This is a genomic window from Curvibacter sp. GW821-FHT09D12 (genome assembly GCF_059416245.1).
Genome location: NZ_JBWKOU010000009.1, coordinates 111,266 through 166,793, shown reverse-complemented (window position 1 = coordinate 166,793; position 55,528 = coordinate 111,266). Strand labels below are relative to the sequence as shown.

Here is a 55,528-nt window from a genome sequence, read left to right as displayed (position 1 = left end):
ATGATGTCGTCCGCGCCCTGGTCCTTGAGCGATTGGATGATGGCCGGCACCAGGGTCTTGTGGCCTGCGGCCAGGGTGGACACGCCCACGGCGTGCACGTCGTTCTCGATGGCCTGGCGGGCGCACTCCTCGGGGGTCTGGAACAGCGGTCCCATGTCCACGTCAAAGCCCAGGTCGGCAAAGGCCGTGGCCACCACCTTGGCACCGCGGTCGTGCCCGTCCTGGCCCAGCTTGGCGATCATCACGCGCGGGCGGCGGCCCTGCTCATCCGCAAAGGCACTGATCTCGGTCTTGAGCTTGTCCCAGCCTTCGGCCGAGTCGTAGGCGGCGGCATACACACCGGTCACCTTCTGGGTGTCGGCACGGTGGCGGCCAAAGATCTTCTCGAGGGCATCCGACACCTCGCCCACCGTGGCTCGCAATCGAATAGCCTGGATGGTCAGGTCCAGCAGATTGCCCTGGCCGCTCTCGGCTGCAGTCGTCAAGGCGGCCAGCGCGGCCTGCACTGCGGCACTGTCGCGGGTGGCCCGGATCTTCTTGAGGCGCTCAATCTGCCCGTCGCGCACCTTGACGTTGTCCACCTCCAGGATGTCGATGGCGTCTTCGCTCTTGAGCTTGTACTTGTTGACGCCCACGATCACGTCTTTGCCCGAATCGATGCGCGCCTGCTTCTCGGCAGCCGCCGCTTCGATCTTGAGCTTGGCCCAACCGCTGTCCACCGCCTTGGTCATGCCGCCCATGGCCTCGACCTCTTCGATGATCTTCCAGGCGGCATCGGCCATGTCCTGGGTCAGCTTCTCCATCATGTAACTGCCAGCCCAGGGATCGATCACATTGGTGATGTGGGTCTCCTCCTGGATGATCAGCTGGGTGTTGCGCGCAATGCGGGCACTGAACTCGGTGGGCAGCGCAATCGCTTCGTCAAAGCTGTTGGTGTGCAGGCTTTGCGTGCCGCCAAACACCGCTGCCATGGCCTCGATGGTGGTGCGCACCACGTTGTTGTAGGGGTCTTGCTCGGTCAGCGACCAGCCCGAGGTCTGGCAGTGGGTGCGCAGCATCAGGCTCTTGGGGTTCTTGGCATCAAAGCCCTTCATGATGCGGCACCACAACAGGCGCGCCGCACGCATCTTGGCGACTTCCAGGTAGAAGTTCATGCCGATGGCCCAGAAGAAGCTCAGGCGGCCGGCAAACCCGTCCACATCCATGCCCTTGGCGATGGCGGTCTTCACGTATTCCTTGCCGTCGGCCAGGGTAAAGGCCAACTCCAGCGCCTGGTTGGCGCCCGCCTCTTGCATGTGGTAGCCCGAGATGCTGATCGAGTTGAACTTCGGCATGTTCTTGGCCGTGTACTCGATGATGTCGCCGATGATCTTCATCGACGGCTGGGGCGGGTAGATGTAGGTGTTGCGCACCATGAACTCTTTCAGAATGTCGTTCTGAATGGTTCCGGACAGCTTGTCCTGGCTCACGCCCTGCTCTTCGGCCGCCACCACATAGCCGGCCAGGACGGGCAACACAGCGCCGTTCATGGTCATGGAGACCGACACCTTGTCGAGCGGGATCTGGTCGAACAAGATCTTCATGTCCTCGACTGAGTCGATGGCCACACCGGCCTTGCCCACATCGCCGGTCACGCGGGGGTGATCGCTGTCGTAGCCACGGTGAGTGGCCAGGTCAAAGGCCACCGACACGCCCTGGCCGCCGGCGGCCAAGGCCTTGCGGTAGAAGGCATTGGACTCTTCGGCCGTCGAAAAACCGGCGTATTGGCGAATCGTCCAGGGGCGCACTGCGTACATGGTGGCTTGCGGGCCGCGCAGAAAGGGCTCAAAACCCGGCAAGGTGTTGGCGTACGGCAGGTTGGCCGTGTCGGCTGCGGTGTACAGCGGCTTCACGCTGATGCCGTCGGGCGTCAGCCAGTTCAAGGCGTTCACGTCACCACCGGGGGCCGACTTGGCGGCAGCCTTGGCCCAGGCTTCCAGCGAGCTGGGGGCAAATTCAGGGTTGGACGGCTTGGCAGACTGTGAATCACTCATGACGAAAGCTTCTCCGACGGGGCTTGGGGTGTTGGCTCAGGGTATCCCTGCTTAATCCAGCAGTTTACATCATTCATAATTATTGATTCAAAATATTCCACACACCTTACAATCCGCGCCATGTCCGCCCTCACCCTCACGCCCAAAGCCCTGTACGAAGAAGTGGCCGAACTCCTTCGCCAGCGCATCTTCCAGCGCGAGCTCGAACCTGGCAGCTGGATCGACGAGCTGAAAATCGCACAAGAGTTCGGCATCAGCCGCACGCCGCTGCGCGAAGCCATCAAGGTGCTGGCCGCCGAAGGCCTGGTGACGATGAAGGTGCGCCGTGGCGCCTATGTGACCGAGGTCAATGAAAAAGACCTGCGCGATGTCTACCACCTGCTGAGCCTGCTCGAAAGCGATGCCGCCGGTGAGGTGGCCGACCACGCCACAGCCGCCCAGCTGCAAGAAATCCAGGCCCTGCATGACGAACTCGAAAAGGCCGTGGACGACCGCGAACGCTTCTTCCAGCTCAATGAGCGCATCCACCTGCGCATCCTGGAGATGGCCGACAACCGCTGGCGCCTGCAAATGGTGACCGACCTGCGCAAGGTCATGAAACTGAACCGCCACAACTCACTGCTCAAGCGCGGCCGCATCGCCGAATCGCTGCAGGAGCACCGCGAAATCACCGAAGCCATCACGGCCCGAGACGGCCACGCCGCCGCCCAGCGCATGCGCGCCCACTTCGCCAACGGGCTCGAAGCCGCGGCCTGACCGACCCTGCCGATGCGCCCAGGCGCATTACATCTGCAAACATGGGCTGGTCGGACACCTGCAAATACTCCTGACAGACCAGCCCACAGGGGGCTGGCCACCATCGCAGGAGCCATCATGTTCAACAACAACAGCAACGCATCCCTCACTCAGGCCCACATATTCAAGACCCGCGAGGCCGCCGAGATCGCCGTGCGCAACCTGGGCCAGGCCGGCATCGACCTCAAGACCATGTCCTTGATCGGCAAGGGTTACCACAGCGAAGAGCACCCAGTGGGCTTCTACACAATGGGCGATCGCATCAAATCCTGGGGCGGCACCGGCGCCTTCTGGGGTGCCCTGTTCGGGCTGCTGGCCGCCCCGGCCATGATCCTGTTCCCAGGCGTCGGCGTGGTGGCCGTGGCCGGCCCTCTGGTCAGCAGCGTGATCGCAGCCCTGGAAGGGGCGGTGGTGGTGGGCGGCCTGTCGGCATTGGGGGCCTCCCTGGTGCAGCTGGGCGTGCGCAGCGATGAGGTGGTGCGCTACGAGACCGCCATCAAGGCCGATGCGTTTGTGCTGCTGGTGCACGGCGACGCCGCCCTGCAGGCACGCGCCAACGAGGTGCTGGCCGCAGCCGCTGCCGCGGTGAACCAACCCGCCTGAGCCCACAGCAGGCAGCCATTGCCCGCCTGAACCCAGTGCGGCCCACCCGCCCCCCAGCCCTTACCTTAGGCAGGGCTAGCCACCGCTGCGCCCGCATGGGCCAACGCCATCACCTCGTGGGGCGTGTGGGCGCGCAGGCGGTGGTCGCTCCAGACCTGGCGCCAGCGTCGTGCCCCAGGCAGGCCATTGCGCAGGCCCAGCATGTGCCGCGCCATGGTGTGCCAGGGTGTACCGTGCTCGGCCTGCTCGCGCGCCATGTGGTCGCACATCAGGCGCTCCACGTCTTCGCGCGTCTGGCCGCTGGGCTCGGCGCCCCAGAAGCGGTGGTCCCAATCGGCCATCACCCAGGGGTTGTGATAAGCCTCACGACCCACCATCACGCCATCCACCTGCTCCAGGTGAGCCTGCACCTGGTCATTGAGTGTGATGCCGCCATTGACGGCAATCGTCAGCCCCGGGAACTCTTGCTTCAGCCGGTAAACCATCTCATAGCGAAGCGGCGGAATCTCGCGATTTTCCTTGGGGCTCAAGCCTTTCAACCAGGCATTGCGCGCATGCACGATGAACACCTTGCAACCGGCCTCACTGACCTTGCCCACGAAATCGCGCACGAACTCATAGCTCTCGATGCGGTCGATGCCGATGCGATGCTTCACCGTGACCGGCACACGCTGCACCCCATCCAGCATGGCCTTCACGCCATCCGCCACCAGATCCGCCTCAGCCATCAGGCAGGCCCCGAAAGCGCCACGCTGCACCCTCTCACTGGGGCAACCACAGTTCAGGTTGACCTCGTCATAGCCCCACTGTTCGGCCAAACGTGCACAGTGCGCCAGATCCGCCGGCTCGCTGCCCCCCAATTGCAGCGCCACCGGATGCTCTTCAGCGTGGTAGCGCAAATGCCGGGCCACGTCCCCATGGATCAGCGCCCCCGTGGTCACCATCTCGGTGTAGAGCAAGGTGTGACGGGTGATCAGGCGGTGCAGGTAGCGGCAATGGCGGTCGGTCCAATCCATCATCGGGGCCACGCTGAGCCGCCAGGGCGACAATTCTTCTGTCAGTTGTTGATTTTTATTTAATTTCATTCGGTAGCCTCTGGGTTGCGTCAAGCAGGGCGGCGCCCTGATTTTCTCAGAGTCGAAGGACTTCGATACCGAGGCCCAGGCAGTGGCCTGGGGCGATCGCCTGGAGGCCAAACCCTCCCAAGGCGTGTCAGCGAGCCGGTTTGAGTCACTGAAGCCCGAACCTTCAGGTCGGCTCGGCTGATGTGCACGCATGAAGCCAAAGAGCCCGACCTCAACGACCGACACCATGCCACCGCATGGTTCACCGAAATGGGGTAGCAATCGATTTATTGGGGTAATACGATCGAAAATACCCCCAATTAGCAGCAGCGCTTCCCTTTTCTCTCACCCCTGAATGATGCCGAGGTGGGCTGGGCACACCCGAAACTGGATCGCATCGTGGTGGTTCAGCTCAACCCCGATCGCGTCTCATCACAGCAGCGCCCTCACCTCCCGCGCCGCCTCCTGCAACAACGGCAGCAAAGTCTGATGCAGGGTCTCGGGCGGATGCGCCTGGGGTGAGGCCACCACGTTCAGGGCGGCCACGGTGCGCCCTTGCATGTTGCGCAAGGGCACGGCCAGGGCCAGCACGCCCAGTTCGTGCTCCTCGGCGGCGAGGCAGAAATCGTCTTCGCGCACCTGGCGCAACAGCTTGCGCAAGGCCGTGGGCTGCACCGTGGTCTGGGGGGTCAGGCGCGCCAGGGTGCGGTCTTTGAGCCAGGCACTCAGATCAGCCGGCGCCAGCGCCGCCAGCAGTACCCGGCCGGTGGAGGTGGCATGGGCCGGCAGGCGCGCGCCCAGGTGCAGGCCATAGGCCAGCAAGCGGGTTGGCGAGCCATACACCCCGCTGCGCGCCACGATGACCACCTCGTCGCCCTCCAGCACCACGGCCGAGAACGACTGCTGGGTCTGCGCGGCCAGGCGGTTCAGCGTGGGCTGCATCACGCGTGGCAGCCGGGCCGAGGCCAGGTAGCTGCCTGAGAAGCGCAGCACCTTGGGGGCCAGCCAAAAATAGCTGCCATCGCTTTCCAGATAACCCAGGTGCTCCAGGGTCAGCAGGTGGCGGCGCGCCGCGGCGCGGGTGATGCCGGCGCGCTGGGCAGCCAAGGTGGCGTTCAGGCGCTGGCGCTCGGTGTCGAAGCTCTCCAGCACGGCCATGCCTTTGGCCATGCCTTCGATGAAATCTGCCTTGGCAATCATGGGGGGACGGCGGCCACACGGAGGCCGCAGGTTGATTCAGATCAATGTTGCGCGATCATCGCACAAACTGCTCATTGATCGCACAAAGCCATGCCGCCAGCCCTACCCGGGGCAGACACAGACTTTTACGCTTGCGGACAACCCATCACCCACCACCGAGATCCCCAAGGAGACCCTCATGCGTACCCAAGTCGCCATCATCGGCGCCGGCCCCTCCGGCCTGCTGCTCGGTCAACTGCTGCACAAGGCCGGCATTGACAACATCATCGTTGAGCGCCAAAGCGGCGACTACGTGCTCAGCCGCATCCGTGCCGGTGTGCTGGAGCAGATCACCATGGACCTGCTGGAGCAGGCCGGCGTGGCCCAGCGTGCCCATGCCGAGGGCTTGCCCCACCACGGCATCGAGTTGCTGTTCAAGGGCGAGCGCCACCGCATCGACATGCACAGGCTCACCGGCGGCAAGCAGGTGATGGTCTATGGCCAGACCGAGGTCACCCGCGACCTGATGGAAGCCCGCGCTGCTGCCGGCCTGAGCACCGTGTACGAAGCCAGCCAGGTCAGCCTGCAGGATTTCGATGGCACCCAGCCGCACGTGCGCTATGTGAAGGACGGCGTGACGCACGAGATCGAGTGCGATTTCATTGCCGGCTGCGACGGTTACCACGGCGTGTCGCGGGCCAGCGTGCCGGCCGGCGCGATCCATGAGTACGAGAAGGTCTACCCCTTCGGCTGGCTGGGTGTGCTGGCCGATGTGCCCCCGGTGTCCGACGAGCTGATCTACGCCAACACACCGCGCGGCTTTGCCCTGTGCAGCATGCGCAGCCACACCCGCAGCCGCTACTACCTGCAGGTGCCCTCCGAAGACAAGGTGGAGAACTGGACCGATGCCCTGTTCTGGGAAGAGTTGGCCCGCCGCCTGGACCCGGCCGCCCGCGAACGCCTGGTGACGGGCCCGTCCCTGGAAATGAGCATCGCCCCGCTGCGCAGCTTTGTGGCCGAGCCGATGCGCTTTGGCCGCCTGTTCCTGGCGGGCGACGCCGCGCACATCGTGCCCCCCACCGGCGCCAAGGGCCTGAACCTCGCCGCCTCCGACGTGGGTTACCTGTCGGGCGCGCTGATCGAGCACTACCGCGAGCACAGCGCCGCCGGCATCGACCATTACTCGGCCCGCTGTCTGAGCCGCATCTGGAAGGCCGAGCGCTTCTCTTGGTGGTTCACCTCGCTGATGCACCGTTTCCCCGAGACCGGCGGGTTTGGCCAGAAGATCCAGGAAGCCGAGCTCGACTACCTGATCCACTCCGAGGCCGCCTCGACCTCGCTGGCCGAAAACTACGTGGGGCTGCCCATGGTTCATTCGAACTGAAGCGGGCTCAAAGCGACCGGCGCCTGGATCTGACAGTCAGCCGGTATAGTTCACTCCGATAGCAATTCGGAGACAACAACATGCGCCTTGACCTGCCCACCGCAGGCCGGGTTGCGCGCCGCTGGCTGCCTGTGGCAGCTTGGCTGGCGTGCAGCCTGTTCACCACCGCCCAGGCCGCCGACGACATCGTGGTGGCCCAGATCGGCCCCTTCACCGGCCTGCCCTCGCCCGATGCGCCCGACATCAACACGGGCGCCAAGGCCTACTTCGAGCAGATCAACCGCGGCGGCGGCATCAACGGCCGCAAGATCACGCTGTTCACCCTGGACGACCGATTTACCGCCGACGGCTTCAAAGCGGCCCTGCCCCAGGCGCTGGAGCGCAAGCCCGTGGCCTTGCTGTCGCCCATCGGATCGGCGGCCCTGAGCGCGGTGGTGCGTGAGAACCTGCTGGACAACGCCAATGTCATCGTGGTCAACGCCGTGCCCGGGGCCGACGTGCTGCGCAAGCCCGGCCATGCCCGGCTGTTCCATGTGCGGGCCAGCGACCGCGACCAGTACGCCCGCATGCTGGAGCATGGGCGCACCCTGGGCGTGAGCACGGTGCACGTGCTGCATCAAGACCTGCCCATTGGCGTGCAAGGCCTGGCGGCGATCAAAGAGCTGGCCCCAGGCTTTGGCTACAAGACCATCGAAGGCAGCCAGGCCCAACACAACGACGACAGCCTGAAAATCGCCGCCCAAGCCACCCAGGCCGCCGCGCCTCAGTCCGTGATCGTGATCGGTTCGCCAAAATTCATGGCCGATGCCGTCAAGCAGCTGCGCGAGGCCGGCTACGGGCGATCCATCATGGCCTTGTCTTACCTGTCGGCCCCTTTGCTGGTCAAGGTGGCGGGCGAGGCGGCTTCCCGCGGTGTGGGCATCGCGCAAACCTTTCCCAATCCCAATGGCCGCGGCCTGCCCCTGCAGGCCGAGTTCCAGGCCACGATGGCCCGCTATGCGCCTGAGGCCAAGCCCTACACCGCCTTCCAGCTGGAGGGCTACCTGAGCGCACGCGTGCTGGTCGAAGCCTTGCGGCGCGCCAAGGGCAACCACCCCGAAGCCCTGGCCGACGCCCTGCACGCCGCGGGCGAGCTGGACTTCGGCGGCTTCAGGGTGAACTTCAGCAAAGGCAATACCGGCAGCCAATGGGTCGAAATGAGCGTGGTGGATGCCACCGGCAAGCTGCGGTATTGATGGCCGACATTTGAGAGACACACATCCATGAGCCAGACAAACACCAACACCTTGCAAGGCACGCGCATTCTCAGCCTGGCCTTGAACCTGCCCGGCCCAGCCGCGCTGATGCGTTGCCGCGACATGGGGGCCAGCTGCACCAAACTCGAGCCCCCGCCTCGCCACGGCGTGCCCGCCGATCCCATGGGGGCCTACAACCTCGAGGCCTACCAGACCATGCACGCGGGCCTGCGCACCCTGCATGCCGACCTCAAAACCCCCGAAGGGCAGGCCACGCTGCATGCCGAGCTGGCCAGCACCGATGTGTTGATCACCTCGTTTCGCCCCTCGGCCCTGCGCAAGCTGGGCCTGGCTTGGCCCGAGTTGCAGGCGCGCTACCCTCGACTGTCGCTGGTCGAGATCGTGGGGGCGCCCGGTGAGCGAGCCGAAGAGCCCGGCCACGACCTGACCTACCTGGCCGAGGCCGGTCTGGTGCCCAGCCTCGAGCTACCCCCCACCCTGTTTGCCGACATGGCCGGCGCCTTGCAGGCCAGCGAGGCCGTGCTGCAATGCCTGCTCCAGCGGATGCACAGCGGCATCGGCAGTCGGCGTGAAGTGGCCTTGAGCCAGGCCGCCGCCTGGCTGGCCCTGCCCCATCATTGGGGCCTGACCCGCCCTGAGGGGGCCGTGGGGGGAGCCCACGCCGGCTACCGGGTCTACCGCTGTCTTGATGGTCGGGTGGCGCTGGCGGCGCTCGAGCCCCACTTTGCCCAATCGCTGTGCCGCGCGGCCGGCATCGACGCCGCTGACTTGAAAGCCATGTTGACCCCCGAGGTGCACCGCGCTGTCGCTGCCTTCGTCGGCAGCCAGACCCGCGACCAACTGGAACGCCTGGCGGTAGAACAGGACGTGCCGCTGTACACACTGGCCGACTGAGCGCGCCTGAGTTCTCAGGCCTCGTACATGTAGGCACGGTTGAACGGGTAGCTCGAACGGGCCCCAACCAGGGGCTCGTCGGCCAAGCCCGGCGCGGGCCGGATGGCCAGCACCTGGTGCAGGGCGATCCAGCCCTGTTCGAAAGCCAGCGCCGAGCCCGCCAGGTAAAGCCGGTAGGCGCGCAAGGTGCGCTCGACCTGCTCACCCGCGAGTGAGCCGCCCAGCACCTCGCGCGCCTCGTCCAGCCGTGCCTCCAGGCCATCAGACCAGGCCCACAGGGTTTTGGCGTAATGGGGGCGCAGGTTCTCGGTGTCCACCATCTCAAGCCCAGCGCGGGCTGCATCTCGCAAAACCGTGCTGACGTGCACCAGTTCACCCCCTGGAAAGATGTACTTTTCGATGAACTCGCCCATGCCGGCCCCCAGTTGCAGGTTGTCGGTCCCCCCGGCCGTGATGCCGTGGTTCAGGACCAGGCCGCCCGGGCGCACCCGTCGGGCCACTTGGACAAAGTAGTCCGGCAATTGGGCTCGTCCCACATGCTCGAACATGCCCACAGAAGCCACTTTGTCAAAGGTTTCCTCTGCCGGCAGTTCGCGGTAGTCGCACAGCAGCACCCGCACACGCGAGCCCAGCCCCAGGGCGTCGATGCGGGCCTGCACATGGGCTTGCTGGTGGCGCGAGAGCGTGATGCCGGTGGCCAGCACGCCGTGCTGCTGGGCCGCCCACAACAGCAAGCCGCCCCAGCCACAACCGATGTCCAGGAAACGCTCGCCCGGCCGCAGTTGCAGCTTGCGACAGATCAGCGCCAGCTTGGCTTCCTGCGCCTCGGCCAGACTCAGGTCGGCACGGCGGTAGTAGGCGCAGGAGTAGACGCGCCGCGGGTCCAGCCACAGCGCAAAAAATGCATCCGACAGGTCATAGTGGAACTGGATCTGGGCCCGATCCCGACTCAACGTGTGGGCTGCAGCCGACTGCCAATGCTGCATCAGGCGACGAGACAGGCCCGCCGAGGCGACGTCCGACGGGTTATGGCGCAGCAGGTCGGCTGCCACACGCATCACCTCGCGCATGCTGCCCTGCACACGGATGCGGCCCTCCACAATCGCCTGGCCCACCATGCCGATGCGGCCCAGCGCCAGGTCGATCAAGCTGCGTGAATCTTCCAAGCACAGGGCCACTGGCGCATCGGCAGGCCCCAGGCACTCCCCGGAGGGCAATTGCAGCATCAGGGGCGTCGACAACGCACTCAGGCGATCCTGGATCAGGCGCAGCCACTTGTTCATAACAGGCCTCCGTCAAACACGGCTGCCTCCAGGGCCGGGCGCAGCCCGCCGCCCTGCCACCAGGTGGCGGACTCACCCCGGGCCCGGCGACAGGCGCATGGTGATACCTGACATGGATTCTAGGCCGGGCTTAAAAATTTTGCCCAGGACCAGTGATTACTGACCACTCGTCAACAGGACAATCCCTGATCAGATGCCCCATGCCATCACGGACGCCAACCAGGGTTGGGGCCGGCAGCCTCAGCGCAGGCGCTCCACTTGGTAGCCGCGCTGCTCCAGCAGCTTGGGCAGGCCGGTCGGGCCCACCATGTGCAGGGAACCCACGGCGGCAAACACCTTCTTGCCGTCGCTGTGCAGGCCGTCCACGCGGTCGGCCAGGGCCGGGTTGCGGTCATCCATCAGCTTCTTCATCTGGCTGCGGTCCTGCGGCGTCTTGAGGCAGTCGCACCAGTCGGCGTAGTGCTCCAGTGCATCCAGGTCGCCCTGCTCCCAGATCTGGGCCACACGCGCCAGCAGGCGCCGGGTCTGCCCACGTTCGATCTCGGTCAGGGTGCGGTTGACCAGGTTGGCCGCCTCGGCATCGTTGCTGCCCAGCAGCACCGCCAACTGGCCGGAGGCCGACTCCAGCGACACCACTGGACGGTCGGTGCTGCGCGCCAGCACGGCCAGCATGATCTCGGTGCCAAAGCTGGGCTGCAGGCCATCGCGACGGCCCGCCAAAAAGGTCAGACTGAGGGCCTGGATCTCGGGCGGGGCCGAGCCCAGGGCGGCCTCGGGCAGGCATTCCGCCAGCCAGCGGGTCTTGAGGCGAGCCTGCAACTCGGCCGGCAGGTTGCGCTTCACGCCTTGGATGACGGTGGCCATTTCACGCTGGATGGCCGGGTCCAGTGGGTTGATCTCGATGCCCGTCACCTCGGTATCGCTCAGCGCCTGCTGGATCTTGGGGCCCGGGGCCATCCAATCGGCCTTGCCGGCATGGAAGGTACCGTACAGATAGGAGCTGTGGTCACCCTTGGTGATCTTCCAGAGAAAACCACGGTCGGCAGCATGTTCAGCGGCCTGGCTGAACAGTTCCGGAGAGAAAGGTGCCGGCAGCGGCGGGCAACTGGCTGGCGCCTTGGCCGCCTTGGCCTCAGCCGGCTTGGGGGCAGCGTGGGGATGGGCGGGCTTGGTCGCCGCCCAGGCCATACCGCTCAACAGGCACAGGCCCACCAGGGCCCAGCGACGGCAGGCCAGACCCGCAGCGGTCGACGACCGAGGCGAAAGAGAAGACATGAAAATGTTCATGCCCGGAATGTTGCCACGACTTGAGGTGGCCGCCTGCGCGTCACCCCAACTTTGCCGCGCGCTCACGACAAGGCCAGGCGGCGCGCGATGCGTTGCGACAGCAGCAAACCCACCAGGCAGCAGCCCCCCGTGACAGCCCAGGTCCATTGCCAGCCTCCGGCCAGGCCGGCCACCCAGCCCACCAACGGTGGGCCGGCAAATTGCCCCAAGGCAGAGCATTGGGTCATCCAGCCAACGGTGGTCGAGATGGCGTTCTCACGCGGAGCCAGGCGCACGGCCAAAGAAAAAAGGCTGCCTGGGATCAACCCCCCCATCATCGAAAAGCCCAGCAAGGCCGCATAGCGCAGTGCGGCAGGCAAGGGCCAGAAGGCCTCGAAGGTAAGCCAGGCACCCACGGCCATGCTGGCAAAGCCCCAGGTCAGCACCCTGGCGGCAGGCACGCCACGCTGCAACAGGGCCCCGGCGGCCAGATTGCCCACAATGTTGGCCGCCGCAGCCAAGGCCGTGAGCATGGCCGTCAAGCCCACCCCCAGATCAGAAGACGCATAGATCGAGGGCAAAAACCCCATGACGGCCTGCCACTGCGAGGCATAGAAGGCAAAGGTCAGCGCGACCAGCCACGGCCCCGCACTGGACAAGGTCATCCGCAGCACGCCCAAACCCTGCATCAACCCGGGCCGGCTTGCTTTTGGCGGGGTGGCACCCAATCCAGCGGCCGGCCCTGCCCAACGCGCCCGGGTGGCGTCCGAGGGCACCCAGACCAGGGCGGCCACAGCCATCGCCGCCGACACCGCGGCCATCAGCCACCACCAGTGCGGCCACCCCATCAGGGGCAGCAGCAGCGGCCCCCCCAACAAAGCCAAGGCGGTGGCCAGCGGCATGCAGATACCGAACACACCCAGCATGAAAGGCAGATCGTGGGCACTGACCAACTGGCGGATCAAGCCCGCACAGGGCATGAAGACGAGCAGGAACCCAACGCCCTCCAGCGCTCGAAGGAACAGCATGAAGCCGGCTTCATGCACGGCGGGGCCCAAGGTGCTGGAAGCCACCAGCAGCCCCAGGCCGATCAAAAGGCAACGGCGCAAGCCCCATTGGTCGGCAAACAGGCCCAACAAGGCGCCCAGCAACATAGAAGCCATTTGCACCGCCGACAGCAAAAAGCCCGCCTGCAACAGCGACAAGCCCAATTCGGCACGCAACAAGGGAATGGCGGGCGCCAGCTTGGCCACATGCAGGGCCGCCGAGACGCCTGCAGCCACCACCAGCAAAGCCGCTCGTCGGCCATCAGAGCGTTTGCCCTGGTCATTTTTGGAAGTCATCACCGACGTCAAAGCTCACCTCGCTCGCGCCGGCAGGGCTCGGCCGAGAGGGCCGACAAACTCGGTCGCAAAGCTGACGTCCAGGGAGCGTCTGCGCCGCAACCCCGGGACTACCGGCAACAGGCAGGCGCCAGCGTAGCGGCGCAGGCGGCCGCCCTGGTTTCAAATTCCGGCGGACTGATACAAGGCCGCAAGCGCCTCAGCGTGGCCCCTTGCGGCTGGCTTTGGGTTTGCCGACACCTGTGCCGGCGCGGGGCGGCAGGCCGGTGTGCTGGGTCAGGATGCGGCCTTTGACGGGTGCCACCGGTGCGGCGGATGCGGCGCCCTGCCCCAGCGCTGGCCCGCGGGCGCCACGGGGTGCCCCGACGGCAGGCACGGCCTTGCCAGTGGGCCGAGCCGGGGCCTGCGTCGAGTTTTTGCGGCGGGCACTCTGGTAGCTGCCGTCTGTCAGCGGCTGGAAGGTCGGGATCAGGTGTTGCTTGCCGTTACCAATGAGGTCGGCCCGGCCCATGGCCTTGAGTGCCTCACGCAACAGCGGCCAATTGTTGGGATCGTGGTAGCGCAAAAAGGCCTTGTGCAGGCGACGGCGCTTTTCACCGCGCACGATGTCGACCGACTCGCTGTCGGGCGTGATCTTGCGCAGCGGGTTGCGGCCGCTGTGGTACATGGCCGTGGCACTGGCCATGGGGCTGGGGTAGAAGGTCTGCACCTGGTCAGCACGAAAGCCGTTGCGCTTGAGCCATAGTGCCAAGTTCATCATGTCCTCGTCGCTGGTGCCCGGGTGGGCGGCGATGAAGTAAGGGATCAGGAACTGCTTCTTGCCCACTTCTTCAGAGAACTTGTCGAACATCTGCTTGAAGCGGTCATAGCTGCCAATGCCCGGCTTCATCATCTTGGTCAGCGGGCCCTGCTCGGTGTGCTCGGGGGCGATCTTGAGGTAGCCCCCCACATGGTGCTGCACCAGCTCGCGCACGTACTCGGGGCTCTTCACCGCCAGGTCGTAGCGCAGGCCCGAGCCGATCAGGATCTTCTTGATGCCTTTCAGAGCCCGCGCGCGGCGGTAGATCTTGATCAGCGGATCGTGGCTGGTGTTGAGGTTCTGACAGATGTCCGGAAACACACAGCTGGGCTTGCGGCAGGCGGCCTCGATCTCGGGCGTCTTGCAGCCAATGCGGTACATGTTGGCGGTGGGACCGCCCAGATCGGAGATCACGCCGGTGAAGCCCTTGACCTTGTCGCGGATCTCCTCCACCTCGCGAATGATCGAGTCCTCGGAGCGGCTCTGGATGATCCGGCCCTCGTGCTCGGTGATTGAGCAGAAAGTGCAGCCACCAAAACAGCCGCGCATGATGTTCACGCTGAAGCGGATCATCTCCCAGGCCGGGATCTTGGTGGTGCCGTCATGGCTGCCGTTTTCATCGGCATAGGCCGGGTGCGGGCTGCGCGCATAGGGCAGGTCGAACACCAGATCCATCTCGGCCGTGGTCAGTGGGATGGGGGGCGGGTTGATCCACACATCACGCGCGGTCACGCCCTCGCCATGGGCTTGCACCAGGGCGCGGGCGTTGCCTGGGTTGGTCTCAAGGTGCAGCACCCGGTTGGCGTGGGCGTACAGCACCGGGTCGCTCTTGACCTGCTCGTACGAGGGCAGGCGGATCACACTGCGCTCGCGCGGCGGCACCTTGACGCGGCCCTGCAGGGCCGGGTTGGGCACGAAGGTCAGCGGCTTGGTGGTGGCCACGGGGCTCCCGGCCCGGGCTTCAGCGTCGCTGGCCACAGCCTGGGCCTCGTCTTCACGGGCGCAGGTGGCGCCCTGTTCGCGCGCCTGGTCCGAGATCATCAGATAAGGGTTGACGTGGGCTTCGACACGGCCCGGCGTGTCGATGCGGGTGGAGTCGATCTCGAACCACCCCTCAGACGACTCGTCGCCACTGCGCCGGATGAAGGCGGTGCCCCGCACGTCGGTGATCTTTTCGATTGGCTCGCGGGCAGCCAGTCGGTGCGCCACCTCGACGATGGCCCGCTCGGCGTTGCCGTACAGCAGCAGGTCGCACTTGGCATCGACCACGATGGAACGGCGCACCTTGTCGCTCCAGTAATCGTAGTGGGCGATGCGGCGCAGCGAGCCCTCGATGCCCCCGAGCACGATGGGCACATCCTTGTAGGCCTCTCGGCAGCGCTGGCTGTACACGATGGCGGCGCGGTCGGGGCGCTTTCCGCCCACGTCGCCGGGGGTGTAGGCGTCGTCGGAACGGATTTTTCGATCGGCCGTGTAGCGGTTGATCATCGAATCCATGTTGCCCGCGGTCACCCCGAAGAACAGATTGGGCTTGCCCAGCACCCGGAAGGGGTCGGCACTTTGCCAGTCAGGCTGGGCAATGATGCCCACGCGAAAGCCCTGAGCCTCCAGCATGCGACCGATCACCGACATGCCAAAGCTCGGGTGATCGACATAGGCATCGCCGGTGACGACGATGATGTCGCAGCTGTCCCAGCCCAGCTTGTCCATTTCCGCACGGCTCATCGGCAGGAACGGCGCCGTGCCGAAGCGGGCCGCCCAGAACTTGCGGTAGCTGTTCAGCGGTTTGGCGGCGCGCGCGAAAAAGGAAACGTCGACGGGGGCGTTCATGGGGGGCTTCTTGGGGATAACCCTTCATTTTACGGGTGTGCACCCCATGAACGGTTTTGTCAGTACCCCCAGAAGGGCTAATGGACCGAACGCCCCAGGATGCGCCGCGGCACGGCGGCCAGCTCAGGCACGGGGTAAGTGCTTTCGTACACCTTGATCTGGGTGATCTGCCCGGCCAGTACCGTGAAGTGAAAAGCAAAGTCGACCCGCATCAACTCGTTGTTGGCATTGAGCCGGGTCTCCAGCTCGCCGGTGGCGATGGCGTGGCAGCCCTCGGCCAGCACCTGCTTCACGGTGAAGCGCTGTGGCGTGGCGCGTCGACGGTGCTGGGTGATGAAGTCGGCCACCTGCTCGCGCCGCTGTGCGGGCCCACTCCAGGGAATGACCAGCGAATTGTGCGGGATGTCCCAGACCATTTCAGGCGCCAGCAGGTCCGCAAAGCCCTCGGCGGCCTCACCGACCTTCACCTGCTCGAAATAAAGCTGCACCACGGTACGGGTCTGCTCGGTGAGCGTTCCCATCGACAAGACGGTCGGACAATTCTGGAGGATCGACATGGCAACAAACACCCCGCGCAAGGACAGGCAAACTTGCCTGCTGAAATGATTTGAAAATCATTGTCGCAGAATAAATCAAATTTAATTTGATAAATTAGCTTGCTTACCCATGCAAATTCGGCCCCTCAGTCCCAATGGGTCTGGGCCAGGGCCTTGGCAATGGTCTGCCGCTTGACTGTCGGTTTGGGTACATGGAAGTCAAACCAATTGCGCACATCCTGGTCCAGCCCAATGCCATGCATGTAGTTGTAAATGGCCTTGCGCAAACCCTCGCCGAGGGCGTCGTGGTCCACCCCGGTCGGGTCGCGGAACGCGATGTCGTTGCGGGCAAACTGGCCCGGTGGCAGCGGTACCAGGCTGATGCCGTAGTCCTGCGGGTTCTGGCCCACGGGCGAATGCACCGTGCACACGAAGCGGTGCCAGAAGCCCGACTGGATGCAGCCGTTCTCGAACAGCTGACGCACGTACTCCAGCGCATCCACGGTGTCCTGCACCGTCTGGGTCGGAAAGCCATACATCAGGTAGGCGTGCACCAGGATGCCTGAGTCGGTCAGGCTGCGCGTCACCCGGGCCACCTGCTCCACCGACACGCCTTTTTTCATCAGCTTGAGCAGACGGTCAGAGGCCACCTCCAGGCCGCCGGAAATGGCAATGCAGCCGCTGTCAGCCAGCTGCTGGCACAGCTCGGGGGTGAAGGACTTTTCGAAACGGATGTTGCCCCACCACGAGATCGAGGTGCCGCGGCGCTGCAACTCTTGCGCGAGTGCCTTGAGCGACTTGGGCGGCGCCGCCTCGTCCACAAAATGAAAGCCAGTCTGGCCGGTCTCGGCCACGATGGCCTCGATTCGGTCCACCAGGGTGGCTGCGCTGGCCGTCTCATAGCGCGAGATGTAGTCCAGGCTGACATCGCAGAAACTGCACTTCTTCCAATAGCAGCCATGGGCCACAGTCAACTTGTTCCAGCGGCCATCGCTCCACAGCCGATGCATCGGGTTGAGCATGTCCAGCAGCGACAGGTAGCGGTGGATCGGCAGGCCGTCCCAGGTGGGTGTGCCCACGTTTTCAAACGGCACCTCAGGCTGCTCCAGGTGCTGCCATTGCACCTGTCCTGTGGCCGCATCGCGCACAAACGTGCGCACCAGGCGCTGACGCGAACGGCGCCCCTGCAGATGCTCCAGCAAAGCCAGCAAGGGGCTCTCGCCAGCGTCCAGAGTGACGTAATCAAAGTAGTCGAACACCCGGGGCTCGGCCAGCTCGCGCAGCTCGGTGTTGACGAACCCGCCGCCCAACACCGTGACCAGACCCGGGTGGCGCGCCTTGATGGCCTGCGCCACCCGGAAAGCCCCGTAAACCGCCCCCGGGAAAGGCACCGACACCAGCACCACCGTGGGTTCGTGGCGCGCCACGGCTTGCAGGGCCAGCTCGCACAAGGTCTCGTCCACCAGGTTGCGCGGCGCCGCCAGAGCCTCGGCCAGCGGGTCAAACGTGGGTTGCGCGGCAGCCAGTGACTCGGCATAGCGCACAAATTCGAAGCGCGGGTCCACCGCATCGCGCAGAACGTCGGCCAAATCGTTCAGGTACAGCGTGGCCAGATGGCGGGCGCGGTCTTGCTGCCCCAGCGCGCCAAAGGCCCAGGCCAGCGGGTCTTCGCCCTCCTCGGCCAGGTACACCTCCAGGGATTCAAAACGCGGGCCCTCGGGCAAGAACTGGCGCCCGGCAATGCGGTGCGCCAGACTCAGATCACGCCCTTGCAGAAAGCCGATGGTGGGCTCCAGCGTGGCCAGGTAACGGTCGAATTGATCCAGAAACAAATTGACCCGAGCGCTGCGTTGCGCCTCTGGGCCGGCCTCGATCACGGCCCGGACCTCGCGCAGCCCCGCAGCCGAGAACAGCTTGAGCACCAGCGCCAGCGCCAGATCCTCCTGTCGCGCATCCAGCCCCTGGGCGCGCAAAAAGCCGGTGAGGTAGGCCGTGGAAGGGTAAGGCGTGTTGAGCTGCGTCATCGGCGGGATGACGGACAGGATGCGGACAGCGGCGGCAGACGACATGGAGACAGGCAAGGCAGAAAGGCAGGCAGGTAGGGCGGGCCGGTGTGGCGATAGCCCTGGAACGCCCCGAAAATGACCCGGCGGCCGCCCAGAACGGACGCCGGTTGATGCGATGATCATAGGCGCAGGCGCCGGGTGGACGGATCGATGAGGTCGATCCCCCTACAGGCCCGGCCCTTGTGCCCTCATTTCATCCCTGCCCCACCATGGCCCTCACACCCACGCCCGTGCTGCAGATCGAGCAGCTCTGCTTTGACTACCCGGCCCACAAGGGCCAGCCTGCCGTCACTGTATTCCGCAATTTCAATGCCCACATTTGGCCTGGAGTGACCCTCCTGTGCGGCGACGAAAGCCGCGGTAAAACCAGTCTGCTGCGCCTGTTGGCAGGCGAACTTCGTCCGGACTCAGGCCACATCAACCTGTTCGGGCCACCGCTCCTTTCAAGCACCCCCTGGACCGCCGAAGTGGCCTGGTGTGACTTGCGCAGCAGCGCACACGATGCGCTTCGCCCCGCCGACTGCTTTAAACGCATCCAACAACAACACCCGAGCTTCAGCCAGAACAGCCTGGACGCCATGATCAAAGGCCTGGATCTGCAGCCCCACCTCGGAAAAGCCCTGTACATGCTGTCGACCGGCACACGCCGCAAGGTGGGCCTTGCCGCCGTGCTGGCCAGCGGCGCTCGACTCAGCCTCCTCGATGACCCTTTTGCAGCCCTTGACCGCAGCGCAATTGACTTTCTGGGCAACCACCTTAATCAAGCCAATCAGTCCAACGACCGGGCCTGGATCCTGGCCGCCTACCAAGCCCCCGGTGGCTTGGAGCTTGCGGGATGCATCGACTTGGACGCTTAGAAAGGGCCTGAATTCAAACCCAAATCAAAAGTGAGCTGACGTGCCTCAAAGGTAAAAATACGTTAGCAAATGTTTAAGAACAAAACACACAATCGGGTGCAGGTAGACTTTTCTCACCTGAAAGACAAAAATTCAGCGCCTTGCGGCCCTGCATTGCACTGGCGGCCTGTCATTCGGGGTGACTTCAACCATCCGAGAAAGTGCATGCCATGCAGCCCACTGCCAATCCCCCCATGTTGCGAGTGATCAGGGGTCTTGGTGGCAACGGGGGCACTTTCCTGTCTCGTGCGCTGGCAGCGATGGACGGGGTACTGCTGCTGAGCGAGACCAATCCCGCCTCAGCCAATCTGTTCGGCTTTGGGCTCAATCCACTCCAACAGATCAGGGATCATTATCACCAGTTGGCATTGAGCCAGTACCCGGAAAATTTGACTGAACTGGGTGACCCGAAGCGATTTGGCCGATTCATTGAACAACTCGCAGTCGAATGTGCCGAGCACGCTTATCACCTGATCATCAGGGACTACAACTACGCGGACTACATCGGAACACCATTTATCTGGAAGCCGACCTTGTGCTCCTCGCTGGACGCTGCCCTACCAGGTTGGAACGTGCGAGATCTGTTGCTGATTCGGCACCCAGCCTCTCAATATGCGAGCCTGCTGGCCCACGGGGAGTTGAAGAACGTGCTGCGGCCAGAAGATTTTCTGGCAGGGTATCGACACTTGCTGGTGCAGCACCCCACTGCACGACCGCTTCGCTACGAAGACCTATTCTCTGATTTCGCCAAGGAATTGGCCGGAATTGCCGACTACTTCGAATTGACGGCCGACCGAGTTAACTGGGAATTTCGCCTGCCCGAAATTGACTGGATGACCGGCCACGTGCGCGGCCAGCACTCATCCCAACCCCAGCATGATCGCCTCGCGCCGCCGCCGGAGACGCAGGACTTGCTGAGACATATGCCGGATTACCACGTCATTTGCAGGCATTGCGGCTACGAACCCTGACACATGGCCCTGTCACCGCGCCTTTGCTCGGAGAAAGCACCAGGGCTATCCAATCTCCTTGATCTGCGTCCCCCATACCCTCGACCTGGGAAGGATCGTGGGCATTTTTCCATGAACAGACGGTTACATCACCGTTTAGCGCGGACAATCCACTCGAATGGCTCGACAAGTCATGTGCCTTGATATTTAAAAAATTGAACTGGCATTCCAACCAATTCGTCTGGCAAAAAAGCTCTCCTACATGAAAGTCGTGCACATCAGCATGAGTGACCGGCGCGGTGGCGCGGCACTAGCCGCCTTCCGTTTGCATCAGGCCTTGCGTCGATCGGGCGTAGACTCGCTTTATCTAACTTGGCAGCAGCAAACCACAGACCCGACCACGCGGTTGATTCAAAACACCAACACAGATCTGCTAGACAACGAGCGCACGGATTTAATTCAGCAGATATACGCCAAACACAAACGAAGCACACTCAGCAATACTTATTTTTCCTTTGCTTTGAGCAGTTGCGATCTCAGCCGGCATCCCGATGTTATGACGGCCGACATCGTCCACTTACACTGGACTGGGGCAGCGCAATCTGTGCGCGACATTGAGGCCCTGCTGGCACTGGGAAAGCCAGTGATCTGGACCTTGCACGACATGGCGCCGTTCACCGGGGGCTGCCATTTCTCTGCAGGCTGCTCAGGCTTCAAGGTCAGCTGTGCCAACTGCCCTCAATTGCGCAACGATCCTTTTGATCTGCCCGCAGCTGTGTTGCGGGACAAGCTACAGATCTTCCGCACGCCACAGTTGGGGTGGATCGCCCCCTCAAAGTGGATCGCAGACAAGGCCCGTGACAGCGCCTTGTTGACCCCCACCCAGGCCATCCACCACATTCCCAACGGGGTAGACACTGAACTTTTTCGGGCCTGGCCCAAGGCGCAGGCCCGAGCTACCCTGGGCTGGGGCGCTGAGGGTGTTTACCTGCTGTGCGGGGCTGATCAGGCGGACGAGAAGCGCAAGGGATTCGCTGGTCTGGCTTGCATGCTCAGCGAAATCGTATCCATGGCGACGCAGACCGCCCTGTCTCTCAAGTTGATCTGGGTCGGCAAGACACCTGTCGATCCGGCCTTGGCAAACCTTCCTTTTCTCTACCTGGGACCGATCAATCAAGAGGAGACGATGGCCTTGGTCTACGCCGCCAGTGACTTGTTTGTTCTACCTTCACAGGAGGACAACCTACCCAATATGTTGCTGGAAGCACTGAGTTGCGGCACACCGGTGCTGGCCTTCAACGCAGGTGGTATCGGTGAGGTGCTGCAAGACGGGGTACAAGGACGGCTGATTCAACTCGGGGACGAGACTGGGTTCCAGCAGGCACTGCTCGAACTGATCAGCGATGGGACCTGTCGCACCACGATGGGCTCACACGCAGCAACCCGAATGCGCGAACGATACTCAGGAGATGTCTGGGCCGCACGGCACCTGTCGGTCTACCAGGAACTACTGCGAACTTCCCCTCCATCGGACAGCCAGCTTCCACTAACAAAAGATGATACGGGCGAGGCCCTAAGCCCCCCCAGTGGTCCGGGCCCGGCCGTGTTGGCCTTGCTACCTGCGCTGACCATGCACTGCCTCGAACAGGAGCGCCAGGATCTGGCCCTGGCACTGCGAGATAGCGAGCGAACCGCCATGCTGCAGGCCTACCTCATTGAGCAGCAAAGGGCCGATCTAGAAGCCAAGGAGTGCGTCATTGCAGAGTTGCACGACCACTGGAAGCGCGCCGAAGCCACGTGCCTAGAACGGCTCGCACTCATACGCACACTGGGCCTTAAGGGACGACACGCCATGCTCCTTCAGGTCGTGACAAGGTGGCCGGCCTCGGCCTTGCACAGAACGCGTGAACTGCTCGCCAAACCAATGGCCCAGATCCGTCTCGACCACTGGTGGTATGCGAAGCTGCCGCCACTATTGGCCATCGCTGCATTGTGTCTACTGCAGTCAAGCACGGCATTCGCGGTCGGCGCACGCCTGCTTTTGCTGACCGGACTCACAATCTGTTGTGTTGCCGCCTATGGACACGTGATCAATGACTTTTTCGACATAGCTTCAGACCGGCTCGCGCATAAGGCCAACACGATGGAAAGGCTCAAGCCGAGTCAGCGACTCCTTGTCTGCGTCACACCCTTGGTCCTTGGTTGCTTGACCGCTGCCGAAGCTGGATTCTCTGGTTGGGCATGGCTGTGGTTAGGCCTGAACTTTGTATGGCCCACCATTTACTCAGTTCCTGGCCTGCGCCTCAAGGAACGTGGTGCAGCGGGCGTGATGTGCGATGCTGCAGGCTCGCATCTCACACCGACGCTATTGATCCTCACCGTATTCAGCGGACCGCCCCTTGGTCTCGACGGCCAATTCCTTTTTTTTGCGGCCACTGCCGTCGCTTGCTCGCTGGCCCTGGGCCTCAAGGGCATTCTCAACCATCAACTGATGGATCGAGCGAATGATCTGGCCTCAGGCACACGCACGTTTGCTACCGACGCACGCGCCGGTCAAATCGAGCGTTTTCTGCCTTGGTTCAATGCTGGCATTGAACTGCCCTGCAATTTGCTACTGGTAGGCCTGGTACTCCAAACCTGTCCATTGGCTGCCTTGGCCTTCGTTCTATATTGCTTGGGAGAGGAGTTAAAGCACTTGCTGGGATTCCAATTCGCGCTCGACCACGACCCCAGGAACATCCGCCCCAGCTTCCCATTCGTGAATGATTTTTTCTACGATATCTGGCTGCCGATGGCAGCCTGCCTGCAACTGGCCTGGCACGACCCGCATTGGATTTGGCTGCCGTGCGGCTTTGTCTTGCTATTTGCACGCACTTTCAAGATCCAGGCCCAGGATGGACGCTCTCTGATGCGAGCACTGTACGCACACCGCCACCCCGAATTCTGGCGCCAGAAGCTTCTGCGCGCCTGGAGCGCACTGAAAGACTAGCCCTATGGACCGCGACCAGATCAACCAGTTATACGACACTGGCTACGCTGCATCCTACGAAGAGAAGTTCACCACATCGCCCAGCAGCAAGGACGATACCGAGTACGAAGTGGGCCTAATCCGCAAGCTCTTGGTACCTGAGGGCAATTGGCTCGACATTGCCTGTGGTACCGGCTATTTCTTGGGACAATTTCCGGAGGTTCAACGCGCCGGTCTCGATATCTCACAGGCGATGCTCGCGAAGGCTCGACAGGCCAACCCAGATATTCCCTTGTTCCTACGTGACTTCCGCGATCCCCATCCGGCCTGGAAAAATCGGTGGGACTTGGTTTCCTGCATGTGGTATGCCTACGGTTTTGTCAACACGATGGACGAACTTCAGCAGTTAGCGCACAACATCTGGTCATGGACAAGCCCACGCGGCCGATGCTTTATACCACTGGCAGATCCTCGCCTGATCGCCGGCGTACCATTACCACATGCCGCTCCAACACCATGGGACGGGCAGGTGATTGTCAGTGGCATCATATGGAGCTACGTTGAAGACGGTGGCAAGAAGAACCACTTGAACATGTTGGCGCCGCATGTTGAGGTGATGGCGGCCCTGTTTGAGCCCTATTTCGAACAGGTGGAAATCATCCGTTACCCCTCACCTCAGCCGAACTGGCCCGGAAGGCCGGCCCTCGTAATCTGTGGCAAGAAGGAGTTGCCTCGATGGCGATCTGGTTCCGAAACACCGCGCTGAACCGCCTACTGTGAAGCACGAAGTCTTGGGTGTCAGACTGGCGATGACGGCCGCAAAAGCCCGCTACAGTGGTTGCTTCATTTTGTAAGCAATTTCATCATGCCAACAACGCCAGACCTACACGACCCGCATCCTGCCCGCGTGCATGGCCGCGAGCAATTGATCGGCAAGAAGTCCGCCGTCAACGCCAACGGCGATTGGCAGCAAACACTCATCGACGGAGTGATCTTCCGGCAAACCCGCCCCGTCGCTCATGAAGACGGCGTCTTGACAGAGATCGCCAAGGCATCCTGGCCCCAGTTGACGCAGCCAATCGTGCAATGCCACCTGACCACCACCTTGCCAGGCAGGACGCGAGCCTGGGGCCTTCACAACATCAGTACGGACCGCCTGTTTGTGGTCAAGGGCTTGGTATCCATCGTGGTTTACGATGGCAGATTGGATTCGCCCAGCTTTGGGCAAGTCAATGAATTCAAGGTGTCTGAACGCAATCCAGGCCTGCTGATCGTGCCACCCAATCTTTACCACGGCTGGAAAGTGATCGGAAACGAAGAGGCTTACATCCTCAACTCGCCCTCGGCAAGCTATGACTATGGCACTCCGGATGCGCTGGACCTGCCCTACGATAGCGTGGCGGCCTCAGAGATCGTTCCTTGGCGCTGGTGAGGCCCAGGGCTCACATCACCTCCACCCAACTGATGGCCAAACCCAACCAACGGCGGTCGAAATTGACACCGAGGTCCGCCGGTCGCCAGGTGCGCGGGCACTGGATCGTGAGCGTCAACGCCAGATCTTCGCAGATACCCAAACACACCCAATCCGTGGCGTTGGCGCTCCACACCACACCGTGTCCCTCCGCTGCCTCGAATCGGCCCGTCACAGGCTGCCCATTCAGGAGGAAGACGCTGCGCCGTAACACATCGACGTGAATCTGATGGCAGATGTTCAGGCTCAGTCGCTGGAGCCCAGCCAGTGCTTCGGGAATGCGCAGCGATGACGACGTGGATGGCCCCGACCATCGAAATCCCCCTCGCCCTGCCTCGCCTTCCAACTGATGCCATTCGAACCCGGCGTAGCCGTTATTCATGTGATAACGCCGCCGACCATCCGACAAACGCTCGCACTCCAACACGTCCGATGAAGCGGTTCCCTTGAAAGCTGCATTGGTACGCGTGAACTCGACAGCAGACGACGTATCGCTTAAATCCAATTCGAGCCGGTGCAGCTTGTCCTCGTCAGCTGCACGGAGCGTAGCGGTCAATTGCTCGATCAAGAATGCCGGCCCACGTGCCTGCAACTGGGCCAGAAAGTGCTCCTGCTCCGGCGCCACATTGCGCCGGTAGCAGTCGCGCCGCCATGCCGCATTGAACTTGAAGACCGTGATCGATGCAGTGGAGCCAACTCGCGCCCCAGCTTCAATGCATCGCCAAAGGAAGTCCACGTCGACTGCGACTCGAGCATGCTCGGGCTCAAGCCAGCCCCCAACGAGTTGGCCGAGTGCTCGCGTGTGCATAAGGGAAGATGGGGGTACCACGTTGCGACGCGTGTACTCATCATGGGGAAAAAACCCCGTAACGCAGCGTACTCCGGATTCGGGACTTGCCAGCAACAATGCACCAGCACAAACCACATCGAAGTCCTGCTCCGCCGCGCATGCAACCATGCGCTCCAAATGATCGGGTGCCCACAAATCGTCATGCCCAAGATATGCAACGTACTGCCCGCGAGCGCGGCTGAGCCCCAGATTGTTAGGCGCGTATTGGCTCCCATGATTGCGCTCCAGATTGAGCCAGAACAAGCGGGGATCCTCAAATGCCCGAACCACAGACTCACTGTCATCAGTGCAGCCGTCGCCACTCACCAACAACTCAAAGTCGACATAACTCTGTTGCAAGACCGAACGGATCGCGCAACGCAAGGCCGAACTCCAATGGAAGGTGGCAATGATGACCGTGACGGTCGGCGGCCGGACGCCCGAGACAAACATGTTGGTGGCCCCAAAAATAAGTGGGCGCGCCATGGGAGCGCACATCAGCCCTAAGGGGCAGGCAGGCGCTCGCTAACGAGGCCGCCACAGCGACCGCAAACAGGCTAGAAGCACGGCGCGGATTGAAGTGTCATGATTTTACCGACAGTCAATCGCATTCGAACAACGTTTCAAGACGCCATTCGCTAAGGCGCATCGCATCACCATCGGGCCTGTTTAGAAGTAGCCCGCCCTCCTCCCGCTACCGAGGGGCATGTCGGAGGGCTCATACAGATGTCGGACCTCCCAATTGTCCAAATGGGGATGGTCGACGCACCTTCAAGAGCCCTTGATCTTGTTCAGAAACAGGCGCAGAAAAAACACCCCCATGCACAGCATGAACACGATGCCGCCCAGGCTCATGAGGCCGTAGTCGGTCGAAATCAGGTCTTGAAAAGCCTTCATGGGAACACCCTTTCTTGGATTGGATGCTTCCACTGTCGGCGTCGGCAGGCCCCCTGCCCTTGCGAATTCTCAAGGCTGGCCGGGGGGCTTGAGCAACGACTGATAAAGATCAACAAATCCAGCGCCGACCCACTGCTCAGCGCCCACCAATCCCCATCGCCCGGGTGATCACCTCTTTCATGATCTCGTTGGTGCCGCCGTAGATGCGCTGCACGCGGGCGTCGGCGTAGGCGCGGGTGATGGGGTATTCCCACATGTAGCCATAGCCGCCGTGCAACTGCACACATTCGTCCATCACCTTGCATTGCAGATCCGAGCACCAGTACTTGGCCATGCTGGCGGTGGCGGTGTCGAGCTGGCCCGCCTGCAGCAGTTCGATGCACTTGTCGACAAAGACGCGGGCCACCTGCACCTCGGTCTGCAGTTCGGCCAGGGTGTAGCGGGTGTTCTGGTAGCTGGCCACGGGCTGACCGAAGACCTTGCGCTCTTTCACATAGGCCAGGGTCCAGTCGATGGCGGCCTGGCCTGCGGCCACGGCACCGATGGCGATCTGCAGACGCTCCCAGGGCAGTTGCTCCATGAGGCAGATGAAGCCACGGTTGAGCTGATCGGCACCGCCCAGCACGTTGTCGGCGGGCACACGCACGTTGTCAAAGAAGAGCTCGGAGGTGTCCTGTGCCTTCATGCCCAGCTTTTTCAGGCGCTTGCCCTTCTCAAAGCCTGGCATGCCACGCTCGACCAGCAACAGGCTGGTGCCCTTGGCACCGGCAGCCGGGTCGGTCTTGGCCACCACGATCACCAGATCGGCATGCCAGCCGTTGGTGATGAAGGTCTTGCTGCCATTGAGCAGGTAGCTGCCATCGGGCTGCAACAAGGCCGTGGTCTTCACGCCTTGCAGGTCGCTGCCGGCACCGGGCTCACTCATGGCGATGGCCCCCACCAGCTCGCCGGTGGCCATGCGCGGCAGGTAGTGCTGCTTCTGGGCTTCGGTGCCGTAATGCAGGATGTAGGGGGCCACGATCTCGTTGTGCAGGCCGAAGCCGATGCCGCTGAAGCCGCCGCCCGACAGCTCTTCCATCTGCGCCACCGAGTACAAGCGGTCAGCCCCGGCCCCGCCGTATTCCTCAGGCAAGGTCATGCAGAGAAAGCCGTTCTCGCCGGCCTTGCGCCAGACCTCCCGGTCCACATAGCCTTGCTCTTCCCAGTCGGCATGAAAAGGTTCGATCTCCTGCTTGCAGAAGCGGCGAAAGCTGTCACGGAAGGTTTCGTGATCGGGGCTGAACAAGGTACGCGCAATCATGGTGGTGTCTCCTGGTGGGCAGGTCGCCCATTTATGAAAAGCAAATGCTTTGCAAAATTATGCCGTGAAGCGCTGCCGGAATCCATGCGCCGGCTTTACAAGGTTCACGCTTCAGTTACCTGCGCGGCTGCCGAAAACCCGGTAAGCCGCCTCACAACCCTGCCAGGAGCCCTGCTTGAACGTCACCAACAGCGTCGCATTGAACGTTGCCGTCAACGTCTTGGAGAAACCGATCTCCCAGATTGCGCATGCCCTGGGGGTGCCCAACAGTGTCGATGTGCCGGCGTTGGTGAAGGGGGCCGCCACGGTGGCCATGCTCTACAACATGCCCACCGCCGCTGCGGCAGGCCTGCTGACGGTGGGTAGCGCCACGGGCCTGTTGGGCAGCCAGCTCGACGTGTTTGCCTGAACGGCAGCAGGGCCCCCCTGCGCCGCCATCCTTGCCGCCCGATCCGGGCTTTTTGGCTTTGTCTCCATTTTTACAGAGCAATTGCTTTGTAAAAAATATACTGCGGGGTCCAATCACCCCATTTGCTGCGGCCGGCTTTCGCCTGCCGGCAGCCCAGCCTCTGGAGACAAGCCATGACCGAAGCCTATGTGTTCGACGCCATCCGCACGCCGCGGGGCAAAGGCAAGAAAGACGGCAGCCTGCACGAAGTCAAACCCGTGAACCTGCTGGCCGGCCTGCTCAACGACCTGCAGTCGCGCAATGGCTTTGACACCGCCCTGGTCGACGACGTGGTGATGGGCATCGTGTCGCCGATCGGCGAGCAGGGCTCGGTGCTGCCCAAGGTGGCCGCACTCAAGGCGGGCTGGGATTTCCGGTGTGCCGGGGTTCAGGTGAACCGCTTTTGTGCCTCGGGCCTGGAGGCCGTCAACCTGGCGGCCCAGAAGGTGCGCTCGGGCTGGGAGGACCTGGTGGTGGCCGGCGGAGTGGAAAGCATGAGCCGGGTACCCATTGGTTCGGACGGCGGCGCCTGGGCCCAGGACCCCGAAACCAACTCGGCCACCCTGTTTGTGCCCCAGGGCATCGGGGCCGACCTGATCGCCACGCTCGACGGCTTCAGCCGCGCCGATGTCGACGCCTTTGCCCTTGAATCGCAGCGCCGCGCCACCGCGGCACGGGCCGCCGGCTACTTCTCGCGCTCGGTGGTGCCCGTGCGCGACTTTCTCGATCAGGTGATCCTGGAAGAAGACGAGTTCATCAAGCCCCAGACCACGCTTGAGGGCCTGGCCGCGCTGAAGCCCTCGTTCGAGCAACTGGGCGCCCTGGGCTTTGACGCCGTGGCGCTGCAACGCTACCCCGAGGTCGAACGAATCAACCATGTGCACCATGCCGGCAATGCTTCGGGCATTGTCGACGGGGCCGCGGCGGTGCTGATCGGCTCCGAGCAGGCAGCCCGCCAGCACGGTCTGGCACCGCGCGCCCGCATCGTGGCCACAGCCCTCAGCGGCGCCGACCCCACCATCATGCTGACCGGCCCCGTGCCGGCCACCCTCAAGGCGCTGGCCCGCGCGGGTCTGAACATCGGGCAGATCGACCTGTTCGAGGTGAACGAGGCCTTCGCAGCCGTGCCCATGCGCTTCATGAAAGAGCTGGGAGTGCCCCACGAGAAGGTCAATGTGAACGGCGGCGCCATCGCCTTGGGCCACCCGCTGGGGGCCACGGGCGCCATGATTCTGGGCACCCTGATCGACGAGCTGCACCGGCGCCAACTGCGCTACGGCCTGGCCACGCTGTGCGTGGGGGGCGGCATGGGCATTGCCACCATCGTCGAGCGGCTGTGAGTCACAGCCCCGCTCGCTCCATCCCCAACCCGAACACCCCGACGGAGACACGGCCTTGAAAACCATCCGCTACGAACTTGCCGACGGCATCGCCACCCTCACCTTTGACGAGACCGGCTCGGCCGTCAACACCATGTGCCAGGCCTGGCAACAAGACCTCAGCACGGTCACCCAGCGCGTGCTGGCCGACCGGGCCCAGCTCAAGGGCCTGGTGCTGGCCTCAGCCAAGACCACCTTCTTTGCCGGCGCCGACCTGAAGGCCACGATGCGCCTGCAGCCCGACGATGCCAGTCGCGTCTTTGCCGACATCGAACAGACCAAAAAGAACTTTCGCACCCTCGAGACCCTGGGCATTCCGGTGGTCAGTTGCCTCAATGGCGCCGCCTTGGGCGGTGGTTGGGAAGTGGCCCTGATCGGCCACCACCGCGTGGCCGTGGACAACCCCAAGATCCAGTTCGGTCTGCCCGAAGTCACCCTGGGCCTGATCCCCGGCGCCAGCGGCATCACCAAGATGACCCGCCTGCTGGGCCTCATGGGTGCCCAGCCCTACATCCTTGAAGCCCGCCTGTTCAACCCCCGTGAGGCCCTGGAGCTGGGCCTGGTGCACGAACTGGTCGGCGACGCAGAACACCTGCGGCCCGCTGCCCTGGCCTGGATTGCCGCTCACCCCGAGTCACGCCAGCCCTGGGATGACAAGAACTACAAGATGCCTGGCGGCACCCCCGCCAACCCCAAGATCGCCAGCGCGCTGACCGTGGCCCCGGCCATGCTCAAAAAAACCACCCGCGGCCTGTACCCGGCGCCTGAAGCCGCCCTGGCTGCCATGGTCGAAGGGGCCCAGGTCGACTTCGACACCGCCTTGCGCATCGAAAGCCGTTATCTGGCGCGCTTGATCACCAGCCCCGTGGCCAAGAACATGATCAACACGTTCTTCCACAACATGAACGCGATCAAGAGCGGCCAGTCGCGGCCAGGCAGCGCGGCGCGCTTCAAGCCGCACAAGGTAGGCATCCTGGGCGCCGGCATGATGGGCGCGGGCATCGCCTACGCTCAGGCCAGCCGGGGCATTGCCACCGTGCTCAAAGACGTCAGTGTCGAGCAGGCCGAGGCGGGCAAGGCCTACAGCCAGCGCATCACCCAGCCCCGGGTCGACAAGGGCCGACTGAGCCCGGCCGATCAGCAGGCCCTGCTGGCGCGCATCCACACCACCGATCAGGCGGCCGACCTGCAGGGCTGCGACCTGATCATCGAGGCGGTGTTCGAGAACCGCGAACTCAAGGCCCGCGTCACCCGCGAAGCCGAGCCCCAACTGGCCGCCGGTGGCTTTTTTGCCAGCAACACGTCTACCCTGCCCATCAGTGGCCTGGCCCAGGCCAGCGCCCATGCCGAGCGCTTTGTGGGCATCCACTTCTTCAGCCCGGTCGACAAGATGAAGCTGGTCGAGATCATCCGGGGCCACCAGACCAGCGACGACACCGTGGCCGGCGCCTTTGACTACGTGCAAGCACTGGGCAAACTGCCCATCGTGGTCAACGATTCGCGCGGCTTCTACACCAGCCGAACCTTCGGTACCTATGTGATGGAGGGCGCTGCGATGCTGGGCGAAGGCATTCCGGCCCCGGTGATCGAAAACGCCGCCGTGCAGGCAGGCATGCCGGTGGGCCCGTTGGCGGTGCTCGATGAAACCGCCCTGACGCTCAGCGTGCACGTGCTCGACCAGACGCGTGCCGACCTGGCCGCCGCCGGGCAAACTTACCACCCAGGGGCGGGTGAACTGCTGGTCGAGCGCATGGTCAAAGAGCTGAACCGCCCGGGCCGGGCCGGCGGCGGCGGTTTCTACGACTATCCGGCCGGCCAGAAAAAGCGCCTCTGGCCCGAGCTGCGCCCCCTGTTTGAAAAGCCCGGCCACGCCTGGGACTTGCAGGAGGTCAAAGACCGCCTGCTGTACCGACAAGCCATCGAGACGGCACGCTGCCTGGCCGAAGGGGTGTTGACCAGCGTGCACGACGCCAACATCGGATCCATCTTCGGCATCGGTTTTCCGGGCTGGACCGGGGGCGCCCTGCAGTTCATCTACGGCATGGGGGTGGCGGCCTTCCTGCAGCGCGCGGACGAACTGGCCCGTCGCCATGGAGCGGGCTTCGCGATCGATGCTGCAACCCGCACAGCCATCGAGAAGCACCACCCGGTGTATTGAAGCGGCGGGGTCGGGCATTGCGATGGCCATGCCTTGCCTTGGGTCAAGCTGGCGATAATCCCGGGATGCCCATGCCCCCCGCCCCCTCTGCAGATGCGGCCGCCGAAACCCGGCCGCGCCCCCGTTCCCCCAGCGATCTGTTCTTTTCGTTCAGCATCCTGGCCCTGCAGGGCTTTGGGGGGGTGCTGGCGGTGGTGCAGCGCGAGCTGGTCGAAAAAAAGAAGTGGATGACGAACGAAGAGTTCGTCGAGGAATGGGCCGTGGCGCAGATCATGCCCGGCCCCAATGTGGTCAACCTGTCGGTAATGCTGGGCGATCGCTACTTTGGCTGGCGTGGTGCCATGGCCGCCCTGTCGGGCATGCTGGCATTCCCCACCCTGATCGTGCTGGCCCTGGCTACGCTTTACGTGCAGTACGCCCAACATCCACAGGTGGCAGGTGCCTTGCGCGGGATGGCCGCGGTGGCCGCCGGGTTGATCGCGGCCACGGCCTTCAAGCTGGCGGCCCCCCTCAAGAAGCACCCGCTGGGCCGGGCCGTGTGCGCCTTGCTGGCCGCGGCCTGTTTCGTGCTGGTGGGCTGGCTGCACCTGCCCCTGGGCTGGGTGGTGCCCGGCCTGGGCCTGCTGGCCTGCGGCCTGACCTGGCGAAAGATCGCCCCATGAGCCTGCACTTCGAAGCCCTCCAATGGCTGCAGTTGCTGCTGCATTACGCCTCACTGTCGCTGCTGGCTGTGGGTGGTGCGATCAGCCTGGTGCCCGACATGCACCGCTACCTGGTGCTGGAACAGCATTGGCTGACCGAGGCCCAGTTCAATGCCTCGATCGCGATTGCGCAAGCGGCCCCGGGGCCCAACGTGCTGTTTGTCGGCCTGATGGGCTGGAACGTGGGCTTGAACGCCGCCGGTGGCAGCGGCCTCAGCGCCCATGCCGCCACGTTGGGCGTGCTGGGCATGGCCTGCACCATGCTGGGCATGCTGGTGCCCAGCACCGTGCTGACCTGGGTGGCCACCCGCTGGGCCGCCCGCTACCAACAGCACCGGGCCATCCGGGCCTTCAAGCAAGGCATGGCCCCCTTGGTGATCGGCTTGCTGCTGGCCACGGCCTGGACCTTGGGCAGCGTCAGCGGCGACCCGCGCCAGGATGGCGCCCTGTGGGCCCTGAGCGCTGTGGCCGCCTTGCTGGTCTGGCGCACCCGCATCCACCTGCTGTGGCTGCTGGCGGCCGGGGCCTTGCTGGGGGCCCTGAGCTGGGTCTGAGAACGCGTTGACGATCTCGCATGGGTCGATGGGAGATCGTCAAAGCCGTCTACAAGCCCCTGCCTGACACTCACATCAGCCGGGCGAACAATTCGTTGCGGAAGTGGATGCCGAGCCGCGCAAAGGCCCGGTTGCGATAGGTCTTGACCGTGGCCAGGCTCAAACCCAGATCGGCGGCCACGCCGTCCTGGGTGTAGCCGCGCAGCAATCGCTCACAGACATCCAGCTCACGCTCCGTCAGGCCTTGCTGCAAGGCCTGCAGGCGCTCACGCCAGGCTGCTTGCGTCGACCCCTGGGCCGGCGGACTCACCTGCAGATGCTTGCGCACCAGGGCCAGCAGCGCCGGTGACCAGGCCTCGAAGTCGCCCAGTTGGGCGTCGCTGAAGGGCCGCTGGTGCTGGTGGCGGTAGAAGTTCACGGCAAAGATGCACTCCGGCCCCTCGGCCTCGACAATGGACACCCGCTCGGCCACGCCATGGGCCTCGTACACGCAGGCGCGGTGGTCCTGGGGGACCTCGCGCGCAGTGATGTGGCACAGCTGCAGCGGCACCGAAGGGCCCGCCGACTCGCTGTGCAGGCTGCGATCACGCGCGTAGGGGCCAGCCAGATAGGCATGCCAGCAAGCCTGGGTGGTGTCAGGCACACCATGGCTGGCGGACATGAACAGAGCGGGCTGACACGCCAGCCCGGTGCGGTACACCGACCACGAGGCCGCCGGCAGCAAGGGGCTCAACGCAGGCAGCAAATCAGCGGCAAAGCCCTCTTCACCCAGACGGCGGATGGCCTGGGCCATCACGCCCCCGGCCAGGGCCGGTGAGTTGCTTTTGCCAGGGGTCCATTTCCTCATGGCTGTCATCTTCTGGGATGACAGGCGGTCAGCGCCACCGGATTTACGCTAAGGCACGCCCAAACGGAGTGCCCATGTCCCTGTTCGTATCGCCCAGTTTTCGCCCCTTCGCCGACCTGCAGGTGCAGGTCGGCATCCCCCAGGATGTGGGGCCAGGCCCGCACGGCCACCGGCGCGTGGTGCCCATCCTGGGCGGTCAGGTCCAGGGGGTGGGCTGGAAAGCCCGGGTGCTGCCGGGTGGCGCTGATTTCCAGCTTCTGCTCAGCGACACCCTGGCCGAACTCGATGCCCGCTACGTGCTGGAAACCGAAGCCGGCGAACTGATCTACGTGCACAACCATGCCCTGCGCCGCGCCGAGCCAGAAACCATGGCCCGCCTGGTGCGCGGCGAGCCGGTGGACCCGGCCCAGGTGTATTTCCGCTGTGCGCCCCGCTTCGAAACCAGCGCCCCCACGCTGCGCTGGATCACCGAGCGCCTGTTCATCGGCAGCGGGGTGCGCGAGCCCAGCGCCGTGCTGATGCGCTTCCACGAACTGCTTTGACCCACCCGCTTTCGCGACACGCAACACGCAACACGCGACACGCAACACACAACATCGTTAGGCCCTGAAGGAGACACCATGCACAACAAGAACCCCCGCCGCCTCGCCTGCCGCTGGCTGGGCACCGCCCTGACGGCCGCCACCCTGGGCACCCTGGCCACCTCGATGGCCTGGGCCCAAAGCCCGGCGGCCAGCTACCCCAACCGCCCGGTGCGCCTGATCGTGGGCTTTCCGGCCGGCACCGGGCCAGACATCGTGGCACGACTGCTGGCGCAGAAGATGTCGGAGGCCTGGGGCAACACCGCCGTCGTGGTGGACAACAAGCCCGGCGCCGGCGGCCTGATCGCCGCCAGCGAAGCGGCCCGCGCCCCAGCCGACGGCTACACCCTGATGCTGGGCGAGACCGGCCAGTTGAGCATTGCCCCCAGCAGCTACAACCGCCTGCCCTACGACCCCGCCAAAGACTTTGCTGCCGTCAGCCAGGTGGTGACCTCGAACTTCGTGCTGCTGGTCAACCCGCAGAAAGTGCCGGCCCGCAGCACCAAGGAGTTCGTCGACTGGACGCGCAGCCAAAAGGGCCTGTTCATGGCCACTTTCGGCGCGGGCACCCCGGGCCACTTCGGGGCCTACATGTTCGGTGACGCCATCGGCATCAAGCCCGAAGCCGTGCACTACAAGAGCACAGGCGATGCCCTGGGCGGCCTGTTCAGCGGCGACGTGCAGGCCGTGTTTGCCAGCGTGGGCCTGGCGGTGCCGAATGTGAAGGCCGGCAAGCTGCTGGCCCTCGGCAGCAGCGGCGCCACCCGCAGCGCCAGCCTGCCCGATGTGCCCACCCTGAAAGAACAGGGCTACGCGGGACTGGAATTCAACTCCTGGTTCGGCGTGGTGGCGCCCGCGCGCACGCCGCCCGACATCCTGGCCAAGCTGAACGCCGACATCGTGAAGGCCGTGCGTTCGCCCGAAGGCCGGCAGAAGATGGAGGACGCCGGCTTTGCCGTCACCGGCACGTCGCGCGAAGAGTTTGGCCGCATCATCGCGGCCGACACCGTGACCTGGGGTAAGGCCGTGGCGGCCACGGGGTTCAAGGCGGATTGAGGGCTGGGGGCCCAGCGCGGGCCCCAACCGATCAGAGCAGCCTTGTCAGACCAGCCTCATCAGGCCCGCGACACCAGTGGAAAGCGCTCGGGCTCGCGAATGGATTCCAAGGACAGGTCGATGTCCAGCTGGGGCCAATAGAGGTGATCCGAGGAAGGCCATTGGACGTCGGCCAACTGGATGGCCGTGGCCCGCTGAAACCAAGGGAAATCGCTGAAGCTGAGTGTCAGATGCTCCTCACCGACGCGCAACGAAAGGCTTTGTGTCGAGACATGGGTGACTTCACACCCCGAAGTGATGGCGCCATGCATGGTGGATCTCCTGCAAATTGACCTCAATCATCGATTTGGCCTGATTCAACTGGGTGGAAGACAGACCTCTATTTTCCGCCAAATGCACCGCTGGCGTGACCCTGAACTTGGCCTCACCGCCGGTGATGTTGCACATGAACATGGGTCCTGATCACTTCGCGATCGAGTCGCTCGATGCGAGCGCCCCAGGATGAGTGGCGAGAGGTACAGTGATCAGACGCAAGCACGGATGCCCAGCCCTACATTGATTCGTTTCATGCACCAATACCTGCAAGTATTGCAATTTACGAAACTTGCAACTGGGCTGACAATCGCCGGCCATGCCAAACCAGCCCGCCCCGCGCCACGGTGGCCAGGGGGCCCACAAGGAGACCTATGTTGTTGACCGATTCCGTTGCCACGCCTCACCCGATCTCTCGCCGCCGCATCGCCGGCTGGCTGGGTGCCACCGCCCTGGCCCTGGGCAGCCTGAGCGCCCAGGCCGACACCTGGCCCAGCAAACCCATTCGTTTTGTGGTGCCCTTCGGGCCGGGCGGTGCCAACGACCTGGTGGCCCGAGCCGTGGCCGAAGCCACGGCACGCCAGCTGGGCCAGGCCATCATCATCGACAACAAGCCGGGCGCAGGCTCGGTGCTGGGCGCCGAGATCGTGGCCAAGTCGGCCCCGGACGGCTACACCTTCCTGGCCCCTGCGGCCGGTGTGGTGACCAACGCGATGATCAAGGCCAAGATGCCCTACAAGGAAGACGATCTGGTGCCGGTGGCCATGATGGCCGTCAGCCCCTCGGTGATCGTGGTGCCGGCGGACTCGCCGATCAAGGACCTGAAGGGCCTACTGGCGGCCTCCAAGACAGGCCCGGGCCTGAACTTCTCGACTGCCGGCACTGGCAGCACCCCCCATTTTGTGGCGGAGATGCTCAAAAAGAGCGATGCCAAACTGCAGGTGGTGCCCTACAAGAGCGGCTCTGAAGGCGTGGTCGCCGTGGTGGGCAAGCAGGTGGATGCCACCTCCGAAGCCAGCGTGGTCGTGCTGCCACAGATCAAGGGGGGCAAGCTGAAGGCCGTGGCCTCGACCTGGAACCGCCGCATCGCCGCCATGCCCGACATCCCCACCGCTGAGGAGCAAGGCTTCCCGAACATCTTCATCGGGCATTGGTCGGGTGTTTTCGCCCCCAAAGGCACACCGGAGGACATCCTGGACCGCATGAACCGGGCCATCGACGCGGCGGTCAAATCGCCTGAGCTGCGGGCCCGACTGATCCCCCAGGGCATTGACCCTGCCGGTGGCACCCGCGCCGATTTCGTGAAGTTCATCAACGCGGAAAAGGCCCGCCTGGCACCGATTGCCAAGGCCTCGAACATGCGTGAAGACTGAGCCCGGACGGTCACAGCCATGAATCACAAGAAACTCTGGAGACAAGCCGGCCACTGGATCACCGCCCTGAGCCTGGGCGCCGCCCTGTGCGGCCAGGCGCTGGCGGCCGAGCTGCATGTGCTGAGCTCGGGTGGCTTCACCGCCGCCTACAAGCAACTGGTGCCGGGCTACGAAAAGGCCTCGGGCGATCAAGTGGTCTCGGGCTATGGCGCCTCGCTGGGAGGGGCGCCCGACTCCATCCCCAGCCGGCTGGCCCGCCACGAGCCGGCCGACGTGGTGATCCTGTCAGTCCCGGCCCTGGAAGCCCTGGTGGCCGCCGGCCAGGTGCGGCCTGGCAGCCGGGTGGACCTCGGTCGCTCGCTGATCGGACTGTCGGTGCGCAAGGGCACGCCCAAACCCGACATCAGCAGTGTGGAAGCCTTGAAGAACACCTTGCTGCAAGCCCGCTCCATCGCCTATTCGGCCAGTGCCAGCGGCACCTACCTGTCCACAGTGCTGTTCAAGCAATTGGGGGTGGCTGATCAGATCAAGGACAAGGCCCGGCGCATCGTGAGTGAACGCGTGGGCAGTGTGGTGGCACGGGGCGATGCTGAACTCGGCTTCCAGCAGGTCAGTGAACTGCTGCCCATCGAGGGCTTGGACTTTGTCGGCACCCTGCCCGATGAGGTGCAGGAAGTGACGATCTTCGCCGCCGGCATCACCACCGAAGCACGCGAGCCCGAAGCAGCCAAGGCGCTGCTGCGCTACCTGTCCTCTGCCGAGGCGGCACCGGCGATCCGCCAGACCGGCCTGGATCCGATTCCGGCCAAGCCCTGAGCACAATCGCCCTGCCAATCGCCCTGGCTCAGAGCCCGTCCAGCAAGGCGGGCAGGCCCTGAGCCGCGGTGCAGCGCAGCAGCACATCAGCCAGGGCATCGAGTTCGGTGGGCTGCGGGTTGAGCACCACCACCCGGGCTCCGGCGTCACGGGCCGTGAACACCAAGCCGGCCGCCGGGTAGACCGCACCGGCCGTGCCTGCCACCAGCATCACATCACACGCCGTGGCAGCCTGCTCGGCCGCACGCAATGGGGCCTCAGGCAGCGACTCGCCAAACCAGACCACACCGGGCCGAACCAGGCGCCCACAGACCGCGCAATGGGGCGGGTGACCGGGCGCCAGCGCTGACGGCTCACAAGGCACCCCCATGGGGTGAGCCTGCGAGCAGGCTGGGCCGGGGCCGCCCAGCCAGTGATCTTCAAAAATCTGCCCATGCAAGGACAGCACATCGGGACTGCCGGCACGTTGATGCAGGCCATCGACGTTTTGCGTGATCAGGGTCAGGCGGCCTGGATGGGTGAGGGCAAAGGCCGCGAGGGCTCGGTGCCCGGCATTGGGCTCCACCATGGCAATGGCCTCGCGGCGAAAGCGGTACCAGTCCCAGACCGTGGCCGGGTCGGCGCGAAAGCCGATTTCCGTCGCCAGCTGCTGCGGATCGAACTGCGCCCACAGGCCTTGTTGAGCATCACGGAAGGTCGGAACACCCGACTCTGCGCTGACCCCAGCCCCGGTGAGCACCGCCACCCTCGGCGCGTCGGCCAGCCAGCCGCGCACCTGAGCCAGCCCCATTGCCAGGGCCGCGGCCGGATCGGACGCCATCACAGGCGTTGGCGCAGCGCCTCGTACAGGCACACGCCGCTGGCCACCGACACATTGAGGCTTTCCACCGCGCCGTGCATGGGGATGTTGACCAGCTCATCGCAGGTCTTGCGGGTGAGTTGACGCATGCCATCCCCCTCGGCGCCCAGCACCAGGGCGGTCGGGCCCTTCAGATCCACCTGGTAGAGGGTCTTGGGCGCGTCACCACTGGTGCCGATGCACCAGATGCTGCGCTCCTTGAGCTCACCCAGCGTGCGCGCCAGGTTGGTCACCATGAAGTACGGCACGGTCTCGGCCGCGCCACTGGCCACCTTGGCCACGGTGGCGTTGATGCCGGCGGCGTGGTCCTTGGGCGCAATCACGGCATGCGCACCGGCCCCGTCGGCCACCCGCAGGCAGGCCCCCAGGTTGTGCGGATCGGTGATGCCATCAAGCACCAGCAGCAAGGGAGGTTCCTTGATCTGGTCGAGCAGGTCGTCCAGCGACTTGACCTGGGCCACGGCCTCGACCCGGGCGGCCACGCCCTGGTGGCCGTGGCTGCCGGCCAGTTTGGCCAGGCGCAGCCCGTCGGCCTCGATCAGGCGCACACCGGCTTCGCGCACGCGCTCCAGGAACTGGCGCATGCGCGCATCACGGCGCGTGGGCTCGAAGTAGATTTCGATGATGGTCTGGGGCGCGGTCTTGAGCCGCACGCCCACGGCGTGAAAGCCGAACAGCACTTTGGGGGATGACATGGGGCCCGATTATCCCCGCAGTGCGCCGTTCAAACGCCAGCGGGCTGAATCCGACCGGCTTCGATCGTGATGCGGCGCTCACAGCGCGCTGCAATCGCCTGGTCATGGGTGACCAACACCAGGGTGGTCCCGAACTCGCGGTTGAGTTCGAACATCAGCTTCATGACGGTGTCGCCCGTGGCAAAGTCCAGGCTGCCGGTGGGCTCATCGGCCAGCAGGACCGCAGGCTCGACCACGAAGGCGCGTGCCAACGCCACGCGCTGCTGCTCGCCGCCCGACATGACGCGGGGGTAATGCCCGAGGCGCTGGCCCAGGCCCACATGGCGCAGCATTTCGGCCGCCGCGGATCGGGCATCGCGCCGGCCGGCCAGCTCCAGGGGCAGCATCACGTTTTCCAGCGCCGTGAGGTTGCCCATGAGCTGAAAGCTCTGGAACACAAAACCCACCCGCCGGGCCCGCAACGCGGCCCGGGCGTCCTCATCCAGCGCGAACAGATCGTGACCGTCCAGGCGCACCGTGCCCTGCGAGGGGGTGTCCAGGCCCGCCATGATCGACAGCAAGGTGCTTTTGCCCGAGCCTGAGGCCCCCACAATGGCGGCAGTCTCCCGGGCCGCCAGTCGGAAATCGATGTCACGCAGAATGTCCAGCGTGCCCGTGGAATCGGTGACCGACTTGAAGATGTGTTCGACCGAGACGATCGCTGGCGAGAGGGCTTCAGACATGAAAGGTGGGGCGTGTTGAATGCAATGAAGATGCAACTGGCAATGCCAGCCAGGGGGGGTGCTCGGCGCCACTTTATCCTGAGCGGCGCCAGTCTGATGTTGGCGGGGTCATATGGCGCCCTGATGAAGGCCCAAGCCGCCACGGTACCGACGGTGCTGGTGCTTGGCGACTCGCTGAGTGCCGAGTACGGATTGCGCCGCGGCAGTGGATGGGTGGCCTTGCTGGCCGATAAAGCCCAGGCTGAAAAGCAGCGCTTCCAGGTGATCAACGCCAGCATCAGTGGCGACACCACCTCGGGCGGTCGAGCTCGACTGGGGGCATTGCTGGCCCAGCACAAGCCGCAAGTGGTCGTGATCGAACTGGGGGGCAACGACGCCTTGCGGGGCCTGCCCATCAAGATGACCGAGGACAATCTGACCCAGATGGTGCGCGCGTGCCAGAAAGCCGGCGCCCGGGTCTTGCTGGTGGGCATGCAGGTGCCCCCAAACTATGGGGCCGCCTACACCGAGGATTTTTCGCGCACCTTTGCCCGGGTGGCCGCGGCCGAGAAGGCCGCCCTGGTGCCGTTTCTGCTGAAGGGCATCGCCGAAGGACCAGATGCTGAACGCCTGTTCCAGGCCGATCGCATCCACCCCCGCGAGGAGGCGCACCCCCGCATGCTGGCCAATGTGTGGCCCGAACTGCGCCGACTGCTGAAGTAGAGACTGCAGCCTGACCGGCTCAAGCCTGGGGCGCTGCGCCCGGCGCAGGAGCCTCGGCACTGGCTTCGTCAGCGTCGTCAGGCTCGTCGGCCTCTGGCGGCAGCCCCAGGGCCTTGCGATCCGCTTTGGCCTTGAGTTTTTCTTCTTTCTTGCGCTTTTTCGCCAGTTCTTTTTGACGCTTTTCGTAGCCGTAATTCGGTGTTGCCAAGTCGGGTTCTCCTTATCGAGTTGAAGTCCACTGTAACACCCGCCGGACGCCACTCAACCCGCAGTGGGCGCAGTGCCGCTGGCCGACTCGGCCGGCCAGTGCACCGCACCGCGGTAGGCATGCCAGCTGGCATGCCCCAGCCAGGGCCCCACCAGGACGATACCGGCCCCCCAGGGCCACAGAGCAGCCACCACCAGCGCGGTGATCAGCGCCCCCCATAACAGCATGACACCGGTGTGGGTGAACACCACCCGCAGGCTGGTGATGGCCGCCGTGATGGCGTCGGTGTCGCGGTCGAGGATCATGGGGATGGACACCACCGCCATCGAATAGACCAGGCTGGCGAACACGCCACCGACAACCGCGTAGACGGCCACGAACTCCCAGTTGTCAGGGTTGAAGATCGCGTCGATGACCCCGGTGGTGGACGGCATTCCGGTATTGAAGAACACCGCGAACACCACCAGCGAGGCGCGCCCCCACAGCAACTCGAGCACGATCATGACCAACACCAGCATGGCCATGCTGCCCAGATGTCGGTCCCAGCAGGTGATGGACAGGCCCAATTCAGGCCGCTGACCGCTTTCGCGGCGGCGGCTCACGTCGTATAGGCCCATGGCCATGAAAGGTCCCACGAGCAGGCAGCCCGAGGCGATCGACATGGTGTATTCGGGGCTGCTGCGGAACACCCAGCCCAGCAACAAGGCCATGCCCCAGAAACAAAGCCCATAAAACAGAGCAATGCCCGGCGCGGCGGCCACATCGAGCGCGCCGCGCTGCAACCAGCGCAGGGGATCGGTCCATCGCAGCGCGGCCAGGATCAGGCGGTCGGCTTCTGCGCTGTCGGGGTGGTGATCCGGGCCGTCCACCGGTGCAGGGGTGGCGGCGGGCCCTTGAAGGTCAGGGTGCGGCAGGGGTGCGGCCATGGCGGAGGTTTCCTTTCGATGGCACGGGATGCCCGGGCCAATGCGCAGGCTAGCCCGGCAGGGCCTGCCGCGGTACTCAGGAAACTACCAACCCGGCCGCAAATCGCTCAACGGCCCGACAAGTGCGAGGCCAGCGCCTGCGCCAAGTCGGCCTGAAGATCCTGCACCGCCTCCAGGCCAATCGAAAAGCGCACCACGGTGCCGGGGCGAAGGTGGGCCTGTGGCCGGCTGCGCATGCTGGACAGGTGGTAGGGCACCACCAGACTGATGGGACCGCCCCAGCTGTAACCCAGCTTGAACAGGCGCAGCGCGTCGCAGAAGCCGTCGACCTGCGCTGCGCTGTAGCACTCGTCCATCACCACGCTGAACAGGCCCGCCGCCAGGGCGGGTTGTCCCTGGGCGCCGCACAGCGCCTGCCAATGACCATGCCCCGGCGCGCCCTCCAGGGCCGGATGCAGCACCTGCGCCACCGCCGGCTGGGATTGCAGCCACCCGGCCAGGGTGCGGGCCGCCTGGTCATGCGCCTGATACCGCAGGGCGATGCTCGGCAGTGAGCGCAACACCGACTCGACGTCGTTGGCCCCCACGCCCAGGCCCAGTCGCATGTGGGTGCCCTTGAGGCGCAGATGCAGGGCCTCGTCGCGGGTGATGACGCTGCCCATCAGCACGTCGCCACCGCCACTGGGGTACTTGGTCAGGGCCTGCGCGCTGATGTCCACACCCCAACCGGGCCCCAGATCGAAAGGCTTGAACGCCAAGCCGGCGCCCCAGGTGTTGTCGAGCGCGCTGATCACACCGCGCTCACGGCAGATCGCAGTGAGGGCAGGCAGGTCCGGGAACTCCATCGTGACGGAGCCAGGCGCCTCCAGCCAGACCAGTCGGGTGCGTGGGCCGATGCGGGCGGCCAGATCGGCCGGGCTCAACGGGTCGTACCACTGGTGGGCAATCCCCCAGCGGGCCAACTCCCCCTCGGCCAGGGCCTTGTTGGGGCCATAGGCGTTGTCCGGAATCAAAATCTCGTCGCCCTGGCTGAGCAGCGCCAGGGCGACGTTCGCCAGGGCGGCCAGACCACTGGGCACCAGCAGGCATTGCAGACCGCCTTCCAGCTGGCACAGTCGCTCTTCCAGCGTGAAAGTGGTGGGCGTGCCGTGCAGGCCGTAGGTGTAGCCTGTGCGGCTGCGCCAGTCGCGGTTTCGCATGGCCGCGGTGTCGGCAAAAATCACCGTCGAGGCTTTGTGCACAGCCGGCTGAGGCGCCTGAAAACCTGCTGGCGGCTGGTAGGGGTGATGGATCAGTTGGGTGATCGGATCGCGGGAGTCGGGGCTTGAATCGGTCATGGTCCGATGTTATCGCCGCATGCCGCCCCCTGCTGCTCGCCGTCGCTTGTGGTAGCTTCAACGCCAAACACCCCCGCACTGCCCGCCATGAGGCAGTCACCGAGCCCGGAAGCCGCTGTGAAAAACGACCGCCTGCATCGCCTGTTCCCATTCCTCAATTGGCCACGGCCATCCCGTGAAACCCTGCTGGGCGAATTTGCCGCGGGCATGACGGTGGGGCTGATGCTGCTGCCGCAGGGCGTGGCCTATGCCGCTTTGGCTGGCATGCCCCTGATCACAGGGATTTATGCCTCGATCGTGCCGGCGGTGGTGGCCGTGTTATGGAGTTCATCGACTCGCCTGGGCGTGGGCCCGACGGCCCTGAGCAGCCTGTTGATCGGGGCGTCGCTGTCCGGCCTGGCCGAACCGGCCAGCGACACCTGGGTGGCGCTGGCAGTCTGGCTGGCCCTGATGTCGGGGGGCTTGCAACTGCTGTTGGGTCTGGGGCGCTTCGGCTGGCTGCTGAACCTGGTGAGCTCACCGGTGCTCTCCGGCTTCACACAAGCAGCCGCCTGGCTGATCCTCGGCTCGCAGATGCGCGCCCTGACTGGATTGCAGCCCGACAGCCATGACTGGCTGGCGCTGGGCCAGCATGACCTGATCGCGCTGGGCTTCGGCGCCGGCTCTCTGGCGGCCCTGCTGCTGGCCAAACGTTGGCTACCGCGCTGGCCGGCGGCCATGCTCATCGTGGTGGTGGCCGGCGTCCTCAGCGCCAGCCTTGGCTTTGCCCAGTCGGGCGGCGCCGTGGTGGGTGCCCTGCCTTCCGGCCTGCCCCACTTGTATTGGCCAGGCGGCCTGTCGATGAACGCTTTTTCACAATTGGTGATGCCAGCCCTGGTGATCACGCTGATCAGCTTTCTGGAGACCGCCTCCAGTGCGAAGGTCGAAAACCAGCGCGGGGGCACGCAATGGAATGAAAACCAGGATCTGATTGGCCAGGGCCTGGCCAAGATCGCCTCGGGCTTGAGCGGCTCGTTTCCCATCAGTGCTTCGTTCTCGCGCTCGGCCATCAACCTGTATGCAGGCGCCAAAACCGGATGGGCCACCCTGTTCTCAGTCATGCTGGTGGTGGTGGTGCTGTTGTTCCTGACCCCCTACATGTACCACGTACCGCAAGCCGTGCTGGCGGCCATCGTGGTGGCGGCGGTCTTGAATCTGGTACGTCCGATGCAGCTGATCGGCCTTTGGAAGATCTCCAAGGTCGAGGCCTTGACCGCCGGCGCCACCTTTGTGCTGACACTGGTGACCGCACCTCAGCTTTACTGGGGGGTGTTGGCTGGCCTGGTGGCCAGCCTGACCCATTTCCTGTATCAGCGCCTGCACCCCCGCATCATCGAGGTCGGCCTGCACGCCGACGGCAGCCTTCGTGACCGCCATCTGTGGCACCTGCCCCCGCTGGCGCCCCACCTGTATGCCCTGCGCATGGACGCCGAACTTGACTTTGCCTCGGCCAGCACACTGGAGCGCAACATCGTCGACCACCTGGCGCGCCACCCGGACACGCAGTGCGTGTGCCTGTATGCCCAGCCGATCAACCGCATTGACGTGACCGGCGTGGAAGCCTTTCAGCAGATCATGCTGATGCTGCATGAGCGCGATATCACGCTGGTCATCAGCGGACTGAAATTACCAGTTGATACTGTTTTACGACGTGCCGGATGCCTCAAAGAAGGACCGCTGCTGAAAACCTATCGAACCGATCTGGAAACACTGACAGCACTGCATCACTTGTCGTCAAATGGGTAAAGTGGGCAATAAGCACCACAATTTGTCACTTAGCGCCGAAGGGCGTACTGTTAAACTTCGCAAAACTCTTGTCCGTCCTCCACTCGTGTCCCCCTCCCAGGCTCCTGCACCGATTGACCTCAGCAGTCTTCGTCTCGACACCGCCCTGGCGTTGCTGGCACAAGATGAGGATTTGCACCACCCTGCATCAGAGAGCCCCACAGGCTATCTGCAGCATCTGATTGATGGCCTTTGTGAGCTGTCACTCAAAGACCCGCTGACCGGACTGGCCAATCGACGTCAATTTCGTGCCGTACTGGAACGCGAGGTCGACCGAGTGACCCGAACGGGTGAATCAGCGCTGCTGTTGATGCTGGACATCGATCGCTTCAAACTGGTCAACGACGGGTTCGGCCACCCTGCGGGCGACATCGTCCTGCAATCGGTGGCCAACACCTTGGCGAATTGTGTGCGCCCCATGGACACCCTGGCCCGCTATGGGGGCGAAGAGTTCGCCGTGGTGCTGCCGGGCTGCCAGGCGGCGTTCGGGCGAGCCGTTGCCGAGCGCATCCGATCTATCGTGGAATCCACGCCCATCACCATCGCCCCGGGCGTGGCCATCAACGTGACCGTCAGCATTGGAGGGTCGTTCACCCTGCCCTGGGTCCGATCGCCGATTTCCCTTTGGATCGAGCGGGCTGACCACCAGTTGTATCGGGCGAAATCGGAGGGTCGCAACCGTGTCTGCCTGGATTTCCCTCCAGACAGCACGGTGAGTGCAGAAGAAAAGGGATTGCTGTTCTATGACGTCCACAATCAGGACGGCATTGGAACTTCAACCGATCAAAGTGACCCGGCCGACAGCGCCAACCGAAAGTGAACAGATGAGCGAAGCGCTGAAACCCACCCCTGCGGAAGCTGTGTCGGCCAAGGTCCTGGCCATCACCAGCGGCAAAGGCGGCGTCGGCAAGACCTTTGTCGCGGCCAATCTGGCAGCCGCCCTGACCCGTCGTGGCCAGCGTGTGCTGGTGCTGGATGCTGACCTGGGCCTGGCCAACCTTGACGTGGTGCTAAACCTGCATCCCAAGGTCACGCTGCACGACGTGTTCACAGGCAAGGCCACCGTGGACGAGGCCATTGTCAAGGCCCCTGGCGGCTTCAGCGTGTTGCTGGCTGGCTCGGGCATGGTCGAATATTCACGCCTGACACCCGAAGTGCGCGATGAGTTCGTGCGTGTTCTGCGCAGCCTGCTGCCGCGCTTCGACGTGGTGCTGCTGGATACCGGCGCCGGCATTTCCGATGTGGTGCTGTTTGCGGTCTCGCTGGCCGGAGAAGTCTTGCTGGTGGCCACGCCAGAACCCACCTCATTGACCGATGCCTACGCCGCCATCAAGGTGCTGTCGATGCAGCAAAAGCGCCGTCAGGTGCGCATGATCATCAACCAGACCGTGCGTCCTGGTGATGGTCGCGCCATCACCGGACAGTTGCAGCAGGTGCTGGACCGTTTCGTGAGCACCGACACCGGCCGGCCGGTGCGGCTGATCCACCTGGGTGACATTCCAGCCGACCCCTCGGTGCGTGATGCCGTGATGCGCCGCCAGTTGCTGTCCATCAACAACCCCAACAGCCCCGCCGCGCTGGCCATTGCTCAACTGGCCAACAAGATCGACGAAACCGTGCTCATCAAGGCCTGATGTTGGGGCCGCTCATCCAGGCCCATCAGCGCTAAAACATATCCAAGACGCCGGGCGCACTGGCGCCCGGCAGGCGTCGTCACTCCTGCATCTTGTCGATGATGACCTGACCAAAACCCGAGCAACTGACCTGCACTGCGCCCTCCATCAGGCGGGCAAAGTCGTAGGTGACCTTTTTGCTCAGGATGGCCTTCTCCAGCGAGCGGATGATGAGGTCTGCGGCTTCTTTCCAGCCCATGTGGCGCAGCATCATCTCGGCCGAGAGGATCTCTGAACCTGGATTCACGTAGTCCTTGCCGGCATAGCGTGGCGCCGTGCCGTGCGTGGCTTCAAACATTGCCACGGTGTCCGACAGATTGGCCCCGGGCGCAATGCCGATGCCCCCCACCTGAGCCGCCACGGCATCCGAGATGTAGTCCCCATTGAGATTGAGTGTGGCCACCACGCTGTACTCGACTGGGCGCAGCAGGATCTGCTGCAGGAACGCATCGGTGATGCTGTCCTTGATCACGATCTGGCCACCCGTCTTGGGGTTGGGCACACGCATCCAAGGGCCCCCATCAATCAACTCGCCACCGAACTCCTTGGCCGCCAGCTCATAGGCCCATTCGCGGAAGCTGCCTTCGGTGAACTTCATGATGTTGCCTTTGTGCACGATGGTCACATTGGGCTTGTTGTTGTCGATGGCGTACTGGATGGCCTTGCGCACCAGGCGCTCGGTGCCCTCTTGCGAGACCGGCTTGATGCCCAGGCCGGAGGTTTCAGGAAAACGGATCTTGGTGATACCGAACTCGTCGTGCAGGAACTTGATCAGGCGCTTGGCCTTGTCGCTGCCGGCCTCGAACTCGATGCCGGCATAGATGTCCTCCGAGTTCTCGCGGAAGATCACCATATTGGTCTTTTCAGGCTCCTTGAGCGGCGAAGGCACACCCTTGAAATACTGGATGGGGCGCAGGCAGACGTAAAGATCCAGCTCCTGGCGCAAGGCCACGTTGAGCGAACGGATCCCGCCCCCTACAGGGGTGGTCAACGGCCCTTTGATGGACACCAGGTAGTCGCGCACGACCTCCACGGTTTCCTCAGGCAACCAGACATCCGGGCCATACAGGTGGGTGGCTTTTTCGCCGGCAAACACCTCCATCCAATGGATTTTGCGCTGCCCACCGTAAGCATGAGCCACCGCGGCATCCACCACCTTCAGCATCACTGGCGTGATGTCACGCCCCACGCCGTCGCCTTCAATGAAAGGAATGATCGGGTGATCGGGCACCTTGAGGGTCTTGTCCGCATTGACGGTGATCTTTTCGCCCTGCTCGGGAACCTGGATATGCTGATAACGGGTCATGGACTGACGTCTCCGGTGAGGCTGAACAACTTAGCAAATGAAGTAAAACGCCTGATCTTAGCGCCTGTGCTTGCCACCCATGAGCGCCCCGCTCAAGGCCTTGCACCCAGAGACCGGCATCACCTGGCGACACCGGCTTGGAGCGGCTGCTTCACAACCCCCGGCCAAGGCAAGAGGGCTGTGCAAAGTTGCCCTGCTGCACCGGTCAGCGCTGTCTTTTTAGGCCAAAATGGAACGCTGATGCTGACCGCATTTCTGGGTCGCACCACTGGATCAATCCACCATGAAACTGCCCCGCCGCCACCTGTCCCAGGCTTTGCTGTGTGCACTGCTTTCTTTCTCCGGCCTCACGGCTCATGCACAGGAAGGGCCTCAGCTCAACCTGCCCCGTGTGCAGCTGTCTGCAGGCATGTACCAGATCGATGCCCAGGTCGCCTCGGCACCTGTCGAGCGCCAGATCGGACTGATGAACCGCCCCAACATGCCTCAGCAGGAAGGCATGTTGTTCGTGTTCGAGGTGCCTGCAACACAGTGTTTTTGGATGAAGAACACGCTGCTGCCACTCACCGCCGCCTTTGTGGCCGACGACGGCACAGTGGTGAATCTGGCCGACATGAAGCCCCAGACCACCGAATCCCACTGCAGCAGCAAACCCGTTCGTTTCGTTCTGGAAATGAACCAAGGCTGGTTCCAGAAGCGAGGCTTCAAGGCTGGGCTCAAGCTCAGCGGCCCGCCCTTCGACAAACGTTGATCCGCCAGCCGCAGGCCGGCTCAAGTTGACACCAGCCCAAGAAAAATGCCACCCGAAGGTGGCATTTCAATGAGGGCGCGCGGTAAGCCACGCCCCTGCAGAGGCCGGATGAACTCAGGCGAAATTGGCTTCCGCGAAACCCCAGTTGGCCAGCTTGTCGAGGAAGGTCTCGACAAACTTCGGGCGCAGGTTGCGGTAATCGATGTAGTAGGCGTGCTCCCACACGTCGACCGTCAGCAAAGCCTTGTCAGCGGTGGTCAGGGGCGTGCCTGCGGCACCGGTGTTGACAATGTCAACGCTGCCATCGGCCTTCTTGACCAGCCAGGTCCAGCCCGACCCAAAGTTGCCGACAGCCGACTTGACGAAGGCTTCCTTGAAGGCGGCATAGCTGCCCCACTTGGCATTGATGGCCGTGGCCAGGGCGCCGGTGGGCTCACCGCCACCGTTGGGCTTCATGCAGTTCCAGAAGAAGGTGTGGTTCCAGATCTGGGCTGCATTGTTGTAGATACCGCCGCTGGAGGTCTTGATGATCTCTTCCAGGGTCTTGGTTTCGAATTCGGTCCCCTTTTGCAGGTTGTTCAGGTTCACGACGTAAGCGTTGTGATGCTTGCCGTGGTGAAACTCCAGGGTTTCCTGGGAGTAGTGCGGCGCCAATGCATCGATGGCGTAAGGCAGTGCGGGCAGGGTATGTTCCATGGTTTCCTCGTGTGGTTTATCGTGAAAAAACAGCTTTGCTGGCGCATTGTAGGAACTAATTCGGGTGACCATGCGACAGCCCCCGATCAACCCGCCCATTGGCCCAGGATCAGTCCCCACGGGTGCACAACCCGCGAAGTCCACGGCCCACGGACGACGCGCGAACCGCCCCGGATCAGACCTTGGGCATCACTCAAGCCGTCAAGGCAGCATTGATGCGGTCTGGCGATAGAAAACACCCGATACAGCCCGCAAACACTGGGGTTTCAGCCCCCATTGGCGCCCCTCGGGCCTTTGCAGGCGCCTTGGCATGGGCAAGTACTCCACAAGCGAGGGCGACCGCTGATCGCATACTGCACCCCGCCCAAAGCATCTCCAAAGCCAGCAAACACGTCATAACTCATTGATTTAATTAATTTTTTTATATGCTTATTTTTTAATCAAAGTAGAGAAATGACCGTTTGGCGCCATCTGGAAGGGATTGCGACCGAGTTCCCCACAAAGTTATCCACAGATTTTGTGAGTGACTGAGCCGTCCTCCGAGGCGCATGCCGTTCGTCACTGCAGCCCCCCAAAGCTCCGCCATAATCCGGTGCAGAACCACACCCTCTGGGAGAGACCCTTTGCTTTCGATCATTCAAGCCGCTGGCTGGCCCATCTGGCCCTTGCTGGTCTGCTCCGTGCTGGCGCTGGCGCTCGTTCTGGAGCGTCTGATCAGCTTGCGGCCCTCCCGGATCGCACCGGACAGCCTGCTGGACGAAGCCCTCACCGTCTCGGCCCATGGCCTGCCCTCCAGCGAGGTCGTGCAACAGCTCGAACAGAACTCGGCACTGGGTGAAGTGCTGGCCAGTGGCTTCAAGACCTTGTTGCAGCACCCCCACTGCACCGAAGCCGAGCTGCGCACCGAATTGGAGGGCAGCGGCCGACGTGTGGCGGCCAAACTGGACAAAAACCTCAGTGCCTTGGCCACCATTGCGTCGGCAGCCCCCTTGTTGGGCCTGCTGGGCACGGTGATCGGCATGATCGACATCTTCGGCTCGCAGTCTGCTGGCCCGGGGGCGCTGAGCGGTGGCACCAACCCGGCCCAACTGGCCCACGGGATCTCGGTAGCCCTGTACAACACCGCCTTCGGCCTGATCGTGGCGATCCCCAGCCTGATTTTCTGGCGCTACTTCCGCAGCCGTGCCGACGCCTACCTGCTGACCATGGAACTGGCCGCCGAGCGCCTGCTGCGCCACCTCAACACCCTGCGCAAGTAAGGCCCCATGAACTTTCGCCCACGCCGCCAGGATGAGCCTGAAATCAATCTGATCCCCTTCATCGACGTGTTGCTGGTGGTGCTGATCTTTCTGATGCTTTCCACCACCTACAGCAAGTTCACGGAGTTGCAACTGCGCTTGCCGCAGGCCGATGCCGATGCGCAACGCGACTATCCCCGCGAGCTGATCGTCAGTGTCAGCGCTGACGGCCGCTTTGCCGTCAACAAGGTGCCGGTGCCGGGCAACCCCGACAGCCTGGCCATGGCCATGGCTGAAGCGGCCAAAGGCGGCCGCGACACCGTCGTGGTGATCAGCGCGGATGCCAGCGCCACCCACCAGTCGGTGATCAGTGTGATGGAAGCCGCACGGCGCAGCGGGCTGTCCCAGGTCACCTTTGCCACCCAGTCTCCCCGGGCCGGCAATCGCTGAGCCCTGCTGACAAGCTCGATCCATGACCCGATCCACGACGGGGCTTTCAACACGCCTGCTGCAGGCCTGGCAGCACCGAGGGCTGGTGGCCTGGGCCTTGTGGCCCCTCTCGCAGGTGCTGGGGGCTTTGGTGGCCCTTCGGCGCATCGCCTACCGGCGCGGCTGGCTGGCCAGTTACCGGGTGCCGGCCGTGGTGATCGTGGTTGGCAACGTGGTGGCCGGCGGTGCAGGCAAGACACCCACCGTGCTGGCCTTGGTGCATGGGTTACGCCAACGCGGACTGGCGGTCGGGGTGGTGTCACGTGGGCACGGTCGTCAAACCGACGATTGCCGCGAGGTCACGGCCACCAGCGAGGCCCATGAAGTGGGGGACGAGCCCCTGTTGATTCAGCGCCGCAGCGGTGCACCAGTCTTTGTGGCACGCCAGCGGGCCCAGGCCGCCCAGGCCTTGTTGCACCGCCACCCCGCGACTCAGGTGATCGTCTGCGACGATGGGCTGCAGCACCTGGCCCTGCAACGGGACATTGAGCTGTGCGTGTTCGATGACCGAGGGGTTGGCAACGGTTTTCTGCAGCCCGCCGGCCCGCTGCGCGAGCCCTGGCCTCGGCCCGTGGACCTGGTCTTGCACACAGGGGATCACCCCGCCTTTGCGGGCTACCGGGCCCATCGACAATTGGCCCCGGTGGCATTCAACGGGCACGGCCTGAGCTGCTCGGTCGACAGCTTGCGACAGCGCAACTGGCACGCCGTCGCAGGCATTGCCCATCCGGCACGGTTTTTCAGCATGTTGCAAGACCTGGGACTCCGTGTGCAACAGACCACGGCACTGCCTGATCACCATGACTTCCGCGACGGAATTCCCCACAGCCCGGCCGGACTGGACCTCATCTGCACCGAAAAAGATGCCTACAAGCTGTGGGCCATCCAACCCGACGCCTGGGCCTTGGCACTGCAATTCGAACCCGAGCCGGCATTCTGGGACGACCTGCAGCAGCGACTGGATGCGGCGCTATCATCCAAGCCTTCCCTTCGCACCACCTCTGAACAAACACCCTCTCCGCATGGACAGCAAACTTCTTGAACTGCTGGTCTGCCCCGTGACCAAGGGCCCGCTGACCTACGACAAACAACGCGAGGAACTGGTGTCCCACAGCGCCCGCCTGGCCTACCCGGTTCGCGATGGCATCCCCATTCTTCTGGAAAACGAGGCGCGCGCCCTCAGTGACGAGGAACTGGGCCTGTGAGCTACACGGTTCTGATTCCGGCTCGGCTGGCATCGTCGCGCCTGCCGGACAAACCGCTGGCCGACATCGCAGGCCTGCCGATGGTGGTGCGTGTGGCGCGCCAGGCCCAGTTGAGCCAGGCCGCCACCGTGGTGGTGGCCGCAGACGATGCGCGCATCGTGGCCGCCTGCCAACAGCACGGTGTTCAGGCCATCCTGACCCGGGTCGACCACCCTTCGGGCAGTGATCGCCTGGCCGAAGCCTGTGGCGTGCTGGGCCTGGCTGACGATGAGCTGGTGGTGAATGTCCAGGGCGACGAACCGCTGATCGACCCCGGCCTGATCGACGCCGTGGCCGCGCTGCTGCGCCTGCACCCTGGTGCCAGCATGAGCACGGCTGCGCATGCCATCGAATCATTGGAAGAGTTCACCAACCCGAATGTGGTCAAGGTGGTGCTGGAGGCCTCGGGCCTGGCACTGACCTTCAGCCGGGCACCAATCCCCTGGTCACGAGACATGGCCGGGCAGGCTTGGTGGCGCAGTCCGGTTGCGGCCGGGCTCAAGCCCTTGCGCCACATCGGCATTTACGGCTATCGCGTCGGCTTTCTGCGTGCTTTCCCCAAGCTGCCTCAAGCGCCCATCGAAGTGGTGGAATCGCTCGAACAAATGCGGGCCGTGTGGCACGGACACCGCATTGCGGTTCACCTGAGCGAGCAGGCCCCAGGGCCCGGCGTCGACACCCCTGAAGACTTGGCACGTGTGCGAGCGCATTTCAGCGGGCTCTCGGCCTGAATCTGCGCGCACCCCGGGCAATCGGGGACCCTGCGCTTTGTCACAAGCGTAAGGATGGCGCAGGCCTGCCCATGCTATCCTCTGGACCAAATGAGCACTGCATCTGCCTTGGCCCACCGGGGTCAACTTGTGCGCAGCCAGTGGTGCCGGCCGATTTGACACTATCCGAGGACTTCCATGAGACTGATTCTGCTGGGCGCGCCAGGCGCGGGTAAAGGCACGCAAGCCACCTTCATTTGCCAAAAGTACGGCATCCCCCAGATTTCAACAGGCGACATGCTGCGTGCAGCGGTCAAGGCCGGCACACCCCTGGGCCTGCAAGCCAAGAGCGTGATGGAGTCTGGCGGCCTGGTGAGCGATGAGTTGATCATCAACCTCGTCAAGGAACGCATTGCCCAGGCCGACTGCGCCAATGGTTTCCTGTTCGACGGCTTTCCCCGCACCATCCCTCAAGCCGATGCCATGAAGGCAGCCGGCGTCAAGCTTGACTACGTGCTCGAAATCGATGTGCCCTTTGAAGCCATCATCGAGCGCATGAGCGGCCGTCGTTCACACCCGGCTTCGGGTCGCACCTACCACGTCAAGTTCAACCCGCCCAAGACCGAAGGCCTGGACGACCTCACCGGTGAACCGCTGATCCAGCGCGACGACGACAAGGAAGAAACGGTCAAGAAGCGCCTGGAGGTCTACAGCGCACAGACCCGCCCCCTGGTGGACTACTACGGAAACTGGGCCAAGGACGATGCCGCAGCAGCCCCCAAGTACCGCGCCATCAGCGGCATGGGTTCGGTCGACGAGATCACGACTCGCGCACTGCAAGCCCTGGCCAGCTGAGCCCGGCTCAGACGGCCGGCCAGAAGCCACCTGCGGGTGGCTTTTTTGCGCCCGGAATGAGCGCCGTCACCCTTCGCCAAACCAGTAACTCAAGCCAGCAACTGCAACAACAAGGCCACTCGGGCCTTGACCGGGTTCAGCCCAGGCACCACGGGCCAGCCACCGGCCTCCGTGACCAACACCGGGCCAAAGGCACAGCGAGAACTGCGAACGACAGCCACACCGGTTGCTGCCGCCCGCTGCAGGGCTTGATCCAGGCCCTGATTCAGGGTGCCATTGCCGGTTGCAGCAATCACCAAGCCCCGCACACCCTGGGCCACCAAGGCATCGACCTCTCGGCCTTGCGCGCCGGCATGGCTGTAAAGCACCGAAACCCAAGGCCAATCGGCCGCAGGCAGCGCCAAACAGGCCGCTGCCAACGCGGCGGGCCGGGCACCCGCCCCACCCGAAGGAGCCGTTCGCAACCAGTTCACCTGGCCCTCATACAGGCGAGCACAAGGACCGACGTCACCCGAACTGAATGCATCCGGCTGATAGGTGTGAACTTTCTGCACCACACTGGCTTCGTGGACCAGGCCTGCACACACCACCAGAACCCCCGCTGCCCGCGGGTCGCGAGCCACCGCCACGGCATCCACCAGATTCTGCGGACCATCCGGCGCCAACGCAGTCGCCGGCCGCATGGAACAGGTCAGCACAACGGGCTTGGCACAGTGGCCCAGGGTGGCGCCGAGGAAATAGGCGGTCTCTTCGAGCGTATCGGTGCCATGGGTGATGACCACGCCTTGCACAGCGGGATCGGCCAGCCAATGCAGGACACGCTCCAGCAGCACCTGCCACGTCGGGTGGTCCATGTCCTTGCTGTCGAGCTGAGCCACCTGCTCGCATTGCACGGTGACACCCTGCGCCAAAGGCAGCCCCGCCAGCAGATCCGCCACCCCGCGTTGCGCAGCACGGTAGCCGATGTTGTCATCGGGCCTTCCCGCCTCGCCCGCGATCGTGCCTCCGGTCCCCAATACAACAAGGTGCGAAGAAGTCGTGATGTTGGCTTGCATTTCAGAAAAAACTGGTCAAAAATACAGTTACTGGATATTAAAACAGCCCTCAGGAGCCGCCACCATGGACATGCCCAAGCTCACCGCACGACAGCAACAGATTCTGGAACTGATCCAGAGCGCCATCGGCCTCACCGGTGCTCCGCCAACCCGGGCTGAAATCGCATCCGAGTTGGGCTTCAAATCTGCCAATGCGGCTGAAGAACACCTGCAAGCGCTGGCACGCAAAGGGGTCATTGAACTGGTCAGCGGTACTTCTCGCGGCATCCGGCTGCGTGGCGAAACCTTGCGCCAACTGAATCAAAGCCGCGACCCTCAATTCTCCTTGCCCCTGCCCGGCCTGAGCCAATTGGCACTGCCCCTGATCGGAC

At 63.9% G+C, this 55,528-nt stretch carries 55 protein-coding genes (2 of these 55 cut by a window edge); 31 read left to right on the top strand and 24 right to left on the bottom strand.

Features of this window, described 5'->3' with window-relative positions:
* Nucleotides 1–2,033, bottom strand: the 5' portion of a protein-coding gene (gene scpA, locus AC07PT_RS16590; RefSeq protein WP_492346494.1) for a methylmalonyl-CoA mutase. It extends 145 nt beyond the left edge of the window; the window shows 2,033 of its 2,178 coding nt (coding positions 1–2,033); it begins with the start codon at nt 2,031–2,033; its stop codon lies beyond the left edge, outside the window.
* Between the two features lie 120 nt (nt 2,034–2,153).
* On the opposite strand from scpA, the gene AC07PT_RS16585 reads away from it, so the two are divergent.
* Both AC07PT_RS16585 and AC07PT_RS16580 read left to right on the top strand, forming a co-directional pair.
* Complete coding sequence (locus tag AC07PT_RS16585) at nt 2,154–2,789, top strand: GntR family transcriptional regulator (protein WP_494657387.1); 636 nt, start codon at nt 2,154–2,156, stop codon at nt 2,787–2,789.
* Nucleotides 2,790–2,906: 117 nt separating this feature from the next.
* A complete protein-coding gene (locus AC07PT_RS16580; RefSeq protein WP_494657386.1) occupies nt 2,907–3,431 on the top strand; it encodes a DUF1269 domain-containing protein in 525 nt (174 codons plus the stop codon).
* Nucleotides 3,432–3,496: 65 nt separating this feature from the next.
* Here AC07PT_RS16580 and dusA read toward each other — a convergent pair whose 3' ends face one another.
* Both dusA and AC07PT_RS16570 read right to left on the bottom strand, forming a co-directional pair.
* The gene (gene dusA / locus AC07PT_RS16575; RefSeq protein ID WP_494657385.1) at nt 3,497–4,516 is read right to left on the bottom strand and encodes a tRNA dihydrouridine(20/20a) synthase DusA; all 1,020 of its coding nucleotides are present in this window, start codon (nt 4,514–4,516) and stop codon (nt 3,497–3,499) included.
* A 411-nt stretch (nt 4,517–4,927) separates the two neighbouring features.
* Nucleotides 4,928–5,695, bottom strand: a complete 768-nt coding sequence (locus tag AC07PT_RS16570; RefSeq protein WP_494657384.1) for an IclR family transcriptional regulator domain-containing protein — start codon at nt 5,693–5,695, stop codon at nt 4,928–4,930.
* 178 nt (nt 5,696–5,873) lie between these two features.
* Here AC07PT_RS16570 and pobA point away from each other — a divergent pair, with 178 nt between their 5' ends.
* From pobA to AC07PT_RS16555, 3 genes are all read left to right on the top strand, one after another.
* Nucleotides 5,874–7,058: a 4-hydroxybenzoate 3-monooxygenase gene (gene pobA / locus AC07PT_RS16565; protein WP_494657383.1), complete on the top strand. Its 1,185-nt coding sequence runs from the start codon at nt 5,874–5,876 to the stop codon at nt 7,056–7,058.
* Between the two features lie 80 nt (nt 7,059–7,138).
* Nucleotides 7,139–8,293, top strand: a complete 1,155-nt coding sequence (locus AC07PT_RS16560) for an ABC transporter substrate-binding protein (protein ID WP_494657382.1) — start codon at nt 7,139–7,141, stop codon at nt 8,291–8,293.
* 27 nt (nt 8,294–8,320) lie between these two features.
* Nucleotides 8,321–9,208: a CoA transferase gene (locus AC07PT_RS16555; protein WP_494657381.1), complete on the top strand. Its 888-nt coding sequence runs from the start codon at nt 8,321–8,323 to the stop codon at nt 9,206–9,208.
* A gap of 14 nt (nt 9,209–9,222) precedes the next feature.
* Here AC07PT_RS16555 and AC07PT_RS16550 read toward each other — a convergent pair whose 3' ends face one another.
* The 6 genes from AC07PT_RS16550 to AC07PT_RS16525 all read right to left on the bottom strand — a co-directional run bounded on the left by AC07PT_RS16550 (nt 9,223) and on the right by AC07PT_RS16525 (nt 18,334).
* On the bottom strand, nt 9,223–10,491 hold the full coding sequence (locus AC07PT_RS16550) for a class I SAM-dependent methyltransferase (RefSeq protein ID WP_494657380.1): 1,269 nt from the start codon (nt 10,489–10,491) through the stop codon (nt 9,223–9,225).
* 240 nt (nt 10,492–10,731) lie between these two features.
* On the bottom strand, nt 10,732–11,766 hold the full coding sequence (locus tag AC07PT_RS16545; protein ID WP_494657379.1) for a TraB/GumN family protein: 1,035 nt from the start codon (nt 11,764–11,766) through the stop codon (nt 10,732–10,734).
* 74 nt (nt 11,767–11,840) lie between these two features.
* The gene (locus tag AC07PT_RS16540) at nt 11,841–13,100 is read right to left on the bottom strand and encodes an MFS transporter (protein WP_494657378.1); all 1,260 of its coding nucleotides are present in this window, start codon (nt 13,098–13,100) and stop codon (nt 11,841–11,843) included.
* Between the two features lie 199 nt (nt 13,101–13,299).
* On the bottom strand, nt 13,300–15,729 hold the full coding sequence (locus AC07PT_RS16535; protein ID WP_494657377.1) for a YgiQ family radical SAM protein: 2,430 nt from the start codon (nt 15,727–15,729) through the stop codon (nt 13,300–13,302).
* A gap of 77 nt (nt 15,730–15,806) precedes the next feature.
* Complete coding sequence (locus AC07PT_RS16530; protein ID WP_494657376.1) at nt 15,807–16,286, bottom strand: nuclear transport factor 2 family protein; 480 nt, start codon at nt 16,284–16,286, stop codon at nt 15,807–15,809.
* A 125-nt stretch (nt 16,287–16,411) separates the two neighbouring features.
* Nucleotides 16,412–18,334, bottom strand: coding sequence for a B12-binding domain-containing radical SAM protein (locus tag AC07PT_RS16525; protein WP_494657375.1), 1,923 nt, complete (start codon nt 18,332–18,334; stop codon nt 16,412–16,414).
* A 206-nt stretch (nt 18,335–18,540) separates the two neighbouring features.
* Here AC07PT_RS16525 and AC07PT_RS16520 point away from each other — a divergent pair, with 206 nt between their 5' ends.
* From AC07PT_RS16520 to AC07PT_RS16500, 5 genes are all read left to right on the top strand, one after another.
* Nucleotides 18,541–19,188 (top strand): ABC transporter ATP-binding protein, encoded by a 648-nt coding sequence (locus AC07PT_RS16520; protein WP_494657374.1) that lies wholly within the window; start codon nt 18,541–18,543, stop codon nt 19,186–19,188.
* Nucleotides 19,189–19,397: 209 nt separating this feature from the next.
* Nucleotides 19,398–20,198 carry a hypothetical protein gene (locus AC07PT_RS16515; RefSeq protein WP_494657373.1) on the top strand — a complete coding sequence of 267 codons (801 nt, stop codon included), beginning with the start codon at nt 19,398–19,400 and terminating at the stop codon, nt 20,196–20,198.
* A 241-nt stretch (nt 20,199–20,439) separates the two neighbouring features.
* Entirely contained in the window at nt 20,440–23,166 is a 2,727-nt protein-coding gene (locus tag AC07PT_RS16510) for a glycosyltransferase (protein ID WP_494657372.1), read from the top strand.
* Nucleotides 23,167–23,170: 4 nt separating this feature from the next.
* On the top strand, nt 23,171–23,911 hold the full coding sequence (locus AC07PT_RS16505; RefSeq protein WP_494657371.1) for a class I SAM-dependent DNA methyltransferase: 741 nt from the start codon (nt 23,171–23,173) through the stop codon (nt 23,909–23,911).
* 72 nt (nt 23,912–23,983) lie between these two features.
* Nucleotides 23,984–24,577 (top strand): dTDP-4-dehydrorhamnose 3,5-epimerase family protein, encoded by a 594-nt coding sequence (locus AC07PT_RS16500; protein WP_494657370.1) that lies wholly within the window; start codon nt 23,984–23,986, stop codon nt 24,575–24,577.
* 10 nt (nt 24,578–24,587) lie between these two features.
* Here AC07PT_RS16500 and AC07PT_RS16495 read toward each other — a convergent pair whose 3' ends face one another.
* From AC07PT_RS16495 to AC07PT_RS16485, 3 genes are all read right to left on the bottom strand, one after another.
* Nucleotides 24,588–25,931, bottom strand: a complete 1,344-nt coding sequence (locus tag AC07PT_RS16495) for a glycosyltransferase family 2 protein (protein ID WP_494657369.1) — start codon at nt 25,929–25,931, stop codon at nt 24,588–24,590.
* 285 nt (nt 25,932–26,216) lie between these two features.
* Nucleotides 26,217–26,342 (bottom strand): DUF3149 domain-containing protein, encoded by a 126-nt coding sequence (locus AC07PT_RS16490; protein WP_492346433.1) that lies wholly within the window; start codon nt 26,340–26,342, stop codon nt 26,217–26,219.
* Nucleotides 26,343–26,478: 136 nt separating this feature from the next.
* A complete protein-coding gene (locus AC07PT_RS16485) occupies nt 26,479–27,642 on the bottom strand; it encodes an acyl-CoA dehydrogenase family protein (RefSeq protein ID WP_494657368.1) in 1,164 nt (387 codons plus the stop codon).
* 175 nt (nt 27,643–27,817) lie between these two features.
* Here AC07PT_RS16485 and AC07PT_RS16480 point away from each other — a divergent pair, with 175 nt between their 5' ends.
* The 5 genes from AC07PT_RS16480 (at nt 27,818) to AC07PT_RS16460 (ending at nt 32,882) form a co-directional block, all read left to right on the top strand.
* Complete coding sequence (locus tag AC07PT_RS16480; RefSeq protein ID WP_492346429.1) at nt 27,818–28,051, top strand: hypothetical protein; 234 nt, start codon at nt 27,818–27,820, stop codon at nt 28,049–28,051.
* Nucleotides 28,052–28,224: 173 nt separating this feature from the next.
* Nucleotides 28,225–29,430, top strand: coding sequence for an acetyl-CoA C-acetyltransferase (locus AC07PT_RS16475; RefSeq protein WP_494657367.1), 1,206 nt, complete (start codon nt 28,225–28,227; stop codon nt 29,428–29,430).
* 55 nt (nt 29,431–29,485) lie between these two features.
* A complete protein-coding gene (locus tag AC07PT_RS16470) occupies nt 29,486–31,627 on the top strand; it encodes a 3-hydroxyacyl-CoA dehydrogenase NAD-binding domain-containing protein (protein WP_494657365.1) in 2,142 nt (713 codons plus the stop codon).
* A gap of 65 nt (nt 31,628–31,692) precedes the next feature.
* Nucleotides 31,693–32,289, top strand: coding sequence for a chromate transporter (locus tag AC07PT_RS16465; RefSeq protein WP_494657364.1), 597 nt, complete (start codon nt 31,693–31,695; stop codon nt 32,287–32,289).
* A complete protein-coding gene (locus AC07PT_RS16460; RefSeq protein WP_492346425.1) occupies nt 32,286–32,882 on the top strand; it encodes a chromate transporter in 597 nt (198 codons plus the stop codon). The genes AC07PT_RS16465 and AC07PT_RS16460 overlap by 4 nt, the downstream gene beginning before the upstream one ends.
* A gap of 70 nt (nt 32,883–32,952) precedes the next feature.
* On the opposite strand, the gene AC07PT_RS16455 is transcribed toward AC07PT_RS16460, so the two are convergent.
* Complete coding sequence (locus tag AC07PT_RS16455) at nt 32,953–33,729, bottom strand: LuxR C-terminal-related transcriptional regulator (RefSeq protein ID WP_494657363.1); 777 nt, start codon at nt 33,727–33,729, stop codon at nt 32,953–32,955.
* 74 nt (nt 33,730–33,803) lie between these two features.
* Between AC07PT_RS16455 and AC07PT_RS16450 the strand changes: the two genes are divergently transcribed.
* Both AC07PT_RS16450 and AC07PT_RS16445 read left to right on the top strand, forming a co-directional pair.
* Complete coding sequence (locus AC07PT_RS16450) at nt 33,804–34,271, top strand: DUF3237 domain-containing protein (RefSeq protein ID WP_492346423.1); 468 nt, start codon at nt 33,804–33,806, stop codon at nt 34,269–34,271.
* Nucleotides 34,272–34,349: 78 nt separating this feature from the next.
* Nucleotides 34,350–35,366 carry a Bug family tripartite tricarboxylate transporter substrate binding protein gene (locus tag AC07PT_RS16445; protein WP_492346422.1) on the top strand — a complete coding sequence of 339 codons (1,017 nt, stop codon included), beginning with the start codon at nt 34,350–34,352 and terminating at the stop codon, nt 35,364–35,366.
* A gap of 59 nt (nt 35,367–35,425) precedes the next feature.
* Here the strand turns inward: AC07PT_RS16445 and AC07PT_RS16440 are convergent, their stop codons facing one another.
* Both AC07PT_RS16440 and AC07PT_RS16435 read right to left on the bottom strand, forming a co-directional pair.
* Nucleotides 35,426–35,677 carry a DUF2442 domain-containing protein gene (locus tag AC07PT_RS16440; RefSeq protein ID WP_492346421.1) on the bottom strand — a complete coding sequence of 84 codons (252 nt, stop codon included), beginning with the start codon at nt 35,675–35,677 and terminating at the stop codon, nt 35,426–35,428.
* Nucleotides 35,649–35,813 carry a DUF4160 domain-containing protein gene (locus tag AC07PT_RS16435; RefSeq protein WP_494657362.1) on the bottom strand — a complete coding sequence of 55 codons (165 nt, stop codon included), beginning with the start codon at nt 35,811–35,813 and terminating at the stop codon, nt 35,649–35,651. The genes AC07PT_RS16440 and AC07PT_RS16435 overlap by 29 nt, the downstream gene beginning before the upstream one ends.
* A gap of 239 nt (nt 35,814–36,052) precedes the next feature.
* Here AC07PT_RS16435 and AC07PT_RS16430 point away from each other — a divergent pair, with 239 nt between their 5' ends.
* Entirely contained in the window at nt 36,053–37,051 is a 999-nt protein-coding gene (locus tag AC07PT_RS16430; RefSeq protein WP_494657361.1) for a Bug family tripartite tricarboxylate transporter substrate binding protein, read from the top strand.
* Nucleotides 37,052–37,069: 18 nt separating this feature from the next.
* Entirely contained in the window at nt 37,070–37,867 is a 798-nt protein-coding gene (locus tag AC07PT_RS16425) for a substrate-binding domain-containing protein (protein WP_492346418.1), read from the top strand.
* A 28-nt stretch (nt 37,868–37,895) separates the two neighbouring features.
* On the opposite strand, the gene AC07PT_RS16420 is transcribed toward AC07PT_RS16425, so the two are convergent.
* The 3 genes from AC07PT_RS16420 to AC07PT_RS16410 are packed head-to-tail and all read right to left on the bottom strand — an operon-like array spanning nt 37,896 to nt 40,143.
* The gene (locus AC07PT_RS16420) at nt 37,896–38,687 is read right to left on the bottom strand and encodes an SIR2 family NAD-dependent protein deacylase (protein ID WP_494657360.1); all 792 of its coding nucleotides are present in this window, start codon (nt 38,685–38,687) and stop codon (nt 37,896–37,898) included.
* Nucleotides 38,687–39,421 carry a 23S rRNA (guanosine(2251)-2'-O)-methyltransferase RlmB gene (gene rlmB / locus AC07PT_RS16415; protein WP_494657359.1) on the bottom strand — a complete coding sequence of 245 codons (735 nt, stop codon included), beginning with the start codon at nt 39,419–39,421 and terminating at the stop codon, nt 38,687–38,689. The genes AC07PT_RS16420 and rlmB overlap by 1 nt, the downstream gene beginning before the upstream one ends.
* Before the next feature lie 29 nt (nt 39,422–39,450).
* Nucleotides 39,451–40,143: an ABC transporter ATP-binding protein gene (locus AC07PT_RS16410; RefSeq protein ID WP_494657358.1), complete on the bottom strand. Its 693-nt coding sequence runs from the start codon at nt 40,141–40,143 to the stop codon at nt 39,451–39,453.
* A gap of 123 nt (nt 40,144–40,266) precedes the next feature.
* Here AC07PT_RS16410 and AC07PT_RS16405 point away from each other — a divergent pair, with 123 nt between their 5' ends.
* Nucleotides 40,267–40,845, top strand: coding sequence for an arylesterase (locus AC07PT_RS16405; RefSeq protein WP_494657357.1), 579 nt, complete (start codon nt 40,267–40,269; stop codon nt 40,843–40,845).
* Nucleotides 40,846–40,864: 19 nt separating this feature from the next.
* Here AC07PT_RS16405 and AC07PT_RS16400 read toward each other — a convergent pair whose 3' ends face one another.
* The 3 genes from AC07PT_RS16400 to AC07PT_RS16390 form a co-directional block, all read right to left on the bottom strand.
* Nucleotides 40,865–41,053, bottom strand: a complete 189-nt coding sequence (locus AC07PT_RS16400) for a hypothetical protein (RefSeq protein WP_492346413.1) — start codon at nt 41,051–41,053, stop codon at nt 40,865–40,867.
* A gap of 53 nt (nt 41,054–41,106) precedes the next feature.
* Nucleotides 41,107–41,979, bottom strand: a complete 873-nt coding sequence (locus AC07PT_RS16395) for a DUF2189 domain-containing protein (RefSeq protein ID WP_492346412.1) — start codon at nt 41,977–41,979, stop codon at nt 41,107–41,109.
* 107 nt (nt 41,980–42,086) lie between these two features.
* Nucleotides 42,087–43,316 carry a PLP-dependent transferase gene (locus AC07PT_RS16390; protein ID WP_494657356.1) on the bottom strand — a complete coding sequence of 410 codons (1,230 nt, stop codon included), beginning with the start codon at nt 43,314–43,316 and terminating at the stop codon, nt 42,087–42,089.
* An 87-nt stretch (nt 43,317–43,403) separates the two neighbouring features.
* Here AC07PT_RS16390 and AC07PT_RS16385 point away from each other — a divergent pair, with 87 nt between their 5' ends.
* Genes AC07PT_RS16385 through AC07PT_RS16375 form a run of 3 tightly spaced genes read left to right on the top strand, consistent with a single transcriptional unit; the run spans nt 43,404 to nt 46,774 of the window.
* Nucleotides 43,404–45,101 (top strand): SulP family inorganic anion transporter, encoded by a 1,698-nt coding sequence (locus AC07PT_RS16385; RefSeq protein WP_494657355.1) that lies wholly within the window; start codon nt 43,404–43,406, stop codon nt 45,099–45,101.
* Nucleotides 45,094–45,960: a GGDEF domain-containing protein gene (locus AC07PT_RS16380; RefSeq protein WP_494657354.1), complete on the top strand. Its 867-nt coding sequence runs from the start codon at nt 45,094–45,096 to the stop codon at nt 45,958–45,960. The genes AC07PT_RS16385 and AC07PT_RS16380 overlap by 8 nt, the downstream gene beginning before the upstream one ends.
* Before the next feature lie 4 nt (nt 45,961–45,964).
* Nucleotides 45,965–46,774 carry a MinD/ParA family protein gene (locus AC07PT_RS16375; protein ID WP_492346408.1) on the top strand — a complete coding sequence of 270 codons (810 nt, stop codon included), beginning with the start codon at nt 45,965–45,967 and terminating at the stop codon, nt 46,772–46,774.
* A 79-nt stretch (nt 46,775–46,853) separates the two neighbouring features.
* Here AC07PT_RS16375 and icd read toward each other — a convergent pair whose 3' ends face one another.
* Complete coding sequence (gene icd, locus AC07PT_RS16370) at nt 46,854–48,119, bottom strand: NADP-dependent isocitrate dehydrogenase (RefSeq protein WP_492346407.1); 1,266 nt, start codon at nt 48,117–48,119, stop codon at nt 46,854–46,856.
* 283 nt (nt 48,120–48,402) lie between these two features.
* On the opposite strand from icd, the gene AC07PT_RS16365 reads away from it, so the two are divergent.
* Entirely contained in the window at nt 48,403–48,870 is a 468-nt protein-coding gene (locus tag AC07PT_RS16365; protein ID WP_494657353.1) for a DUF192 domain-containing protein, read from the top strand.
* Between the two features lie 114 nt (nt 48,871–48,984).
* On the opposite strand, the gene AC07PT_RS16360 is transcribed toward AC07PT_RS16365, so the two are convergent.
* The gene (locus tag AC07PT_RS16360; RefSeq protein WP_492346405.1) at nt 48,985–49,566 is read right to left on the bottom strand and encodes a Fe-Mn family superoxide dismutase; all 582 of its coding nucleotides are present in this window, start codon (nt 49,564–49,566) and stop codon (nt 48,985–48,987) included.
* Between the two features lie 623 nt (nt 49,567–50,189).
* On the opposite strand from AC07PT_RS16360, the gene AC07PT_RS16355 reads away from it, so the two are divergent.
* The 6 genes from AC07PT_RS16355 to adk all read left to right on the top strand — a co-directional run bounded on the left by AC07PT_RS16355 (nt 50,190) and on the right by adk (nt 54,102).
* Nucleotides 50,190–50,825, top strand: coding sequence for a MotA/TolQ/ExbB proton channel family protein (locus AC07PT_RS16355; protein WP_492346404.1), 636 nt, complete (start codon nt 50,190–50,192; stop codon nt 50,823–50,825).
* Nucleotides 50,826–50,831: 6 nt separating this feature from the next.
* On the top strand, nt 50,832–51,254 hold the full coding sequence (locus AC07PT_RS16350) for an ExbD/TolR family protein (RefSeq protein ID WP_492346403.1): 423 nt from the start codon (nt 50,832–50,834) through the stop codon (nt 51,252–51,254).
* Nucleotides 51,255–51,276: 22 nt separating this feature from the next.
* Entirely contained in the window at nt 51,277–52,335 is a 1,059-nt protein-coding gene (lpxK, locus tag AC07PT_RS16345; RefSeq protein ID WP_494657352.1) for a tetraacyldisaccharide 4'-kinase, read from the top strand.
* The gene (locus AC07PT_RS16340; RefSeq protein ID WP_492346401.1) at nt 52,316–52,498 is read left to right on the top strand and encodes a Trm112 family protein; all 183 of its coding nucleotides are present in this window, start codon (nt 52,316–52,318) and stop codon (nt 52,496–52,498) included. The genes lpxK and AC07PT_RS16340 overlap by 20 nt, the downstream gene beginning before the upstream one ends.
* Nucleotides 52,495–53,268: a 3-deoxy-manno-octulosonate cytidylyltransferase gene (gene kdsB, locus AC07PT_RS16335; RefSeq protein WP_492346400.1), complete on the top strand. Its 774-nt coding sequence runs from the start codon at nt 52,495–52,497 to the stop codon at nt 53,266–53,268. Before AC07PT_RS16340 ends, kdsB begins: the two co-directional genes overlap by 4 nt.
* Nucleotides 53,269–53,445: 177 nt before the next feature.
* Nucleotides 53,446–54,102 carry an adenylate kinase gene (gene adk / locus AC07PT_RS16330; protein WP_492346399.1) on the top strand — a complete coding sequence of 219 codons (657 nt, stop codon included), beginning with the start codon at nt 53,446–53,448 and terminating at the stop codon, nt 54,100–54,102.
* 89 nt (nt 54,103–54,191) lie between these two features.
* Here adk and AC07PT_RS16325 read toward each other — a convergent pair whose 3' ends face one another.
* Nucleotides 54,192–55,157, bottom strand: a complete 966-nt coding sequence (locus AC07PT_RS16325) for an asparaginase (RefSeq protein ID WP_492346398.1) — start codon at nt 55,155–55,157, stop codon at nt 54,192–54,194.
* Nucleotides 55,158–55,221: 64 nt separating this feature from the next.
* On the opposite strand from AC07PT_RS16325, the gene lexA reads away from it, so the two are divergent.
* Nucleotides 55,222–55,528, top strand: the beginning of a protein-coding gene (gene lexA, locus AC07PT_RS16320; protein WP_492346397.1) for a transcriptional repressor LexA. 365 nt of this gene lie beyond the right edge of the window; the window shows 307 of its 672 coding nt (coding positions 1–307); its start codon is at nt 55,222–55,224; the stop codon falls past the right edge of the window.

Coding starts and splice junctions, on each gene's coding strand:
- AC07PT_RS16520 (WP_494657374.1), top strand. CDS start 18,541: ATGGCCCTCACACCCACGCCCGTGCTGCAGATCGAGCAGCTCTGCTTT.
- AC07PT_RS16475 (WP_494657367.1), top strand. CDS start 28,225: ATGACCGAAGCCTATGTGTTCGACGCCATCCGCACGCCGCGGGGCAAA.
- AC07PT_RS16540 (WP_494657378.1), bottom strand. CDS start 13,100: ATGACTTCCAAAAATGACCAGGGCAAACGCTCTGATGGCCGACGAGCG.
- AC07PT_RS16555 (WP_494657381.1), top strand. CDS start 8,321: ATGAGCCAGACAAACACCAACACCTTGCAAGGCACGCGCATTCTCAGC.
- AC07PT_RS16405 (WP_494657357.1), top strand. CDS start 40,267: ATGAAGGCCCAAGCCGCCACGGTACCGACGGTGCTGGTGCTTGGCGAC.
- lpxK (WP_494657352.1), top strand. CDS start 51,277: ATGACCCGATCCACGACGGGGCTTTCAACACGCCTGCTGCAGGCCTGG.
- AC07PT_RS16530 (WP_494657376.1), bottom strand. CDS start 16,286: ATGTCGATCCTCCAGAATTGTCCGACCGTCTTGTCGATGGGAACGCTC.
- AC07PT_RS16350 (WP_492346403.1), top strand. CDS start 50,832: ATGAACTTTCGCCCACGCCGCCAGGATGAGCCTGAAATCAATCTGATC.
- AC07PT_RS16340 (WP_492346401.1), top strand. CDS start 52,316: ATGGACAGCAAACTTCTTGAACTGCTGGTCTGCCCCGTGACCAAGGGC.
- AC07PT_RS16570 (WP_494657384.1), bottom strand. CDS start 5,695: ATGATTGCCAAGGCAGATTTCATCGAAGGCATGGCCAAAGGCATGGCC.
- AC07PT_RS16545 (WP_494657379.1), bottom strand. CDS start 11,766: ATGTCTTCTCTTTCGCCTCGGTCGTCGACCGCTGCGGGTCTGGCCTGC.
- AC07PT_RS16430 (WP_494657361.1), top strand. CDS start 36,053: ATGTTGTTGACCGATTCCGTTGCCACGCCTCACCCGATCTCTCGCCGC.
- AC07PT_RS16420 (WP_494657360.1), bottom strand. CDS start 38,687: ATGGCGTCCGATCCGGCCGCGGCCCTGGCAATGGGGCTGGCTCAGGTG.
- AC07PT_RS16515 (WP_494657373.1), top strand. CDS start 19,398: ATGCAGCCCACTGCCAATCCCCCCATGTTGCGAGTGATCAGGGGTCTT.
- AC07PT_RS16445 (WP_492346422.1), top strand. CDS start 34,350: ATGCACAACAAGAACCCCCGCCGCCTCGCCTGCCGCTGGCTGGGCACC.
- AC07PT_RS16375 (WP_492346408.1), top strand. CDS start 45,965: ATGAGCGAAGCGCTGAAACCCACCCCTGCGGAAGCTGTGTCGGCCAAG.
- AC07PT_RS16365 (WP_494657353.1), top strand. CDS start 48,403: ATGAAACTGCCCCGCCGCCACCTGTCCCAGGCTTTGCTGTGTGCACTG.
- AC07PT_RS16585 (WP_494657387.1), top strand. CDS start 2,154: ATGTCCGCCCTCACCCTCACGCCCAAAGCCCTGTACGAAGAAGTGGCC.
- AC07PT_RS16535 (WP_494657377.1), bottom strand. CDS start 15,729: ATGAACGCCCCCGTCGACGTTTCCTTTTTCGCGCGCGCCGCCAAACCG.
- AC07PT_RS16440 (WP_492346421.1), bottom strand. CDS start 35,677: ATGCATGGCGCCATCACTTCGGGGTGTGAAGTCACCCATGTCTCGACA.
- AC07PT_RS16490 (WP_492346433.1), bottom strand. CDS start 26,342: ATGAAGGCTTTTCAAGACCTGATTTCGACCGACTACGGCCTCATGAGC.
- AC07PT_RS16425 (WP_492346418.1), top strand. CDS start 37,070: ATGAATCACAAGAAACTCTGGAGACAAGCCGGCCACTGGATCACCGCC.
- AC07PT_RS16495 (WP_494657369.1), bottom strand. CDS start 25,931: ATGGCGCGCCCACTTATTTTTGGGGCCACCAACATGTTTGTCTCGGGC.
- AC07PT_RS16505 (WP_494657371.1), top strand. CDS start 23,171: ATGGACCGCGACCAGATCAACCAGTTATACGACACTGGCTACGCTGCA.
- AC07PT_RS16385 (WP_494657355.1), top strand. CDS start 43,404: ATGAGGCAGTCACCGAGCCCGGAAGCCGCTGTGAAAAACGACCGCCTG.
- AC07PT_RS16580 (WP_494657386.1), top strand. CDS start 2,907: ATGTTCAACAACAACAGCAACGCATCCCTCACTCAGGCCCACATATTC.
- AC07PT_RS16455 (WP_494657363.1), bottom strand. CDS start 33,729: ATGAGGAAATGGACCCCTGGCAAAAGCAACTCACCGGCCCTGGCCGGG.
- dusA (WP_494657385.1), bottom strand. CDS start 4,516: ATGAAATTAAATAAAAATCAACAACTGACAGAAGAATTGTCGCCCTGG.
- AC07PT_RS16485 (WP_494657368.1), bottom strand. CDS start 27,642: ATGATTGCGCGTACCTTGTTCAGCCCCGATCACGAAACCTTCCGTGAC.
- pobA (WP_494657383.1), top strand. CDS start 5,874: ATGCGTACCCAAGTCGCCATCATCGGCGCCGGCCCCTCCGGCCTGCTG.
- AC07PT_RS16525 (WP_494657375.1), bottom strand. CDS start 18,334: ATGTCGTCTGCCGCCGCTGTCCGCATCCTGTCCGTCATCCCGCCGATG.
- rlmB (WP_494657359.1), bottom strand. CDS start 39,421: ATGTCATCCCCCAAAGTGCTGTTCGGCTTTCACGCCGTGGGCGTGCGG.
- AC07PT_RS16435 (WP_494657362.1), bottom strand. CDS start 35,813: ATGTGCAACATCACCGGCGGTGAGGCCAAGTTCAGGGTCACGCCAGCG.
- AC07PT_RS16550 (WP_494657380.1), bottom strand. CDS start 10,491: ATGAACAAGTGGCTGCGCCTGATCCAGGATCGCCTGAGTGCGTTGTCG.
- AC07PT_RS16325 (WP_492346398.1), bottom strand. CDS start 55,157: ATGCAAGCCAACATCACGACTTCTTCGCACCTTGTTGTATTGGGGACC.
- AC07PT_RS16450 (WP_492346423.1), top strand. CDS start 33,804: ATGTCCCTGTTCGTATCGCCCAGTTTTCGCCCCTTCGCCGACCTGCAG.
- AC07PT_RS16380 (WP_494657354.1), top strand. CDS start 45,094: ATGGGTAAAGTGGGCAATAAGCACCACAATTTGTCACTTAGCGCCGAA.
- AC07PT_RS16390 (WP_494657356.1), bottom strand. CDS start 43,316: ATGACCGATTCAAGCCCCGACTCCCGCGATCCGATCACCCAACTGATC.
- adk (WP_492346399.1), top strand. CDS start 53,446: ATGAGACTGATTCTGCTGGGCGCGCCAGGCGCGGGTAAAGGCACGCAA.
- AC07PT_RS16360 (WP_492346405.1), bottom strand. CDS start 49,566: ATGGAACATACCCTGCCCGCACTGCCTTACGCCATCGATGCATTGGCG.
- AC07PT_RS16560 (WP_494657382.1), top strand. CDS start 7,139: ATGCGCCTTGACCTGCCCACCGCAGGCCGGGTTGCGCGCCGCTGGCTG.
- AC07PT_RS16460 (WP_492346425.1), top strand. CDS start 32,286: ATGAGCCTGCACTTCGAAGCCCTCCAATGGCTGCAGTTGCTGCTGCAT.
- AC07PT_RS16410 (WP_494657358.1), bottom strand. CDS start 40,143: ATGTCTGAAGCCCTCTCGCCAGCGATCGTCTCGGTCGAACACATCTTC.
- AC07PT_RS16465 (WP_494657364.1), top strand. CDS start 31,693: ATGCCCATGCCCCCCGCCCCCTCTGCAGATGCGGCCGCCGAAACCCGG.
- AC07PT_RS16510 (WP_494657372.1), top strand. CDS start 20,440: ATGAAAGTCGTGCACATCAGCATGAGTGACCGGCGCGGTGGCGCGGCA.
- AC07PT_RS16395 (WP_492346412.1), bottom strand. CDS start 41,979: ATGGCCGCACCCCTGCCGCACCCTGACCTTCAAGGGCCCGCCGCCACC.
- icd (WP_492346407.1), bottom strand. CDS start 48,119: ATGACCCGTTATCAGCATATCCAGGTTCCCGAGCAGGGCGAAAAGATC.